This is a genomic window from Geobacillus sp. LYN3 (assembly GCF_003064505.1).
Classification (GTDB): Bacteria; Bacillota; Bacilli; order Bacillales; family Anoxybacillaceae; genus Parageobacillus_B; species Parageobacillus_B toebii.
Map to the genome: position 1 here is coordinate 573001 of NZ_QCWL01000001.1, position 53968 is coordinate 626968.

A 53968-nucleotide genomic window follows, 5' to 3' on the forward strand; every position below is an offset into this window, starting at 1 on the left:
TCTAGCGGCGAAGTGGACACGCCTCAAAGAATAAGGATTGCTTGAAGCAGTCAAACTTCTTTGGAAGCCCCCCACTTCAAATTTTCGCTAGAAAATTAAGTGGGGGTAGTTCACGGGCAAACAAGGTACAATAAAACATACATACGCCGGCAGATGAGAACGAAGGGAGAGGCATTTCATGTATATTATGAAGCAGTCCGGCTGGCTTGAGGTCATTTGCGGAAGCATGTTTTCCGGAAAATCAGAAGAATTGATCCGCCGCGTTCGTCGCGCGACATTTGCCAAACAAGAAGTGAAAGTATTTAAACCGACCATTGATAATCGTTATAGCGACGAAGCGGTTGTGTCGCATAACGGCAATTCGTTGATCGCCATTCCTGTTTCCTCGCCGAAAGAAATTTTTGAGCATATTTCAGAAAAAACAGACGTTATTGCTATCGACGAAGTGCAGTTTTTTTCCGATGACATTATCGATGTCGTGCAGACGCTGGCAGACCGCGGCTATCGCGTCATTGTCGCGGGATTGGACCAAGATTTCCGTGGCGAACCGTTTGGACCTGTACCAACGTTAATGGCGATTGCCGAATCAGTCACAAAACTGCAAGCGGTATGCACGGTATGCGGTTCCCCTGCAAGCCGGACGCAGCGGCTTATTAATGGCGTTCCAGCGTCTTATTATGACCCTGTTATTTTAGTAGGGGCAAGCGAATCATACGAACCGCGCTGCCGCCACCATCATGAAGTTCCCGGCAAACCGAGGAAAACGGATAAAACAAACCATCATTTCGCCCGTTAAACGGTGAATCCTACCATCTATATTTTTGGGAATGCGGGAAAACCTAACAGCAGGGAGGCGACAAATGATGAGAAACTTGCTGCTGTTAGGTTTTGCTATGGTTCTTTCCGCTTGTTCGATGAATCCAAATCATGCTTCTTACCACGAACAAAGCGAAGACAAAAATGGCACGAAGCTAATGACCGATGATAAAGCGAAAAGCGATTATGACCGCTATTTATATAACAACTTTGACGACCCGGAAAAAACACGGCAAAATCCGAATTTCATCAACACCACAGACAACAGTGGAAATGATCGCGCCGATGTTAGGAAAGCCGTACAAGTCATCGAGACATATACCGATTATGAATTAGGGTCTGTTTGGATGAACGGAAACAATATGTACGTGACGGTTCACGTTCCTTCCTCGATGTCAGAGGAAAAACGGCAAAAAGAACAGAAACGGATTCATCAGTTGCTCACAAAAGCCATTCCGACGTACGATATTCATGTGCGTTTAGATTAAGGATTCATCTTCTGAGAAGAAGATGGATCTTTTTCTTCATCAAATATTGTAATTTGATGGTTAGTTATGCTTTTTTATACGTTTTTGAGTAAAAAAGAAAAATTTGGCTAAATTCGACGGAAAAGAGGTATCCAATTTATTATATGTCGAGAATACACCTAAATTGATATAATTGAATGTAGGAATATACATAATGGTGTCGAATAAAATGTCCTTTAGATGACTTTGACAACTTTTTGGTTAGGTGGGTAATATGAATATTCATAAATTCGTGATGCCGGAGATCATTTTTGGGAATGGTGCTATTGAGCATGTAGGGGAAAGCTGTTTGCGGCTTGGAGCAACTAACGTTTTAATTGTCAGTGACCCGGGAGTGATCGAAGCCGGATGGTTAGATGTTGCCGTAAAAAGTTGCAAACAGGCGAATTTAAAATACACGATATTTCACGATGTAACGATTAATCCAAAAGATATCGAAGTGGAAAAAGGATGCAAAGTTTATATAGAAAATGAATGTGATGCGATCATAGGAATTGGTGGAGGAAGTCCTTTAGATGTGGCGAAGGCCATTGCCATTTTGGCCACCAATGGAGGAAAGATTCACGATTATGAAGGGGTGGACAAAATCAGAAACCCATTGCCTCCACAAGTGATGATTCCTACAACGGCTGGATCAGGTTCTGAAGTGTCGCAATTTTCAGTAATCGTAGATACGTTAGGGCAAAAAAAGATGACGATTATTTCAAGATCACTTATTCCAGATATTGCAATTATTGATCCAGAAACATTATCGACAAAAAGCGCCCGTTTAACTGCTTCAACCGGCTTAGATGTTTTAACGCATGGCATTGAATCATACGTAAGTTTAGCCGCAACCCCATTAACCGATGTTCAAGCAAAAAACGCTATTTCTTTAGTATCAGAATATTTGCGTCCATCTGTTGCTTCAAAAATAAACAAAGAAGCGAAGACACATATGGCAATGGCTAGTTTGCAGGCTGGCCTTGCGTTTTCTAACGCCATTTTAGGCGCGGTGCATGCTATGTCGCATGCGGTCGGAGGAAAGTATCCCGTTCTTCATGGTGATATCAATTCTATTTTACTTCCATATGTGATGGAATATAATCTATTGGCCACCCCGAAAAAATTTGCGGATATCGCGACATTTCTTGGTATTGATATTCGAGGATTGTCATACATGGAAGCGGGAAAAAAAGCGATTGAGTATGTAAAACAATTATCAATGGAGATTGACGCTCCGCAACGATTATCCGATATAGGATTAGAAAAAGGCGAAATACCGCATATGAGTGTCATCGCCCTCCATGATGCTTGTATGATCACCAATCCTCGAGATGTCACAGTAGAAGATATTGAAGAAATATTTAGAAGGGCATGGTAAAGATGAAAGTAGAAGATCGACAACAAATGATTAACTTATTAACTGGCGTTCAGTCTTCGAAAAAAAGTTACTATAACGAATTAAAGAAAACGGTGATTGAGCTCAAAAAGAAAAATATGCAGTTGGAAATTATTAATGATGTAACAAAAAGTTTTAATGTCGATATGTCCATCGATGAAATGTTGAAAAACGTTTTTGATAAGCTGCAAACGATTTTTCCAATCGAAAGAATTAGTTTATCTATGTATGAAAATGAAAAATTGATTTTAACCAATGTTTATCCTCCTCACTCATTGTATTTTCCGATTGGATTTGAGTTGTCAAAAGAGCATTCCCTTTATTGGAAAGCAGTTGAATCACTTGAAAAAATCTTTTATCAAGTAGATTCCAATAAAGAAAACTATGAAGACTATATAGAAAATAAAGTATATGAATCTTTAGGAATTCGCAGTGTATTGTTAGTCCCGCTTATTCACAAAGGGAAAGTCATCGGTGTGTTCAGTATAGGAAGTAAAGAAATGATGGAATATGACGAAGATGATTTGACCTTCTTTCAACAGTTTTGTGACCAGTTAGCCGTGTGCATCGAAAATGCTCGTCTTTATAACGAGGTTCTCACTAGCAAAAAAGAGTGGGAGGAAACATTTCGCGCGGTTTCGGAGATGATTTTAGTCGTTGATTTAGAAGGAAATATTTTGAAATATAATGACGCAGCGAAAGATTTTTTCCAACTTCATTTATATCCACGGGAGAAACGAAACTTTCATCAACTTTTATCGTTAGACATCCATAACAGTCCCGTGCTGAAAATGGTTCAAACAAAAAAGCCTGTCTATCAGGAGATTCATTTTCAAAAGCGAGTATGTGAATTGCGTGCTTATCCAGTATTCAATGAAAGTCAACACATCTATGCCATTATTATTTATATTAATGACATTACGGAAAAACTCCGGATTGAAGCGCAATTAGTTCAATCAGGAAAGTTGGCCGCGATCGGAGAGATGGCAGCGGGAATCGCCCATGAATTGAATAACCCATTGACGGCTATTTTAGGCAATGCCCAATTGCTGTTAAGAACAGCAGATGATCGATCCTACAAATTGCTTTCCGATATTTATTCGTGCGGAAAGAGATGCAAAACGATTATCCAAAATTTATTGACTTTCTCCCGGCAGGATGAATATATGTTTGAAGATTGCTCTGTCAATGAAGCGGTGGAGCAAGTGCTAGGGTTAATCGGTGATCAAATTAAGAAACAAAATATCACCATTCAGAAAAAATTAGATCATTCACTGGAATTGATTGAAGGAAATATTCAGCAAATCGGACAAATTGTTTTAAATCTTTTAATTAATGCAAAAGACGCATTGGAAGAAATGGATATTCCAAAAAAAGTTATTTCTATTGAAACGAAATCGATGACGGAAGACGGCAAGAAGTGGATTCTTTTATCGGTTCAAGATAACGGCAAAGGAATTGAAGAACAATACTTGCAAGAGATTTTTAATCCTTTCTTTACAACGAAAAGGCCAGGGAAAGGAACGGGACTTGGATTATCCGTCAGCTTAGGAATCGCGCAAGCTCACGGAGGGACCATCGAGGTGATAAGCCATCCTGGAAAAGGAAGTACATTTATGTTAAAGCTGCCGGCAAAGCAATAAACGTGGGAGTGAACAATTAATGCCCAATGTGTTAGTGATTGACGATGAACGAGAAGTATGTACATTTTTCCTTCATTTGTTAGAGGGAAAAGGATATCATGTCAAGTTAGGATGGAACGGCAAAGACTTTTTAAAATTAATTCAACAATATTCATTTGACCTTGCCTTAATTGATGTAAAGCTGCCAGACACAAATGGGTTGGAGCTGTTAAAACAGTTAAAAGCCGTTCAACCATCGTGCAAGGTCATTATTATGACGGGATACAGCACTGTGAAGACTGCGGTAGAAGCAATTAAGTATGGCGCAAGTGATTATATTGAGAAGCCATTTGACGATATTGATGAGTTAGAAAAAATCATTGAAGAATTGCTCGATAGTGAAATCCATTCGTCTCAACATGATATGTATAAGTTGGCGGAAGCGCTCGGTTTTGTTATCGGAACGAATAAAGAAATGAACGATTTAATCAAGCTTGCTTATAAAATTGCGAAAAAAAATGTAAACGTGTTAATTGAAGGAGAGACCGGAACGGGAAAAGAAGTGCTCGCGCATTTTATTCATCAAGCAAGCATGCGTTATGACCAGCCTTTTATTGGAATCAACTGCGGGGCGCTGTCGGAAACGCTGCTTGAAAGCGAATTGTTTGGCCATGAAAAAGGGGCGTTTACGGGAGCGTTGAAAGAAAAGAAAGGAATTTTCGAGATCGCGAACAGAGGAACATTATTTTTGGACGAAATAGGGGAAGCATCCTTAGCTACACAAGTAAAATTATTACGTGTGTTGGAAACGGGAGAGTATATTCGCGTCGGTGGCGAAACCGTCCGTAGAACCAATGCTAGAATTATCGCCGCTTCCCATGTCAATCTCAGTCAGGCGGTAAAAGAGAAAACGTTTCGTGAAGACTTATTATACCGGTTAGATGTAGTAAAATTAACGATTCCTCCTTTAAGAGAACGGATAGATGATTTACCTATTTTGATCAAGCACTTTTTAAAAAAGCTGAATTCTACTCTTATTTTTTCCGACGATGCCATTTTGCAAATGAAACAATATTCATGGCCGGGAAATGTGAGAGAGCTTTTTAACGTCGTAAAAAGAGCGGTGACGTTGGCGGAAGGCGAAACGATGGTAATCACTCCTGATTATCTTCCAGAAAAAATAAGAACGGAAACGAATATATCTTCGATTCCATCAAGTGAAATTAAAAATAACAACGAGATGGATTTAGAATCTTACTTGCAAAACTGGACCGGCTATATTTTATCATTATGGAAAGAAAACAATGAGCGGCTTGATCTTCAACATGTTTTAGATGCCGTAAAAGATTTAGAAACGCAGATCGGACGATTTTTCGTTTGGAAAACGTTGAAGGAAACATTAGGAGATAAAAAAGAAGCGGCAGAACGGTTAAACATTACGGTGCGCCAGCTTCGCTATTTATTGAAAGAAAAAGGGACTGCTTTAAAAGAATAAAATTTAAAAGCAGTCCCTTTTTAACATATTATTTTTATTTTTCAGAAAAATCCTTGGGCTTTTGGGCTGTAACTTACCAATAAGTTCTTTGTTTGTTGATAATGGGATAGCATCATTTTATGTGTTTCCCGTCCAAATCCAGATAGTTTATAACCGCCAAATGCAGCATGGGCTGGATACGAGTGATAACAATTCGTCCATACCCTACCAGCTTGAATACCTCTACCAAAACGATAGGCAAGATTAATATTTCGTGTCCAAACTCCTGCGCCTAAGCCATATAATGTATCATTGGCAATTTCTAATGCTTCCTTTTCATCTTTAAATGTAGTAACAGATACAACCGGTCCAAAAATTTCTTCTTGAAAGATTCTCATTTTATTATGACCTTTAAATACAGTCGGCTTAATATAATATCCATTTTCGAATCCTTCAATAATGTTTTTTTCTCCACCGATGAGGCATTCTGCTCCTTCTTGTTTACCAATTTCAATGTAAGAAAGTATTTTTTCCATTTGTTCGGATGAGGCTTGTGCACCCATCATTGTATCAGTATCTAATGGGTTTCCTGTTTTAATATTTTTTACTCTCTCTAACGCTCGTTCCATAAAATCATCATAAATTGATTCATGAATGAGCGCTCGAGATGGGCATGTACATACTTCTCCTTGGTTGAGAGCAAACATCGCAAATCCTTCAATGGCTTTGTCTAAAAATTCGTCTTCTTGATCCATCACGTCAGGGAAAAATATGTTTGGAGATTTGCCGCCTAGCTCAAGAGTAACTGGAATGATATTTTGGGAAGCATATTGCATAATAAGCCGACCTGTTGTCGTTTCTCCGGTAAAGGCGATTTTGGCGATACGTGAACTCGAAGCTAGAGGTTTTCCAGCTTCAAGACCAAATCCATTAACGACATTTAGTACTCCTGGTGGCAATAGATCACCGATAAGTTCCATCAGCACCATAATGGAAGCAGGAGTTTGCTCTGCTGGTTTTAACACAATGCAATTGCCCGCTGCCAGTGCGGGAGCGATTTTCCATGCAGCCATTAATAACGGAAAGTTCCAAGGAATAATTTGTCCAACAACGCCTAACGGTTCATGGAAATGATAAGCTACTGTATCATCATCAATTTGGCTGATCGTGCCTTCCTGGGCGCGGATAACTCCGGCAAAGTAACGAAAATGATCAATACATAACGGTAAGTCAGCATTCAATGTTTCTCGAATAGGCTTACCATTGTCCCACGTTTCAGCTACCGCGAGCATTTCTAGATTAGCCTCAATGCGATCGGCAATTTTATTTAAAATTAACGCTCTTTCCGCTGGAGAAGTTTTTCCCCATGATTCTTTTGCAGCATGGGCAGCGTCTAACGCTAACTCAATATCTTCTGCTTGGGAGCGAGCGACTTCACAAAACACTTCGCCAGTTACAGGGGTGACATTTTCGAAATATTGCCCTCCAATAGGCGGAACCCATTCACCATTAATATAATTATCATATCTTGTTTTAAATTGTACTTTTGCGTCTTTTTCTCCTGGGCGGCTATAAATCATGCTTTTTCCCTCCTATAATGTCATTTTGAATAGGGAGCGGTCAAAAAGACCGTCTCCCGTGTGGATCATATGTTCCATTAACGGTTTACACCGATTGTTAAAACGACCCGGCCGTTAATTTTTCCTTTTTCCATTCTCTCAAATACTTCATTGATTTGTTCTAGTGGAGCGGTTTCTACAATAGGGCGTACTTTTCCTCTCGCAGCGAAATCCAACGCTTCTTGCATATCTTTTCTCGTACCGACGATTGATCCTTTCACCGTAATTCCATTTAATACCGTATCGAAAATAGGGATTGGCAGTTCATCGTTAGGCAATCCAACAACAACAAGGCATCCGCCGCGTCTTACAGATTTATAGGCTTGTTCAAACGCTTTTTTCGTTACGGCAACGCTAATGGCAGCGTGCACTCCGCCTACTTTTTCATGAATAGCTTCTACTGGATCCTCTTTTAGTCCATTAATAGCAATATCCGCCCCTAATTGTTTGGCAAGATCTATTTTTTCATCGCTAATATCGACCGCGACAACGTTGAATCCCATTGCTTTCGCGTATTGAAGAGCAATATGCCCTAATCCTCCGATTCCGTAGATGGCTACCCATTCTCCCGGTTTGGCGTTAGACACTTTTAGCGCTTTGTATGTCGTTACTCCCGCGCAGAGAATCGGCGCGACTTCGACTGGATCTAAATTTTCTGGGATTTTTGCGACATAATCGGCAGGTGCTTTGCAGTATTCCGCATATCCCCCATCGACGGAATATCCACCGTTTAATTGATGTGGGCAAAGTGTTTCTTGCCCGCTCAAGCAATATTCACATTCTCCGCAAGCGGAGTATAGCCATGGGACACCGACACGGTCACCTACTTTAACGGATTTTACTCCTTCTGCTACTTCGACAACAATCCCTACCCCTTCGTGTCCAGGAATTAAAGGCAATTTTGGCTTGACTGGCCAGTCTCCGTGCGCAGCATGCAAATCGGTGTGGCAAACCCCGCAAGCTTCAATTTTGATAAGTACTTCTCCATAGTTTAGCTTCGGTTTTTCCACCTCTTTAATTTCTAATTTTTGCTTAAATTCATTGACAACCGCTGCTTTCATTCTCCCTACCCCTTTCTAAATTTGAAAAATAGTTTCGCTAATTTACTTTGCAAAAAGTATGCCAATAGAAAAAAACGATTTTTCTATGACCAATACCTATTTTTTGCCGAATTTTTGTTAAAATTGAACGAAATCTCGATGATTTTGACTAATTTTCGTAATATTGATTTTATTTGGCTTGTGAAACTCTCTTATACTATACACACTTTTCTGTTTCATATATTTGGGATATAATAATAAATTAGACTGTGCATCGAAAAACAGAGGTGAAAAACGTGTTTGAACGTCTGGAAGCAGTAGAAGAACGTTATGAAAAATTAAATCAACTGCTCATGGATCCGGAAGTCATTAACGATCCAAAAAAACTTCGCGACTATTCGAAAGAGCAATCGGATTTATCAGAAACGGTACAAACGTATCGCGAATACAAATCGGTCCGCAAGCAGCTGGATGAGGCAAAAGCGATGTTAGAAGAGAAGCTTGATCCAGAAATGCGGGAAATGGTGAAAGAAGAAATTGATGAGTTGGAACAAAAAGAAGAAGAGCTTGTCAATAAGTTGAAAATTCTTCTTCTTCCGAAAGATCCGAACGATGAGAAAAACGTTATTATGGAAATCCGTGCCGCGGCAGGCGGCGAGGAAGCGGCGCTATTTGCCGGCGACTTGTACCGGATGTATACACGCTATGCGGAATCGCAAGGATGGAAAACGGAAGTTATTGAAGCGAGTCCGACCGGGCTTGGAGGATATAAAGAAATTATTTTTACGATTATCGGAAAAGGAGCGTATTCCAAGCTGAAATACGAAAACGGCGCGCACCGAGTGCAGCGCGTCCCGGAAACGGAATCTGGCGGACGTATTCACACATCGACGGCAACGGTTGCTTGTTTGCCGGAAATGGAAGAAATCGAAGTCGAAATTAACGAAAAAGATATTCGCGTCGATACGTTTGCATCGAGCGGACCGGGTGGACAAAGCGTGAACACCACGATGTCGGCGGTTCGTTTGACGCACATTCCAACGGGAATTGTCGTAACGTGCCAAGACGAAAAATCGCAAATTAAAAACAAAGAAAAAGCAATGAAAGTGTTACGCGCCCGCATTTATGACAAATACCAACAAGAAGCGCGCGCGGAATACGATCAGACGCGCAAACAAGCAGTTGGAACAGGGGATCGTTCGGAGCGAATTCGCACGTATAACTTCCCGCAAAACCGTGTGACCGACCATCGCATTGGATTGACGATTCAAAAGCTTGATCAAGTGTTAGACGGCAACCTCGATGAAATTATTGAAGCACTGATATTAGACGATCAATCAAAAAAATTGGAGCAAGCGAACAATGAGCTATAAAATTTACGAAGTCCTCACATGGGCTTCTTCTTTTTTAAAACAACATGGCAAAGAAGAGCGGGCCGCGGAACTATTGCTTTGCCACCATTTGCAAATCACAAGAGCGCAGCTGTTTGCCCGGCTGCGCGATCCAATCGATGAAAACGTGCGCCAATCATTTGAAGCAGATGTTCGTAAGCATGTGTATGAACATGTTCCGGTGCAGCATCTGATCGGTTTGGAACAATTTTACGGCCGGCCGTTTCTCGTCAATCGCAATGTGCTGATCCCCCGCCCGGAAACAGAGGAATTAGTGGAAGGCGTGCTAACCAGAATCACACAATTATTCCCGGGAAATAAAACGATCGATGTGGTCGACGTCGGGACAGGAAGCGGGGCGATTGCGATTACGCTGGCATTAGAAAACAAATCGCTTCGCGTTGCGGCCATCGATATTGCTCCCGAGGCTCTGGAAGTGGCAAAGCGAAATGCGGAACGTCTTGGAGCGGATGTTGCATTCATTTGCGGCGACTTATTGCAGCCTCTTGTAGAGGCCAGTCGCAAAGTAGACGTTGTCGTTTCCAATCCGCCATATATTCCGGAGAATGAAATTGCTTCGCTTTCCCCTGTCGTAAAAGATTATGAGCCTTTACGGGCGCTTTCCGGCGGCAAAGACGGCCTTGATTTTTACCGCCGTTTCGCCCGCGAGCTGCCATTCGTATTAAAAGAACGCGCGCTTGTCGCGTTCGAAGTAGGAGCTGGGCAGGGAGAGGCGGTCGCGGCAATATTGCGGCAGACGTTTCCACAAGCAGAGGTGGAAGTTGTTTTCGACATTAACGGAAAAGACCGAATGGTATATGCATCATTAGGAAAATAACTTCCAGTACCACCTGGAAGTTATTTTTTTAGATTGATAGAGTTTAAAATTTGCTTGCGCTGTCCACAATGAAAAGTGAAAGGACGGTGCAAGCAAATGAACCAAAAAAATATCGGAATTATTTTATATATACTTCTATTAATCATCGGGGTGCTGGTAAATGTATATGGCCATCAAACGAAAGCGGGGGAAAACGCGACGGTCGCTATTCCGGACGAAGCGATCCGTCTGCGGATTTTAGCCAATAGCGATTCTGCGGAAGATCAAGCGTTGAAACGAAAAGTGCGCAACGCGGTGAATGCGCAAATTAATGGGTGGGTAGCCGATTTAACGTCTTTTCAAGAGGCAAAGCAAGTGATTCGATCCCATATTCCAGAAATTGAACAAACTGTAGCGGATGTGTTGCGAAAAGAACACAGCGATCAATCGTATAAAGTACAGTTCGGAAAAGTCAATTTTCCGACAAAAATTTATGGGAATTACGTTTATCCAGCCGGGCAATATGATGCTGTTTTAATTACGCTTGGCGAGGGAAAAGGAGCAAACTGGTGGTGCGTTTTATTTCCGCCGCTTTGTTTTCTTGATTTTAGCAATAGCGATGCGGTGCGAATGAACGAGCAACCATACGACGCCAATGACAATAAAAAAGAGGTGTTCGCTCCTGCACAAGGAGAGAATAAGGAAACGGTAGAAACAGACGAACAGCAAGAACAAAGCAGCAAGAAGGAAAAAACCATAAAAGAAGAGGAAGTAAAGCGGGCAAGTATAGCAACGACGCCGTCTCCGTTTGTAGCAGAAAATGATCAACCTGTGGAAGTCAAATTTTTCGTGAAAGAACTTATTGAACAATTGATTCCATAATAGTTTGTGGATAAATGTGTAAAACTCACTCACATATCCACAAACTTATCCACTAAAATAACACATTTATCCACATTTTGTGGATAAATTTTGCGAAACTTTTTTCTTTTTTTCATTTTAAGATATAATTCTCGAAGAGATTGTTGATATTTTTATACTATTTTGCTAGCAAGCAGCAACGATAGTTGGGGGGAACAGAGTGGAAACGAATATTTGGGTTGTGGATAATATTGTTGATAAACAAAGTATTTATCCACAGGTTAAAGAGGCTGCACAACTATTGAAATCCGGCGAGGTTGTCGCTTTCCCAACGGAAACGGTGTATGGACTGGGGGCAAACGCGAAAGATGCAAAAGCAGTGGAAAAAATTTTCGCGGCAAAAGGCCGCCCAAGTGATAATCCGCTTATTGTCCACATCGCTCATCTTAAACAGCTAGAAGAGATGGTTTCTGCCATTCCTGATGTGGCGCATACGTTAATAAAACGCTTTTGGCCAGGACCGCTTACGCTCGTTCTGCCAAAAAAAGAAGGAGTGATTTCTGATCCAGTAACAGCAGGATTGCCTACTGTAGCGGTGCGCATGCCAGCACATCCAGTCGCCCTTGCGTTAATTGAAGCCAGCGGATTGCCATTGGCCGCGCCGAGTGCCAATATATCAGGGCGTCCGAGCCCAACGACAGCAGCGCATGTGTTCGCTGACTTAAATGGACGGATTGCTGGCATTGTCGATGGCGGGGAAACAGGTATTGGAGTGGAATCGACCGTTCTTGACTGTACGACGAAAGTGCCGACAATTTTACGTCCGGGCGGTGTAACAAAGGAAGCACTCGAGAAAGTGATCGGAAATGTTTTCGTAGATAGCGCGCTAACCGATGAACGGCAAACACCGAAATCACCGGGAATGAAATATACACATTACGCCCCAAAATCACCAATGGCGATTGTTCAAGGCTCTCCGGCTTTTTTGCAAACGCTTGTGAATAAACAACGTACGCTTGGAAAAAAAGTCGGTGTCCTAACGACAGAAGAAAACCGCTCTTTTTATGATGCCGATGTAGTGTTAGCGTGCGGATCGCGTCATGATTTACATACCGTAGCAAGCCATTTATATGATACGCTTCGAAAATTTGACGAAACAGATGTTGATTTCATTTATAGCGAATCGTTTCCGACAGAAGGAATTGGAGAAGCTATTATGAATCGGCTGAAAAAAGCCGCAGGTCATCAAGTGATTGATGAAAAATAAATCTTCTAAAATTCCCGGACATGCATATGTTAACAGTAAGGCAAGTCCGGGAGGGAAATCAAATGAAGATGTTCATCGGCGAACTTGTGGCACTATCGATGATGGCGTTTGCATTAGGAATGGATGCATTCTCCGTCGCATTAGGCATGGGGTTGTTTCGATTGCAATTAAAACAAATTTTTTACATAGGCATTATGATTGGGCTTTTTCATATTATTATGCCGTTTTTAGGAATGTTCCTCGGCCGCTTTTTATCATACCAATTTGGCAGCATCGCCTCTTATATCGGAGGGGCGTTGCTGCTATTGTTAGGAATTCAAATGATTGTTACATCCTTTAAAAAGGAAAGCGATAGGTTTGTTTCGCCAATGGGAATAGGACTTATTTTTTTTGCTTTTAGTGTGAGCCTTGACAGCTTTTCTGTCGGGCTTAGTCTCGGCATTTACGGCGTGCGAATATTGCTTACGATTTTATTGTTTGGTTTTTTCAGCACGGTGTTGACGTGGATGGGATTAATGTTAGGGCGTCATTTCCAACAATGGCTTGGTGCTTACAGTGAGGCGCTTGGCGGCAGTATTTTGTTAGCGTTTGGGCTGAAACTATTATTTTCGTTTTAAGTTGGCTGCTGCTCACTAAAAAACAAAAGAGCTGCTCCAAAAAGAAGTTTGAACGTTTTGGGCCGCTTTTTTGACACTATATTTTGCTGGTAATTTTTATTATAATTAATTTGTACGTTAGTCGAGTTATGAACGGTAAGAGGTGTTTGTATGTCGCATCGCATTTTATTTGTTTGCACGGGAAACACATGCCGCAGCCCGATGGCGGCAGCGTTATTAAAAAGCAAACAATTGCCAGATTTGGAGGTGAAATCAGCGGGGGTGTTTGCTGCGGAAGGAAGCGATGCTTCGCCTCACGCAAAAACGGTGTTGAAAGAAAAAGGAATTGAAGCAGAACATCGTTCGTCATTGCTAAAAAAGGAAGATATCGATTGGGCGACGCATATTTTTGCCATGACGGCTGGGCATAAGCAGTTAATCATTGAAAGATTTCCAGAAGCGAAAGAGAAAACATTCACTCTCAAAGAATTTGTTTTCGGAAAACAAGGGGACGTATCCGATCCATTTGGCGGTTCTGTTGAAACGTATCGCAAGACGAGAGATGAGCTGGAAAATCTGATTGATCATCTTGTATGTAAGCTTGGGGGAAATCAGTAGGGGGATATAGGGAATGGAAAAGCGAAAAAAGAGATATCGCTTTAGTTTACGGCTAAAGCTTGTTGTGTTTACAACCGTGTTAGCGCTTATTACATATTCGACGAGTGCGTTTTTTATTTATATTTTGTATGATTTATTCTTCACTTCGATGAACAAAAGCGCGTTTACCATTATTATACTATTGCTTGGAATCATTTGGTCAGGCTTGCTTGCATACATGGCATCAGGATTGATCGTAAAGCCGTTGCATCGGTTAGAACAGGCGGCAATCAAAGCAGCAAGCGGACAAATTAATGAAGATGTTCCGTTGCCCAAATTAGATGATGAAATCCGCTCATTAGGGATTGCTTTTAATGAAATGTTGCGAAGTTTGCGAACAATTGTGAAAAATATTGAAGATAATTTTTCTCGCACGAATGAGAAAGTCGTGGAAATTACGAACGCTTCCCTTGTTGCGGCAGAGCGTTCGAAAGATATTGCCCACACGATTGAAGAAATTTCTAAAGGCGCGAATGACTCTGCTGTATCGATGCAAACGGCTGCTGAGTCGGTGGATGATGTGCTGCGCATTGCGAATCAAGTGCAGCAAAAGGCGAATCAATCCGAACAATTAGCGAAGGAAATGGTGACAACATTACATAAAAGCCGTGAAGTCATTAGTTCGCTTGTCAGCGGAATCGAACAATTGGCGCGCAATAATCAAACGTCTTTAAGTGCGGTCGAGCGGCTGGAGCAACACGCGAAAGAAGTGGAAAACATTATCTCTCTAGTCGGTGATATTGCCGGGCAAACGAACTTGCTTGCCTTAAATGCCTCCATTGAAGCGGCGCGAGCTGGCGAGCATGGAAAAGGTTTTGCTGTTGTCGCGGAAGAAGTCCGGAAGCTTGCGGATGAGAGCGCAAAAGCGGTTCAAGGGATTTCTGAGCTGATTCAAAACATTCAAAAGGAAGTCGCACATGTCGTATCACAAATTCATGAGCAAGTAAAATCCGCGAATGAAGAAGCCGCAAAAGGCGCTGATACGAACGACGCGATTGCGGAAATGACCAAATCGATTCACGAAGTCGTTCGTTCCGTCCATGAAATTGCGGAATTAGCGAAAGAACAAATGTCACATATCGAAAAAGCATCGATTCAATCACAAGAAGTTGCGGCGATTGCCGAAGAAACGTCGGCTGGGGCGATGGAAGTAACGGCGGCAACACAAGAACAAACTTCTGTTATTCAGCATGTAAACAAACTAGCGGAAGAATTGGCGGAACAAGCGAAAAAATTAAAAGAAACGATCGACCAATTTGGTACAAGATAAAATTAGAAAGGTCGCCTTCTATATCGGAAACATGTAAAATGAATAGAAAGGCGGCTTTTTTCTATATGACAAAACAAGGAGGAAATGAACATGAAAGTAGCGATTGCATCTGATCACGGCGGAATTCATATTCGTGAAGAAATTAAAAAATTAATGGACGAAATGGGGATCGAGTACATCGACTTAGGATGTGAATGCGAAACATCGGTCGATTATCCTGATTATGCTATTCCAGTTGCGGAAAAAGTCGCAAACGGGGAAGTGGATCGCGGCATTTTAATTTGCGGCACCGGAATTGGCATGACGATTGCCGCTAATAAAGTAAAAGGCATTCGTTGCGCGCTCTGTCACGACGTATATAGCGCCAAATTAACGCGCCAGCATAATGATAGCAACATATTAGCGATGGGAGAACGCGTCATTGGACCAGGATTAGCGCGTGAAATCGCGAAAGTGTGGTTGACGACGGAATTTGAAGGCGGACGTCACGCACGACGCGTGGAAAAAATTACACAATATGAAAACAAACATTTATAACATGGGAGGAATCGTCAATATGTCTTCCCCATTATCCGAATGGAAGCAGCAATGGCAGACGATTATTCGTGAATTTCGAAAGCAAGTCCCGCTTTCATCCGAGCATATTCTTGTCATCGGCTGCAGCACAAGCGAAGTGATCGGCGAGAAAATCGGAACAGCTGGCTCAACGGAAGTCGCCGAAATGCTGTTTGCCGAATTGAGAAAGTGGCATGAGGAAACAGGGGTGCAGCTAGCGTTTCAATGTTGCGAACATTTAAACCGCGCGCTTGTTGTAGAAAGACAGACCGCCATGTCCCGTCAGCTTGAAATCGTCTCGGTCATCCCTGTCCGAACAGCCGGCGGAGCAATGGCTGAATACGCGTATCGTCATATGAACGATCCCGTCGTTGTCGAATTTATTAAAGCAGATGCCGGCATTGATATCGGCGATACATTGATCGGCATGCATTTAAAGCATGTCGCTGTTCCTGTGCGCGTGTCGTTAAAGCAAGTGGGACATGCCCATGTGACATTGGCAAAAACGAGACCGAAACTGATCGGCGGCGCCCGCGCAGTCTACTCTTTAGAAAATCCGAATACTTCTTGCACTTCCTGATGATTTTGTTCATTTTTTCTTTGAATCTACCCGCAAAAAGCTGGTAAAATAAAAAAGAATATTCATTATTTCGAAATGAGGGGGAGCTAGTGATGAACTACTTGCCACAACAAGATCCGCAAGTATTTGAAGCGATTCAAAATGAGTTGAAACGGCAGCAATCAAAAATTGAATTAATCGCGTCAGAAAATTTTGTCAGCCGCGCTGTTATGGAAGCGCAAGGATCGGTATTAACGAATAAATATGCTGAAGGATATCCGGGCCGCCGCTATTATGGTGGCTGCGAATATGTCGATGTCGTCGAGGATCTCGCGCGCGAACGGGCGAAAAAATTGTTTGGCGCGGAACATGCCAACGTACAGCCGCATTCTGGCGCACAAGCGAACATGGCGGTATATTTTACTGTTTTGGAACATGGCGATACGGTGCTTGGGATGAATTTGTCGCACGGCGGTCATTTAACGCATGGCAGCCCAGTCAACTTTAGCGGCATTCAATATAACTTTGTCGAATATGGTGTCGATCCAGAAACACATGTCATTGATTATGATGATGTGCTTGAAAAAGCGCGCATACATAAGCCGAAACTGATTGTAGCAGGGGCAAGCGCTTATCCGCGCATCATCGATTTTAAACGTTTCCGTGAAATCGCTGATGAAGTAGGGGCGTACTTGATGGTAGACATGGCGCACATTGCAGGTCTTGTTGCGGCAGGTCTTCATCCAAATCCGGTGCCATATGCGCATTTTGTGACCACAACAACGCATAAGACGCTCCGCGGGCCGCGCGGCGGCATGATCCTTTGCAAAGAAGAGTTTGCAAAACAAATTGACAAAGCGATCTTCCCAGGCATTCAAGGCGGACCGCTCATGCACGTCATCGCGGCGAAAGCAGTCGCGCTCGGTGAAGCACTGCAAGACAGCTTTAAAACATATGCGCAAAATATCATCAACAACGCAAAACGCCTCGCGGAAGCATTGAAAAAAGAAGGCTTTACACTCGTTTCCGGCGGAACAGACAACCACTTGTTGTTAATTGATTTACGTTCCCTTGGCCTCACTGGAAAAGTGGCGGAAAAAGTGTTGGACGAAGTCGGTATCACCGTCAACAAAAATACGATTCCGTACGATCCGGAAAGCCCATTTGTGACAAGCGGCATCCGTATCGGCACCGCCGCGGTAACGACGCGCGGATTCGGTTTGGAAGAAATGGATGAAATCGCAAGCATTATTAGTCTTACATTAAAACATCACGAAGACGGAGCAAAATTGGAAGAAGCGCGAAAACGCGTAGCGGCATTAACGGAAAAATTCCCATTATATCGTTGACAAAAAACGCGCCTCTAAGACGAATGTCTTTAGAGGCGCGTTTTTGTTTGTAGTTGAATACACGTATATTTTTCGGTAGAATTAATGGAAGTGTAAACTGCAAACAAAGAGGAGAGTGCAAAATGGGAAAAGTATATGTATTCGATCATCCACTTATTCAACATAAGCTGACATATATTCGCGACAAAAACACTGGCACGAAAGAGTTTCGTGAACTTGTCGAAGAAGTGGCGACGTTGATGGCGTTTGAAATTACGCGCGATCTCCCGCTTGAAGAAGTAGAAATTGAGACACCGGTCAGCAAAGCAAAATCGAAAGTAATCGCAGGCAAAAAACTTGGTGTAATCCCGATTTTGCGCGCAGGAATCGGTATGGTCGATGGCATTTTAAAATTGATTCCAGCCGCGAAAGTCGGCCATATCGGGTTATATCGCGACCCAGAAACATTAAAACCGGTTGAATATTACGTGAAGCTGCCGACCGATGTAGAAGAGCGCGATTTTATTGTTGTGGACCCAATGCTCGCGACAGGCGGATCAGCGGTAGAAGCGATTAACGCCTTAAAAAAACGCGGCGCGAAAAGCATTAAATTTATGTGTTTGATCGCCGCTCCGGAAGGCGTTGAAGCGGTGAAAAAAGCGCATCCGGACGTTGACATTTATATCGCTGCGCTCGATGAAAAACTAAATGATCATGGTTATATTGTCCCAGGACTTGGGGACGCCGGCGATCGCCTGTTCGGCACCAAATAGGACGGCATTCAAGGACGGATCATTTCGTGGAAATGATGCCGTCTTTTTTTATCAAAAACAAAATTGTGTCTAAAAAAGTAAATATATCATTATACACTAGTTTAGTGAAAAGAAAATTAATAAATGTCACAAATTATTAATATTTTCGTTGTTATAATACAGTTTTTTTCTATGAAACACATTGACATCGACCCCATGGTATTGTATGCTTGACAGGGGATGTATGATAAGGTTTTCAGATACACTATATACATAGTTTTTACGATAGTTTTTACGAATGTGAGGACTATAACGATATGGGGCAAAACCAACGCTATCCTTTCCGGGCAATCGGTTTGATGTCTGCCATTGTTTCTCAGTTGGCTGGTTCTGTTTTAATTGGTATATTCGGCGGCAGATGGCTTGATCGAAAGTTTGACTCCGAACCTCTTTTTCTTATTATTGGTCTCCTTCTTGGACTAGCTGCGGGCATCTCTGCAATGTTAAGAACAATCCGTCAATTTTTTTCAGGGGAATAATAGAATTATGGAACATATAATGCGAAATTTGCGAAAATATTCGTTGTTTCTCCTTTTGATGTATGCGGCAGGCTGGGGGATGACAGAGTATAAAACATTATTTTTGAGCTTGCTGTTCGGAACATCTATAGGATTTTATAGTGTGTGGTTATTAGCCAGCCGAGTAATGAAATTTGGACGAGCCGTAGCGGAAGGGAAGCGTGTTCGCTCACTAGGTACGTTTTCACGAATGGCGCTTGCGGCACTTGCTGCTTTAGTCGTATTGCAATTTCCGAACCATTTTTCCATTGCACCTGTCATATTGGGGTTAATGACACCTTATTTTGTCATTATAATAGATTATTTTCTGCACATACATAATGAGGCAAGGAAGCGAGGTGGTAACTAGTGCATCATGAAGCTCCTTTATATGAATTTCTAGGACTTACCTTTAACTTAGCCAACGTTTTGATGATAACGATCACTAGCGTGATTGTGTTCATCATTGCCGTTGCTGCTACGCGCAATCTTTCGATGAAGCCAACGGGAATGCAAAATTTCCTTGAATGGGTCGTCGACTTTGTCAAGGGAATCATCAAAAGCAACATGGACTGGAAAACGGGGGGGCGTTTTCATCTACTGGGCATGACCTTAATCATGTATATTTTTGTGGCAAACATGCTCGGTTTTCCGTTCTCTATCGTCATCGATGGAAAGCTATGGTGGAAATCACCGACAGCAGACCCTGTGATCACATTAACGTTGGCGATTATGGTTGTTGCGCTGTCGCATTATTACGGCATCAAACTTCGTGGATTCCAAGAATACGCCAAAGGCTTTGTCAGTCCAATGTGGATTTTATTCCCGCTTAAAATTATCGAAGAGTTTGCTAACACATTAACATTAGGTTTGCGTCTATACGGGAACATTTATGCTGGAGAAATTTTGCTTGCTTTATTGGCGGGTGGATTGGCTACTGGCGTTGGCGGTACGATCGCAGCGATCATTCCAACGATCGCTTGGCAAGCGTTCAGTATTTTCGTTGGCGCCATCCAAGCGTTCATTTTCACGATGTTAACAATGGTTTATATGGCGCACAAAGTGAGTCATGACCATTAATTTTTTATAAAAACAACTTCAATAAATTTCAATAAATACTAAAAGGAGGACTTTTCAATGGGTGTATTAGCTGCAGCAATCGCAATTGGTTTAGCTGCACTTGGTGCAGGTATTGGTAACGGTTTAATCGTATCTCGTACAGTAGAGGGGATCGCACGCCAGCCAGAGGCGCGCGGTATGCTTCAAACAACAATGTTTATCGGGGTTGCGTTAGTCGAAGCGATTCCGATTATTGCGGTTGTTATTGCCTTTATGGTTCAAGGGCGCTAATTTTTGCGTAGCGCTTGTTCATCAACGTTGGCAAGCAACGTAAAAATCGATAGGACAAGCAAAATCGTTCAATGATGGCGAAGATCATTCCATGCGAACCTTCGCCATTCCTTTATGTTCATTTCATCGTAAAAGATAACAATGACGCTCAAAAAGCGAGAAAAATAGGTCTAGAGGGCGACTCTTGAAGGGAGTGAAACGCGTAATGGCAAACTTTTTTGCATTAGGGGCTGCTGGGCATGGATTCAACGGCGGCGATATGTTATTCCAGCTAATTATGTTTTTATTATTAATGTTATTGCTCCGTAAATACGCGTTTGGTCCATTAATGGGCGTGATGAAACAGCGCGAAGAGCATATTGCAAACGAAATCGAACAAGCGGAAAAACATCGCAAAGAAGCGGAAAAGCTATTGGAAGAACAGCGCGAACTAATGAAGCAATCTCGCCAAGAGGCGCAGGAGCTCATTGAAAACGCGCGCAAAATGGCTGAGGAGCAAAAAGAGCAAATTATCGCGTCTGCCCGTGCGGAAGCAGAGCGTTTAAAAGAGACAGCGAAAAAAGAAATCGAACGCGAAAAAGAACAAGCGATGGCCGCGTTGCGAGAACAAGTTGCTTCACTATCTGTATTAATTGCTTCCAAAGTGATTGAAAAAGAGTTAACCGAGCAAGATCAAGCGAAGTTGATTAGCGAGTACATTCAAGAGGTAGGAGAAGGGCGATGAACAAAGAAATCATAGCAAAGCGATATGCGTTAGCTCTTTTTCAAATCGCCACGGAAAAGCAGCTTCTTGATCAATTAGAGGAAGAAATTCGCGCCGTTTGGCAAGTGTTTGCTGAAAACGATAAATTCTTATCGCTATTGACATACCCGAAGCTATCATTGGAAAAGAAAAAAGCGTTAATAAAAGAAACGTTCGCGGCGGTGTCAAGCCCGTTACGAAATACATTGCTGCTTTTGTTGGAACGTCATCGCATTGATATCGTTCCACAGCTTGCAGAGCAGTTTATCCATTTGGTGAACGAAGCTCGTGGCGTCGCTGAGGCGACCGCATATTCGGCTCGTCCGCTAACGGAAGAGGAAAAACGCGCACTTTCGGATGTGTTTGCGAAAAAAATGGGCAAAACGACGCTTCACATTGAAAATATCGTCGACCCAAGCTTAATTGGCGGCGTGAAGCTGCGCATCGGCAACCGCATTTACGATGGCAGCATCAGCGGAAAATTAGAACGAATTCAACGACAGCTTATCGGCTAAGATTTGAAGATAGGGGTGAAATGAATGAGCATCAGAGCGGAAGAAATAAGCGCGCTCATTAAGCAGCAAATCGAAAACTATGAGTCTGAAATTCAAGTAAGCGATGTCGGTACGGTAATTCAAATTGGTGACGGTATCGCGCGCGCCCATGGTTTGGACAACGTAATGTCTGGGGAACTTGTCGAGTTTTCCAACGGTGTCATGGGAATGGCGCTAAACTTAGAAGAAAACAACGTTGGTATCGTTATTTTAGGTCCATATACAGGGATTAAAGAAGGCGATGAAGTGCGCCGTACAGGACGTATCATGGAAGTGCCTGTCGGTGAAGCGTTAATTGGCCGCGTCGTTAACCCTCTAGGACAACCAGTCGATGGTTTGGGCCCAATCGAAACGACAGAAACCCGTCCAATTGAAAGCCCAGCACCAGGTGTTATGGACCGTAAATCGGTTCATGAACCGCTGCAAACAGGGATTAAAGCGATTGACGCATTGGTGCCAATCGGCCGCGGTCAACGTGAGTTAATCATCGGAGACCGTCAAACAGGGAAAACATCGATTGCGATCGACACGATTATCAACCAAAAAGATCAAAATATGATTTGTATTTACGTTGCGATCGGACAAAAAGAATCAACGGTCCGCACGGTTGTCGAAACATTGCGGAAACACGGTGCGCTAGATTATACGATCGTTGTGACGGCATCTGCATCACAACCAGCGCCACTATTGTTCCTTGCGCCATATGCCGGTGTAACGATGGGCGAATATTTCATGTATAAAGGTCAGCACGTGCTTGTTGTTTATGACGACTTATCAAAACAAGCGGCGGCTTACCGTGAGTTGTCACTATTGCTTCGCCGTCCACCAGGCCGTGAAGCATATCCAGGGGATATCTTCTACTTGCACTCTCGCCTCTTAGAGCGCGCAGCAAAATTAAGCGATGCCAAAGGCGGCGGTTCGTTAACAGCGCTTCCGTTTGTCGAAACGCAAGCTGGTGACATTTCTGCTTACATTCCGACGAACGTCATCTCCATTACAGACGGGCAAATTTTCTTGCAATCTGATTTGTTCTTCTCCGGCGTTCGCCCGGCGATTAACGCTGGTCTTTCCGTATCCCGCGTCGGTGGTGCGGCACAAATTAAAGCGATGAAAAAAGTATCGGGTACGCTTCGCCTTGACTTAGCGGCGTATCGTGAACTTGAAGCGTTCGCACAGTTCGGTTCAGACCTTGATAAAGCGACGCAAGCAAAGCTCGCACGCGGTGCTCGTACGGTAGAAGTGTTAAAACAAGACTTGCATGCACCGATTCCAGTAGAAAAACAAGTGGCGATCATTTACGCGCTTACTCACGGTTTCTTAGACGACATTCCAGTCGAAGATATTCGCCGCTTTGAAAAAGAATTCTTCTTATGGCTCGACCAAAACGGCCAACACTTGCTTGAACATATTCGTACAACAAAAGAACTTCCAAACGAAGAAGATTTCAACAAAGCGATCGAAGCGTTCAAGAAAACGTTTGTTGTTTCTCAATAAAGCAGGACGGAACAGAAGGATGACGGCTTCTGTTCCTCCTCTATTCTAGATTTCGTGCATAAAAAAGGTGGTGAAACCTTTGGCATCCTTACGCGACATTAAGAAGCGCATCAACGCGACGAAAAAAACAAGCCAAATTACGAAGGCGATGGAGATGGTTTCCGCTTCGAAGTTAAACCGCGCGGAAATGAACGCGAAATCGTTTGTTCCATATATGGATAAAATGCAAGAAGTCGTTGCGAACATCGCCCTTGGTGCCGGCAATGCGACACATCCGATGCTAGTGACGCGCCCGGTGAAAAAGACAGGCTATTTAGTGATCACATCGGATCGCGGCTTGGCGGGAGCGTATAACAGCAACGTTCTTCGCACTGTGTACCAAACGATTCAACAGCGCCATCAATCTCCAGATGAATATGCGATTATTGTCATTGGACGTGTCGGTTTAAGCTTTTTCAAAAAGAGAAATTTCCCGGTCATTTTAAATATTACTGGGCTGCCGGATCAACCGTCTTTTGCGGATATTAAAGAAATTGCGAATAAGGCGGTCGGATTGTTTGCGGATGGTACGTTTGATGAGTTGTATATGTACTACAACCATTACGTCAGTGCGATCCAACAAGAGGTGACAGAAAGAAAGCTGTTGCCGTTAACGGATTTAGTCGATAACAAACAACGGACAACGTATGAATTTGAACCTTCTCAAGAAGAAATTTTAGATGTGCTTTTGCCGCAATATGCCGAAAGTCTTATTTACGGTGCGCTGTTAGATGCGAAGGCAAGCGAGCATGCAGCGCGGATGACGGCGATGAAAAACGCGACGGACAACGCGCACGAGCTTATTCGTACGCTTACTCTTTCCTACAACCGTGCTCGTCAAGCAGCGATTACCCAAGAGATTACGGAAATCGTGGCGGGAGCAAACGCGTTGCAATAACGGTAAATTGGAAGCTGCAATTATATAAACGCAACTTGATATTTCATCTTATCGAAAGAATTTTCGACTGTCGGAGGCAAGTCGATAACTTGCCTTCGTCACGCATAAGCGCAGTCGAAAAAATAGATCGCAAAAGTAGAATTTTCAAGTTTCACTATATAGGTACTGCTGTCCAACTAGCAAGTTAGGAGGGAAAACGATGACAAAAGGACGCGTTATTCAAGTTATGGGTCCGGTTGTAGACGTAAAGTTCGAAAACGGACATCTTCCTGCGATCTACAACGCTTTGAAGATTCAACATAAAGCGCGTAATGAAAATGAAGTCGACATCGACTTAACATTAGAAGTAGCACTTCATCTTGGCGATGATACGGTTCGTACGATTGCAATGGCATCGACAGACGGATTGATTCGTGGAATGGAAGTCATTGACACAGGTGCGCCAATTTCCGTTCCAGTCGGAGAAGTTACCCTTGGCCGCGTATTCAACGTCTTAGGGGAACCGATCGACATGCAAGGGGAAATTCCAGATGATGCGCGTCGTGACCCAATCCATCGTCCAGCGCCAAAATTCGAAGAGCTTGCAACAGAAGTAGAAATTTTGGAAACAGGTATTAAAGTCGTTGACTTGCTTGCTCCATACATTAAAGGTGGAAAAATCGGTCTATTCGGCGGTGCTGGTGTAGGAAAAACGGTCTTAATCCAAGAACTTATTCATAACATTGCGCAAGAGCACGGTGGTATTTCCGTATTCGCCGGCGTAGGGGAACGCACTCGTGAAGGGAACGACCTTTACCATGAAATGAAAGATTCCGGCGTTATCAGCAAAACGGCGATGGTATTCGGACAAATGAACGAGCCGCCTGGTGCGCGGATGCGCGTAGCGTTGACAGGATTAACGATGGCGGAATACTTCCGTGACGAGCAAGGACAAGACGTGCTGCTCTTTATCGACAACATTTTCCGTTTCACGCAAGCTGGTTCTGAGGTTTCGGCGCTATTAGGCCGCATGCCTTCTGCCGTAGGTTATCAACCGACGCTTGCGACAGAAATGGGTCAATTGCAAGAACGGATCACTTCTACAGCCACTGGTTCTATCACATCGATTCAAGCGATTTACGTACCAGCGGACGACTACACAGACCCAGCGCCAGCAACAACGTTCTCTCACTTGGACGCAACGACGAACCTAGAGCGGAAACTTGCGGAAATGGGTATATATCCAGCAGTGGATCCACTTGCGTCCACATCTCGCGCGCTTGCGCCTGAAATCGTTGGTGAAGAACATTACCAAGTAGCGCGCAAAGTGCAACAAACATTGCAACGTTATAGAGAATTGCAAGATATTATCGCGATTCTCGGTATGGATGAGCTATCCGATGAAGATAAACTCATCGTTCATCGCGCTCGCCGCATTCAATTCTTCTTATCGCAAAACTTCCATGTCGCGGAGCAATTTACAGGCCAACCTGGTTCTTACGTGCCTATTAAAGAAACAGTTCGCGGCTTCAAAGAAATTTTGGAAGGAAAATACGATCACATTCCAGAAGATGCTTTCCGCTTAGTAGGGCGCATTGAAGAAGTTGTTGAAAAAGCGAAGCAAATGGGCGTAGAAGTTTAATTGAGGGACATAGGAGGATTTCATGATGAAAACGATCAAGGTCAGTGTCGTTACTCCTGATGGCCCGGTATATGAAGCGGACGTAGAGATGGTAAGCACGAAAGCAAAAAGCGGAGAGCTTGGAATTTTGCCAGGACACATTCCGCTTGTCGCTCCGCTTGAGATCAGTGCGGTTCGTCTTAAAAAAGGCGGAGAAACAAAGTATATCGCTGTCAGCGGCGGATTTCTCGAAGTTCGTCCTGATAAAGTGACGATTTTGGCACAATCAGCGGAAAAAGCGGAAGATATCGATGTAGCACGTGCAAAAGCGGCGAAAGAACGCGCGGAACGGCGTCTGCAAAGCAAGCAGGATGATATCGACTTTAAACGTGCGGAACTGGCACTAAAACGGGCGATTAACCGCTTAAACGTAGCAAACATGAAATAAAAGACGGGAGGAAATCGTTTCCCCCGTCTTTTTTTATTGTTATCGCTGTCGTTATAAGTAAAAATGGATGGTCTGTCGACACTTCTGGATATAAATGTTATAATGGCACTGGGATAATTCGTAATTGTGTAATATTTCAAAACAATATAAAGTAGCATAATAATGAAGGGAGCGAACGGCATATTGTGGAACGTATACGTTAATAACTATGTGATTGTTTTTGTATTTTTGTGTATCGGCATTTTGCTTCCTGTTGGCGCATTAACAATAGGACGATTTCTACGTCCACACGTTCCGAGTGAGGCAAAGCAAACGACTTATGAAAGCGGTAACAATCCGTTCCATGACTCGCGTGTTCAGTTTCAAGTTCGTTACTATATGTTTGCACTATTATTTGTCATTTTTGATGTCGAAACAGTGTTTTTATATCCATGGGCAGTCGCTTATAACAAACTAGGATTATTCGCTTTAGTGGAAATGATTATTTTCGTGTTGATGCTCGTTCTTGGGCTTGTCTATGCTTGGAAAAAGAAGGTGTTACAATGGATGTAAAATGGTTGGACGTACCGGAAGGAGATACGGAAGAGTTAAAGCGCAACGTGTTTTTCACTACACTGGAACAATTAAAGGCGTGGGCCCGCAGCAATTCTCTATGGCCGTTAACGTTCGGTCTTGCCTGCTGCGCGATTGAAATGATGGGAGTCGGTGGAGCTCATTATGATTTAGACCGGTTCGGCTCCTTTTTCCGTGCGTCTCCAAGACAGTCTGATGTCATGATTGTATCCGGAACGGTGACGAAAAAGATGGCGCCAATCATCCGCCGTTTATATGATCAAATGCCAGAACCAAAATGGGTCATTGCCATGGGGTCATGCGCAACGGCAGGGGGGCCGTATGTGAAATCATATAGCGTCGTCAAAGGAGTAGATCAAATCGTACCAGTTGATGTATATATTCCTGGTTGCCCGCCGAATCCAGCGGCGTTAATTTACGGGATTAATAAATTAAAAGAAAAAATTCGTTATGAAGCAAAGACGGGGAAGAAGGTGCTGTAATCGATGAGTGAAGAAAAAGATTTACAGCAGCGGAAAAAAGAAGCGGCAGAGCGAGCGAGACAGTTGGCTCGCGAACGATTAGCGGCGAAACGAGCCGCTGAACAAACTGAACAGCCGCTCGAAGAACCAAAAGTTCCAACCGAAGAAAAACTTGCCGAAGATGATCTCACCCTTGCGAAGAAGAAAGCAGCAGCGGCGGCGAAAGCCAAAGCAGCGGCGTTGGCGAAACAAAAAGCAAAAGAAGCGCAGCAGGCAGAAGGAGAAAACCAAGAAACAGCCGAAGATGATCTGGCGCTTGCGAAGAAGAAAGCAGCAGCGGCAGCGAAAGCCAAAGCGGCGGCGCTAGCGAAGCAAAAGGCAAAAGAAGCAGCGGGCGACGGAGCGGAAGATGACCTTGCCAAACAAAAAGCGATTGCGGCAGCGAAGGCGAAGGCGGCAGCCGCTGCAAAAGCCAAAGCAAAAGCGCTGGCAAAACAACAAGCAAGCGGCACCGCTGGCGAAAACGATGATGATCTCGCAAAAGCGAAAGCAAAGGCAGCAGCGGCAGCAAAAGCCAAAGCAGCGGCTGCGGCGAAAGCGAAAGCCGCAGGAGATTCGGAGCCAGCAGTGAAAAAAGAAGAAACTCCATCGCCAAATCAGCCGCTTCTTGATAAATACGTCAAAGTGATTCGCGAACATCTCGGCGAAGATGTGCTAGAAGATGCCTATATTAACCGCCTTTCCAAAGATGTTCCGACATTGGTCGCAAAAAAGGATACATATTACAAAATCGCCGAGTTTCTAAAATATAACGAACAGCTTAGTTTTGATTATTTGTCGGAGTTGCATGGAACGGATTTCCAAACACATATGGAAGTATATGTGCACTTATATTCTTATAAAAAACAACAAGCTGTCGCATTAAAAGTGAAAATCGACCGCGACCAGCCGGAGATTGATTCGCTCGTTCCGCTTTGGCAGGGGGCAAATTGGCCGGAATGCGAGGCGTACGACCTATTAGGAATCCGCTTTAAAGGGCACCCGAATTTAATCCGTATCTTTTTAGGAGAAGATTGGGTCGGATATCCGCTTCGCAAAGATTATGAACCATACGACGCGGAGGTATAACTATGCTTCGGACGGAAGAAATGATTTTAAACGTAGGACCGCAGCACCCGAGTACACACGGAGTTTTCCGCCTCATTTTAAAAATAGATGGAGAGATCATTCAAGAAGCGAAACCTGTCATCGGCTACCTCCACCGCGGAACGGAAAAGTTAGCAGAAAACTTACAATATACGCAAATCATCCCGTATACGGACCGGATGGATTATTTATCGGCAATGACCAATAACTATGTTATTTGTCATGCAGTGGAAACAATGATGGGCATTGAAGTTCCGGAACGAGCGGAATATTTGCGCGTTTTGGCAATGGAACTTGGCAGAATCGCCAGCCATCTTGTCTGGTGGGGGACGTATTTGCTCGACCTTGGTGCCACAAGCCCGTTTTTGTACGCATTCCGCGAGCGGGAAATGATTATTAATCTATTAAACGAGTTGTCAGGGGCGCGACTGACGTTCAATTACATGCGCGTCGGCGGCGTGAAATGGGATGCGCCGGATGGATGGATTGAAAAAGTAAAACAATTTGTCCCGTATATGCGGGAAAAACTCGCTGGTTATCATGACCTTGTGACAGGAAATGAAATTTTCCGCCATCGTGTCATCGGTGTTGGCAAATATACGAAAGAAGAGGCGATCAATTATTCGTTAAGCGGCGTAAACTTGCGTTGTACCGGCGTGAAATGGGACTTACGGAAAAACGAGCCGTATTCGATTTATGACCGTTTTGATTTTGACATTCCGATGCGGGAAGAAGGAGACTGCCTTGCCCGTTATGAATGCCGCTTGGCGGAAATAGAAGAATCATTAAAAATCATCGAACAAGCATGTGAACAATTTCCAAAAAGCGGAGAAATTATGGGGAAAGTGCCGCGCATCATTAAAGCGCCGCCGGGAGAGACATTTGTCCGCATTGAATCACCGCGCGGGGAAATCGGCTGTTACATCGCCAGCGACGGAAAGAAAGAGCCGTACCGCATCAAATTCCGTCGGCCGTCGTTTTACAATTTGCAAATACTCCCGAAACTGTTAAAAGGGGAAAATATTGCGAATGTGATTGCGATTCTTGGCTCGATTGATATTGTGCTCGGGGAGGTCGACGGATGATGGAACAATTGCTGAATTCTGCTCCAAGCTGGACGAATCTCGTGATCTTCTTCGGACTTGGTCTTGCCTTGTTGTTTGCCGTTCTTGCTTTTGTGACGTATGGCATTTTAGCGGAACGAAAAGTCATGGGATTTATGCAAGGCCGTTACGGCCCGAACCAAGTCGGAGGCCGATGGGGGCTATTGCAAACGGTCGCGGACGTATTAAAGCTGCTTTTAAAAGAAGATACGATTCCAAAAGCTGCTGACAAGCCGTTATTCATTTTAGCGCCGATTATCGCTTTTGCGCCGGCGTTTATGGTATTGGCGACATTGCCGTTTACTGACGCATTTCAATTTGCCGATATCGGCGTTGGCCTGCTTTATTACATTGCCGTTTCGGGACTGACGACGATCGGCGTTGTGGCCGGCGGATGGGCATCGAACAATAAATATGCGCTCATCGGCGCAATGCGTGCGGCAGCACAAATGATTTCCTATGAAATTCCGCTTGTTGTGTCTGTGCTTGGCGTTGTTTTGCTAACGGGCAGTTTAAATTTAAACGATATTGTCGAAGCGCAAAAAGATGTATGGTATATTTTCATACAGCCAATTGCGTTTATCGTATTTTTCATTGCTGCTGTCGCGGAGTTAAACCGCACTCCATTCGACTTGCCGGAAGCGGAATCAGAGCTTGTTGCCGGGTTTCATGTCGAGTATTCCGGTTTTCGTTGGGCATTCTTTATGCTTTCGGAATATGTGTATCTTTTTGCTATGGCAGCGCTTACAACGATATTATTTTTAGGTGGATGGCACCCGGTGATGTTTTTAGATTTCATTCCAGGAGCGGTTTGGTTTGCGTTAAAATTCAGCATCGTTGTTTTCGTCCTGATTTGGTTCCGTGTGACATTTCCGCGCCTTAGAGCGGACCAGCTCATGGAATTAGGATGGAAAGTATTGTTTCCTGTGGCGCTTGCAAATATTTTTGTTACCGCGCTGATACAAGAACTATTTTTCTAATAAGAATGGGGTGGCATGCATGATCGGTTTAGCCAAAGGGTTGGCATATACCCTGAAAAATTTAACTCGGGAAAAAGTAACGTACGACTATCCGAATGAACCGCTTCCCCTTCCAGATCGGTTTCGCGGCATTCAAAAATTTTATCCCGAAAAATGTATTGTTTGCAATCAATGTGCTAATATTTGTCCAACAGACTGTATTCAATTGACAGGAAAAAAGCATCCGGATCCGACGAAAAAAGGGAAAATCATTGATACGTACAGCATTAACTTCGAAATTTGCATTTTATGCGACCTTTGTACAGAAGTATGTCCGACAGAAGCCATCGTCATGACGAACAATTTTGAGCTGGCGGAATATAGCCGCGATGCCCTTTATAAAGATTTGGCATGGCTCGATGAAAACGACGCCAATGTCCGAAAGGAGAATAAGCCGTGAGCGGAGAATATCTCGCCTTTTTAGTGCTTGCCCTCGTCGCAATCATCGGCGGAGTGCTCATGCTGAATTTAACGAAAGTCGTTCATATGGTCATCGCGCTTGTGTTTACGTTCATCAGCATCGCGGGCCTTTACGTGCTCTTATCAGCGGAATTTATTGCTGCTGTGCAAGTGCTTATTTACTCTGGCGCCATTACCATTATCATGCTGTTTGGCATCATGTTGACGCGCCATCGGGAGGAAGAAAAAGAAGAAACGACAACAGGCGGATTTTGGCGAAAAACATTCACCGCCATCGCGGTCTTTGCCTTTGGCATCGCCGTTTATCTCGGCATTTATCAGCTTGATTTTGGCGAGGAAGCCGCAAATCTCCATGAAAACAATACGGAACAAATCGGCCTCGCCCTATATTCTCATTATATCATTCCGTTTGAAATTACATCGATCATTTTGCTTGTGGCGCTTGTCGGCGCGATTATACTAGCGAAAAAAAATGATAAGGGGGCGCCAAAAAAATGAGCTCCGTTCCATTATCCGTATATCTGGTACTTGCGCTCATCTTGTTTTGCATTGGGCTGTATGGAGCGCTCACCAAACGAAATACAGTGATTGTGCTCATTTGTATTGAGTTAATGCTGAATGCCGTCAATATTAATTTAGTCGCTTTTGCGAAATACGGGGCTCATCCCGGTATTGCCGGACAAATTTTCGCCCTGTTTACCATCACGGTGGCAGCTGCTGAAGCCGCGGTGGGACTCGCGATTTTAATGGCGCTTTATCGCAACCGCAAAACCGTTCATATCGATGAAATCGATTCGATGAAGCATTAAAGCAAGAAAATGCAAAGAGCTCTTCAAGCTCTTTGATCAAAAGGGGACTGTGATACCATGATGGAAATGGCTTGGATTGTGCCGCTTTTTCCGCTGTTTTCCTTTTTCTTATTGCTGCTTTTCGGAAAACGAATGAAAGAAGCGAGTGCTTATGTTGGAATACTAGCGACGTTCATTTCTTTCCTTGTTTCTGTCGCTGTGCTGTTTGACCGCATTGGTGGTTCGACTTACAAAGCAGAACAAGTATGGCTTGCGATCGGCAGCACGAAATTGACAGCTGGATTTGAGGTGACGGCGCTAAACGCATTAATGCTTGTCGTTGTCTCCCTCGTTAGCTTTTTAGTACATATGTATGCAAAAGGGTATATGCGCGGCGATGAGCGGTTCTCGGTTTTCTATGCGTATTTAGGGCTGTTCACGTTTGCGATGCTCGGTCTTGTCGTTTCGCCGAATTTATTGCAGACGTATATGTTTTGGGAACTGGTTGGTCTTGGTTCGTTTCTATTAATCGGATTTTATTTCTATAAAGAAGAAGCGAAAGCGGCTGCGAAAAAAGCGTTTATTATGACGCGGATCGGCGATGTCGGCTTTTTTATCGGCATGATTCTATTATTCTGGCAAGTGGGCAGTTTTGAATATGATGACATTTTTAAAGCCGTGCAAGACGGAACGCTGTCGCAGACGATGGTGACCCTAGCGGCGATTCTCATTTTCGTGGGAGCGATCGGAAAATCTGGCCAGTTTCCGCTTCATACGTGGCTTCCAGATGCCATGGAAGGTCCGACGCCAGTTTCGGCGTTGATCCACGCGGCCACGATGGTAGCTGCAGGGGTTTATTTAGTGGCTGCGCTGTTCCCGTTATACGAAGCAAGCGAAACGGCGATGCTGACGGTCGCGGTTGTCGGGGGATTTACGGCGATCTTTGCGGCGTCGATTGGACTTGTGCAAACCGATATAAAGCGCGTGCTTGCCTACTCAACGGTAAGCCAGCTCGGCTACATGATGCTTGCACTCGGTTCGGGAAGCTATGTAGCGGGAATATTCCATTTGACGACACATGCATTTTTTAAAGCGCTCTTGTTTTTAGCGGCAGGAAGCGTCATTCATGCCGTCGGCACGCAAGACATTGAAAAAATGGGCGGACTTTGGCGGAAAATGCCGCTTACCGCGCCGCTATTTCTAGTCGGAACGCTGGCCATCAGCGGGGTCCCGCTTTTATCAGGATTCTTTAGCAAAGATGAAATTCTTGCCGCCGCTTGGACGAATGGTCATGTCGTTTTATTCTGGATTGCGGTTTTTGCTTCGTTTTTCACCGCGTTTTATATGTTCCGTCTCTTCTTCCTTGTCTTTAGCGGCGAGGGGCGGCATGAAGCGGAGGAAATTCATGAATCGCCAGCGGTTATGACGTTTCCGATGCTCGTCTTGGCCGTGCTTGCCGTCATTTCCGGGTACATTCATACTCCATGGTTCGGGACATTTCTCGGCGATTGGCTGACAGATGGCCATTATGCTCACAAAGAAGCGCCAAGCTGGATTATGGTCGTTGCTGCCATCGTTTCGTTGCTTGGCATTTTCCTCGCGTGGCTGATGTACGGAAAACGTTCGCTTGCGAGAGATTGGCTTAGCTCGCGCGTTCCGTTTGCGTACAACGTGTTATGGAATAAATATTACATCGATGAATGTTATGCGTGGACGGTTGGCTATGCGGCAAACGCCATTAGTCTATTATTCTATTATATTGATCGCTTTATCGTAGAGGGAATGGCCAGTCTCGTTGCAGCGGCAGTAAACACGGTTGGTTCAATCGGATCGCGGCTGCAAAACGGGCAAGTTCAAATGTATGGCGCGGTGACGTTGATCGGCCTTACGCTTCTCGTCGTCATTCTCGCGTTCACAGGGGGGTATTTATAATGAATGGAACGTATTTTCTCTCCCTTCTCGTTTTCTCCCCGCTTGTTGGCATTCTTTTGCTTGCGTTTGTACCAAAAACGCAAGAGCGGACGATAAAATGGCTCGGTTTTTTATCTACGCTGCCATCGCTGATTTTATCGCTATTTGCCTTTGTACAATATTTGCGGGGCTACCGCCTGGAACATTTGGCAGAAAAACACGATTGGGTTCGCTTCGCGGATTTTCCGTTTTTAACGGAGTCCACGTTCGCCATCCGTTATGAGCTGAGCATCGACGGCTTTTCGCTTGTCATGATCGTGCTTACGTCGCTATTGGCGACGCTTGCCGCCGTCGCCTCCATTCATATCAAAAAAGAGTGGAAAGGCTATTTCATGCTCTTTCTTCTATTAGAAATCGGCATGCTTGGCGTGTTTGCGGCAGGAAATATGATTTTATTCTTTATCTTTTTAGAAATCACACTCGTTCCGATGTTCTTTTTAGTTGGAAAATGGGGCGGTTTTGAACGGGAGCGCGCCGCATACAGCTACTTGCTTTACAACGGGATTGGTTCGGCGATTTTACTGATTGCCATTATCGTTTTATTTGCCCGCACCGGGACGTCCAATATCGAGTTGGTAAAAGAAATGCTTCATAACCCGGCGGTCGAGGCGCAGCTTGTCGCGCCGATTTCAAACGATTTGCGCTTAGGATTGTTTATTGCATTGTTGATCGCATTTGGGATTAAGCTGCCGATCGTTCCGTTTCACCGCTGGATTTTGCGGGTGCACGTACAAGCGCCGCCGTCGATTGTGATGCTGCACTCCGGCGTGTTATTAAAAATCGGGGCGTACGGTTTGATTCGGTTCGGCATCGGTTTATTCCCAGATCAATTCCGCGATTTCGCTTTTTGGATTGCGATTTTAGGGGTTGTCAACTTATTGTACGGAGCGTTTTTAGCGTTCGTCCAAGACGATTTTAAAATGGTGCTTGCCTATTCGAGTGTTTCCCATATGGGAATTGTGCTCATTGGATTGGGAGCTCTGAATGAAGCAGGGATTCAAGGGGCGATTTTCCAGGCTGTTTCCCATGGATTTATTTCCGCATTGCTGTTCTTGCTCGTCAGCATTTTATACGAACGAACGAGTACGACGATGATCGACCGTTTAGGAGGGCTGGCGAAAGTGATGCCGCTGACGGCGGGATGCTTATTGGCAGGAGCGATGGCGTCGCTCGGATTGCCGGGAATGTCTGGGTTTGTAAGTGAGTTTACCGCATTTTTAGGTTTGTTTAAAACAGAGCCGGTCGTTGCGGCGATCGGTGCGCTCGGCATTATCATGACCGCGGTTTACCTGCTTCGCGCCGTATTGAACATGACGTTTGGCGCCTCCAAGCGCGATGATGTACAAGCGCTTGATATGAGCCTGGCGGAAGCGATTCCGGTGTTCGTATTGCTCGCATTGATTGTGATGATCGGCGTATATCCGCATATTTTAGCGAAACCATTGCAAGCGACGATTGAAATGATGATGAACGGGTTAGGAGTGTGAGAGAAATGAGCATGCATACATTATTGCAATATAAATGGGAGATGATGACACCGGAATTCATCGTTCTTGGAACGGCGCTCATTCTCTCGCTGATGGACCTGTTTATGCCGGATGATAAAGACCGCCGTCCGCTTGCATGGATTGCTTTTGTTGGAGTTGCCATTGCGTTGATCGCGACAATCGGACTGATTCCGGCCAAAGCAGTTTCGATTTTGAACGATACGTTTCGCTTAGACGCGTTTGGCAAAGCCTTTAAGCTTCTTTTATTAGCAGGCGGAGCGCTTTCGCTGTTGCTTGCGTTTGATTATCGCCCAAAAGAAGGGTTAAAAGATCGCGGGGAATTCTACTATTTATTGCTTTGCGCCTTGCTTGGCGCGATGATCATGGCCTCTAGCGGCGATTTAATCACCTTATTTGTCGGGCTAGAGCTATTATCGATTTCCTCTTATATCTTGGCGGGAATACGAAAAACATCGATGCAGGCAAACGAATCGGCGATGAAATATGTGATTAACGGCGGGATTTCGACAGCGATTACGCTGTTTGGGATGAGCTATATTTTCGGCTTAACAGGCACGACGAACATAAAAGAAATTGCCTTAGAGGTACAGAAGCTAACCGATAGCGGATACCAATACATCTTGGCGATTGCGTTCTTGATGATGCTTGTCGGTTTATCGTTTAAGATTTCATCCGTTCCGTTCCATATGTGGACGCCGGATGTCTATCAAGGAGCGCCGACTCCTGTTACCGCGTTTTTAAGCGTCGTTTCGAAAACGGCCGGGTTTGTCATCGTTTTACGATTGTTTATCACCATCTTTACCCAAGCGCCGGCGCAAGGAAAAGATCCGTCTTCGCTATTGTTTTCGATGCAGGATTATATCGCCTTTTTAGCCGGGGCAACGATGATCATTGGAAATACGATAGCGTTAAAGCAGCGGAGCATGAAGCGGCTGTTTGCTTATTCGAGCATTGCCCACGCCGGATATATTCTTGTCGGTTTTGCGGCGATGTCATGGGTCATGATCGATTCGATTTGGTTTTATTTGCTTGCGTATTTGTTCATGAATCTTGGCGCATTTGCGATATTGCAACGAATATCTGACGAAGCCGATTCCGATGATCTCAGCCATTTTGCCGGCCTTTATCAGCGAAACCCGCTTTTAGCGGTTGCGATGGGAATTTTCTTGCTGTCGCTTGCGGGAATCCCGGGTACGGCTGGTTTCATCGGAAAATTGAACATTTTCCTTGGGGCGCTCATGACAGAGCCGGGTCATTATGTGCTTGCCGCGGTGATGATCGCTGCAACGGTTATATCGTATGTATACTATTTTGGCATTTTTGTGCAAATCTTTTTCCGCCCTGCCGATGAGACATCATCGGTGAGACTATCGATCGGGCTGACGATCGTTGTTGTCATTTGCGCGCTTGGCACGTTGCTATTCGGTGTCGTTCCAGGGCTAGCTTATCACTTTCTTGAACAATTCGATCACTTTAGCGATTTCCTTCAATAGCGTTACAATAAAGGGGGTTATTCCCCTTTCTTCTTTTATCGCCAAACCGCGAAGTAATGGATGGAAAGAAAGGAGTGAAAAACGATGATGCCCATGCTGGGCCAGCAGGCGTTAGTAAGCATTGTTGTCCATCTCGTGTTTATCGCCATTACGTGGTGGACATTACAAGGAGTTCGGCTCGAGATGATCATCAAACCAAACCGTGTATTTCAGGGACGATTGCTTTATATTTTATTGACGATTATGATCGGTTCGACGGTGGCCAACTTTTTTCTTGACTATTTATCATGGTCAAAACAACTCCCGTTTCTATTTGGAGGCGAGTAATGCCATATTACTCGCTTTTTTTTTAAACTGACAGCGCTTTCATTTTTGGTTATTGTCGATTTTTTTTATGTATGTTCACTTCCGATCTGGCAACAATAACAATTAAGGAGAGGAAGTGAAACGGATATGAAAAAAAGACAAGTGCGTCCATTCATTTTTTTATGGACATCATTATTTATCATGATTATTGGAATGTATCAATATTCATCCGGAGAAGCGATGGGGAACGAGTCCCTTCAGCCATTAAAAACGATCGCGCGCGTTTTAGAAGACAATGAAGTAGAAATTGAACAATGGACTGTTTACACAAGAGAGTATGCCCCGCATATTCGAAATGATGCAACTTTTTTTAAAAAGCTAGACGAACTCAAAAACGAAAACCGCGCCTTTCATTGGCATTTTGAGGCAAACCACCATATGAAAAAAGCAACGGGTATATACAACCGCCCCTTCTTTCAAGAAAAAATTCAACTCGTCATGACCGACACAAAGGACAAGCCCCAAACGTATATCCTCTATGAACTCAAAGGAGTAGGTTGGAGCAGAAAAATATGGGAAAAAATTGTCGAAACGATAGAGAAAAAGTCGAGCCAATTATTTGTGAAGCAGCCTACATTTTTCACTTGTATCAAAGGGGATTTCAGTGATAATATGGAAGGTGGTTTGTTCTACAATGCTTTACATCTTCTAAGAGAATTTCAAGCAACACCAGTTGAATCATTACAAGAAGAGTCATTTGTTTCCCTGTCTGCATATACTGGGCAGTGGGAATACGTTCTTCCAACTAGCAAACATCAGCCGATGAACATTCAACTTGCATTGCGAGAAAGATTGGGCGGGAAGACGGCTGTCGTCATTGGAACCCCAATCATTACGATTGAATATTAATATAGAGAAATTGGACGCGGAGGGGAATACCTTGGAAAAGATCATCGTCCGTGGCGGAAACCGGTTAAGCGGCACCGTAAAAGTAGAAGGAGCGAAAAATGCCGTTTTGCCTGTGATCGCCGCAACATTATTAGCCAGTAATGGGAAAAGTGTTATTCATGATGTGCCTGCTCTTTCCGATGTATATACAATCAGTGAAGTACTGCGTTATTTAGGCGCGGATGTAAAAATAGAGGAAAATACGATCACTGTCGATGCGTCGCAAGAGCTAAAGTTCGAAGCGCCGTTTGAATATGTGCGTAAAATGCGGGCATCGGTGCTTGTGATGGGATCATTGCTTGCCCGAAATGGCCGCGCCCGCGTCGCGCTGCCAGGAGGCTGTGCGATCGGTTCGCGCCCGATTGACCAACATTTAAAAGGCTTTGAAGCGATGGGCGCCCACGTAAAAGTCGGAAACGGATTTATTGATGCCGAAGTAAAAGGAAGATTGCGCGGCGCAAAAATTTATTTAGATTTTCCAAGCGTTGGAGCAACAGAAAATATTATGATGGCCGCGGTATTAGCGGAAGGCACCACCATTATTGAAAACTGCGCCAAAGAACCGGAAATTGTCGATTTGGCAAACTTTTTAAATGCAATGGGAGCGAAAGTGCGCGGAGCTGGAACCGGCACGATTCGCATCGAAGGGGTAGACCAGCTGACTGGCACGACTCATACGGTTATTCCTGATCGCATCGAAGCAGGTACGTTTATGGTTGCTGCGGCAATTACAGGCGGAAACGTCCTTGTACAAGGTGCTGTTCCAGAACATTTAAGTTCCTTGATTGCCAAAATGGAAGAAATGGGTGTCACTATTATCGAAGAAGGAAATGGACTGCGGGTAATAGGTCCAGAAAAATTAAAAGCGGTGGACATTAAAACAATGCCGTATCCAGGTTTTCCAACGGATATGCAGTCACAAATGATGGCATTGCTGCTTAAAGCAGAAGGTACCAGTATGGTTACGGAAACGGTATTTGAAAACCGCTTTATGCATGTGGAAGAGTTTCGCCGCATGAATGCCGACATTAAAATTGAAGGACGTTCTGTTATTATTAACGGTCCTTGCAATTTGCAAGGCGCGGAAGTAGCTGCTACCGATTTGCGGGCAGCGGCAGCGTTAATTTTAGCCGGCTTAGCGGCGGAAGGCTATACGCGCGTGACGGAATTAAGACACCTCGACCGCGGATATGTTCGCTTTCATGAGAAACTAGCGGCGCTTGGTGCCGACATCGAGCGTGTCAATGACGAAAGCGAAACGGCGGCAGAGGATGTAAAAGTGAAGGATCTCAACATATAAAAATAAAAACGACCGTCAACTACATATGTAGTGAATGGTCGTTTTTATTTTTTTGGCATTGGAAAAGCTGCCGCCATGTCCCGAGCGATTCTTGCTTCATGCGCGCGCAAGAAAGCATCTCTGTATACGGCGAAAAATACACGTCCTATCAGATGCAAAGGAGCGAATGAAAAGAAGTTGTCATATATACTTGTCCGAGCCCATAACTATATAACGAACAAAAGCACAAACCAAGTGTCCCTAAGTGCAAATATGCAGCTAGCGCCTAACTGGGAACGGATATACGCTTGTGCTTGGAAAATGAATATTGGGGGCTCGGAGTATATGAAACGTATAAAACCACTTATCGCACTCCTTTCTTTTTTATTTGTCGTCGTATTGCTCATTCCAACAGTGCTAGTAATTCCATTTAACGACGGTGAGGTTGGAAAATTGGCTGAAGAGCTTCGCAAACAGGAGAAAGTGCCAAACGTAAAAGCAACCGAAAACGGACCGGCCGTGGAAGTAGCGGTATACCGCAGTAAAGAAAAGCGGATTGAACGGATTCCGCTTGAACAATATGTCATCGGCGTTGTCGCAGCGGAAATGCCGGCGGAATTTGAAATGGAAGCACTAAAAGCACAAGCGCTTACCGCCAGAACGTACATTGTCAAACAATTATTAAATGATCAACCAATCAGCCTGCCAAAAGGAGCGAATGTGACTGATACGGTCATGCATCAAGTGTACTACAGCAATGACGAATTAAAGCGTCTATGGGGAAGCGATTATGAATGGAAAATAAAAAAGATTACAGAAGCGGTACAAGCAACAAGCGGGCAAATTTTAACATACGACAATAAACCGATTGAAGCGTCGTTTTTTTCAACAAGCAACGGTTTTACCGAAAATTCCGAAGCGTATTGGCAAAACGAATTTCCATACTTAAAAAGCGTTGCTAGCCCGTGGGATAAAAAGTCGCCCAAATTCTATCACCAAAAGGTAATTTCGGTGGCGGAATTTGAACGAAAACTAGGAGTGAAACTACCGGAAAACGGCTCGGTTGGCGTTATTTTATCGCGTACGCCGGGGAAACGTGTCGACGTTGTAGAGATTAACGGGAAAAAACTAAAAGGAAGAGAAGTACGAGAAAAATTAGATTTAACATCCACCGATTTTACGTGGGTTCGAAAAGGCGATCAAATCGTCATCACGACAAAAGGATACGGGCATGGTGTCGGCATGAGCCAATACGGCGCCAATTTTATGGCGAAGGAAGGGAAGACATACGATCAAATCGTCAAATATTATTATCGGGGAGTGAAAATTTCTTCTGCGACCGCTTTTTTAAATAAGCTGACGGTGAAAAAATAGAGGCCAAGATGCCTCTATTTTTTTGCATAAAATCACGTATTTTTTCAAAAAATAAATGAAAAAATTGTTTTTTCGTGTATATATTTTCCTCTTTCTGTTCAAAATGGTTGCTGAGGTGATGAACATGAGAGAGGAAGAAAAGAATCCAATTTCTCCAAAGAAACCAAGTTTACAACGTTTGTTCAGAAAGCGTTGGGTGTTTCCAGCTATCTATTTAACATGCGCCGCCCTCATTGTAGCAGGAGCGCTCTGGTTCCAAAACAAACAGGACGAAAAAACTAAAAAAGACGAATACGAATACAGCCAAGCAGGCACTTCGCAACAAAATGAGCCGGCCGTTCCAGTCAACGAAGCGGTAGAAAAATTCACGATGCCGGTTCTTGATCCAAATTCCGTGGAAATCCAAAAACCGTTCTACGATTACCATGCGTCAAAAGAAGAACAGGAAGCAGCTCTTGTCTTTTATGATAATACGTATCATCCAAACCGCGGAATCGATATCGTGAGAAAGGACGGCAAAGCGTTTGATGTTACTGCTTCGTTAAGCGGTACAGTAACCAAAGCGGAAAAAGACCCGATTTTAGGTCATGTCGTGGAAATCGAGCATGAAAACGGCATCGTCACCGTTTACCAATCGCTTGCCGATGTGAAAGTGAAAGCTGGAGATACGGTAAAACAGGGACAAGTGATCGGAAAAGCGGGGCAAAGCCAATTTAACCAAGAAGCCGGCATTCATGCTCACTTTGAAATCCGCAAAGACAATAAGCCGGTCAACCCGATCGATTACATTGACCAACCGTTTACAGCGCTAACGGAACAAAAAGCTGGAAACGAAAACGCGACTGAACAAAACAATGCAACGTCAACCGATGAACAAACAAAAGAAAACGAACAAACAACATCTGATGAACAAAGCCAGTTGAATGAAGAAACACCGTCAACGGAACAATCAACCGATGAAGAAACAACGACACCGAGCGATGAACAATCTTACAAAACGCCAGACGCCTCGATCGGCATGGCAAGAACGTAAACCATCGCCTGTTTCCTTCCTATTAGATGGAGGGAAGCAGGCGATTTTTTTATAGAACTATAAAAAAAGGAAAAACATTTCGGAAAGCGAATAATAGCGATAGATTCACTGGTATAGGGGGGAATGCAATGGACTATTTACACTATCCGTATCCGTCACAGCGGATGACGACGTTTGCGGCAAACGGCATGGTGGCGACATCACAGCCGCTCGCGGCGCAAGCGGGGCTAGAAATACTAAAAAAAGGCGGAAATGCCATCGATGCGGCGATTGCGGCCGCCGCGTGCTTAACGGTGGTGGAGCCAACATCCAACGGCATCGGCAGCGATGCGTTCGCGATCGTTTGGACGAACGGAAAGCTTTATGGATTAAATGCAAGCGGGTACTCGCCGAAGTCGATTTCTATCGAAGCAGTAAAAGAGCGCGGATATAAAGAAATTCCAAAACACGGCTGGATTCCGGTCACCGTTCCTGGTGCGCCGGCGGCGTGGGCCGCGTTATCCGAACGATTCGGGAAGCTTCCGCTTACCGAAGTGTTAAAACCCGCCATTGACTACGCGGAAAACGGCTATCCGGTTTCCCCGACGTTAGGGAAGTACTGGCAGGCCGCATTTCAAACATATCAAAAAATGTTAAAAGGCCCGGAGTTTGCCAGCTGGTTTGAAACGTTCGCGCCAAACGGACGCGCTCCAAAAATCGGGGAAATATGGGCGTCCAAACATCATGCCAATACGCTTCGCCTCATTGCGGAAACGAATGCGGAAAGCTTTTACCGCGGCGAATTAGCGGAAAAAATCGCGGCCTATTCCAAACAATATAACGGCTTTTTAGACATCGATGATTTAGCGGAATATGAAGTGGAATGGGTCGAGCCGATTTCGGTTCATTACCGTGGTTATGACGTATGGGAAATCCCGCCGAACGGACAAGGCCTTGTCGCCTTAATGGCGCTGAATATCATGAAAGGGTTCGCCGTTCCAGAAACGCCAACGGTCGCGACATACCACCAGCAAATCGAGGCGATGAAACTGGCGTTTGCCGACGGACGGGCGTATATCACGGACCGCAAGCATATGGAGCATCGCGTCGAGGAATTGTTGTCTGATTCGTTTGCCGAAACGAGACGGGCGCTTATTGGCGAAGAAGCATTGCTTCCAAAGCCGGGAACGCCGCCAAAAGGAGGGACGGTCTATTTAGCAGCGGCGGACGGCGACGGCAATATGGTGTCGTTCATTCAAAGCAATTATATGGGATTTGGCTCCGGCCTTGTTGTTCCAGGTACAGGCATCGCACTGCAAAACCGCGGGCATAATTTTTCCTTTGATGAACATCATGTAAACCGGCTGGCCCCAAGGAAAAAACCGTACCATACGATCGTTCCAGGGTTTTTGACGAAAGGAAACGAGCCGGTAGGACCGTTCGGCGTCATGGGCGGATTTATGCAGCCGCAAGGGCATTTGCAAGTCGTGATGAACATGATTGACTTCCATCTCAATCCGCAAGCGGCGCTCGATGCGCCAAGATGGCAATGGGTCGAAGGAAAAAAGGTGCTCGTCGAACCTCAGTTCCCTCGCCATATTGCCGAAGCGCTGGCACGAAAAGGGCATGAAATCCATGTTTCCCTCGATTCCGGGACATTCGGGCGCGGTCAAATCATTTGGCGGAATCCGCGCACAGGAGTGCTCGCGGGCGGTACAGAACCGCGCACGGATGGAACGATCGCCGCATGGTAAAAGTAAATTATCTTAAAAACGAAACCTGCCTTGTTGGAAAGAGGCAGGTTTTTCCTATGCTTATTCTACCGTAAACATAATCGTCGCTTTTGCGTTTGGCCAATTTTTATCCGCAAGCCACCATTCGAGCTTGTAATTTCCTTTTGGCAAATCGGCAAACGTTTCGGTAAAAACGAGCGCTTCGCCTGGCTTTAACGGACGTTCTTCATAAATTTGCGTAAACATTTTCCCTTCGCTGAACTGTTTCACTTTTTTTCCGTCGCGGTACAAAATGTAATCATATTTTTTTCCGCTCGTAAACGTCACTGTTTGCACGCGATTGGTTTGATTTTTTACCGTAAACGTCACCACGTAATTTCCATCTTTTTTCTCATACGTTAATGAAGGTTTGAGCGTCCCATTGCTCATCCCTCGCTCTACTTGCGATTTTGCTTGCGAAGCCTCCTCTTTTGCCTTTGGCCGTTCTCCTCCATTGTTGGAAAAAAGCATACCGATTGCCGCCACCCCCACAGCGATGACCGCTAGCCCGATCATCCGCCCTTTTCCCATAAAGCTCACTCCTTTCTATATATAGTCGTCCCCATTTTTCATCTTGTTACAAGAAACGAAAAAAATTATGAAAAAATCCTTGTCCTCCTTGATATTTCTGGCATATATGCCCGATTTGTCTAATAAACTGTTACAAATTGAACAACAACGAGAGTGTTTGAGGTGGGGATCGTTCATAACAGCACGGATACAAGCTCTAGATATTTTCGAAATGCACAAGCAGAAGTGGTTTTCATCATCCACGAGGCGAGTCTCATTTCACACTCCTCACATCCAACTTAGGGAGGGCGAGTGGTGTGCACGATTACATCAAAGAGCGTACTATCAAGATTGGAAAGTACATCGTGGAGACGAGGAAAACCGTTCGCGTGATCGCGAAAGAATTCGGGGTTTCCAAAAGTACGGTTCACAAAGATTTAACAGAGCGGCTCCCTGAAATTAACCCGGAGCTGGCACAGGAAGTCAAACAAATTCTCGATTACCATAAATCGATTCGCCATTTGCGCGGGGGGGAAGCGACAAAGAAAAAATATAAAAAACAAGCCGTGAAAAATAACTAGGAAGTTTTCCACCTTGCGTCATACCTTCGTAACAAAAATAGTATGATTCTCCTAATAAAATATGGTAAAATAATCAATTAGGAGTGATTCGAGGGTAGAGGCAAGGAGGATCATATATGTTCTCGAGGGATATTGGGATTGACCTTGGCACGGCGAACGTACTCATTTTTGTCAAGGGAAAAGGAATCGTGTTAAATGAGCCGTCCGTTGTCGCGATTGATAAAAATACAAACAAGGTGCTGGCTGTCGGCGAAGAAGCGAGACGAATGGTAGGGCGTACTCCTGGGAATATCGTTGCCATTCGGCCGCTAAAAGATGGAGTAATCGCCGATTTCGACATCACGGAAGCGATGTTGAAATACTTCTTAAACAAGCTCAACGTCAAAGGCTTTTTCGCCAAACCGCGCATTTTAATTTGTTGCCCGTCGAATACGACATCGGTGGAACGGAAAGCGATCAAAGAGGCAGCGGAAAAAAGCGGCGGCAAAAAAATTTACTTAGAAGAAGAGCCAAAAGTAGCGGCCATTGGCGCGGGAATGGATATTTTCCAGCCATATGGGAATATGGTAGTCGATATTGGCGGTGGCACAACCGATGTGGCAGTCCTCTCAATGGGAGACATTGTCACCGCCTCCTCCATTAAAATGGCTGGGGACAAGTTTGACATGGAAATTTTGCATTACATCAAGCGGGAGTATAAGCTGCTAATTGGGGAACGAACTGCGGAAGAAATTAAAATCAAAGTCGCAACTGTATTCCCAGGCGCACGTGATGAGGAAATTGACGTTCGGGGCCGCGATCTTGTCACAGGCTTGCCGCGCACGATCACGATCCGCTCTGGGGAAATTGAAAAAGCGCTTCGTGAATCGGTCGCGATGATTGTACAAGCTGCCAAAAGCGTATTAGAGCGCACCCCACCAGAATTGTCAGCCGATATTATTGACCGCGGCATTATTTTAACGGGCGGCGGCGCGCTGTTGCACGGCATTGACCAATTGCTTGCCGAGGAACTAAAAGTACCTGTGCTTATCGCGGAAAATCCGATGGATTGCGTTGCGCTCGGAACGGGGCTCATGCTTGAAAACATCGACCGCGCGCCAAAGCAAAGTTTTGCGTAATTTTTTGATGAACAAAGCGAATAGATGCCGTTAGGAATTGGTACCTATTCGCTTTTTTCGCCTACTGTCTTATAATGGTAATATATGACCACATGCGAGGTGACATCCCTTGTTGCGAGGGTTTTATACCGCGGCCAGCGGCATGATGGCCCAGCAGCGCCGCATCGAAATGTGGACAAACAATATCGCCAACGCCAATACGCCTGGATACAAGTCTGACCAAGCGGCATTGCGCGCATTTCCGGAACTGCTTCTTTCGCGATTGGACAAGGCAACCGTGCCAACGAAAACGCCGCGTTCATTTCCGTTGCAGCCAACGATTGGTTCGATCAACACAGGCGTCTATATGCAAGAACTCATCCCGAATTTCCGCCAAGGCGATATAAAAGAAACCGGACAGCCAACCGACATTGCGATGATCAACGGGACGCTTCCTGTTGATGCGGAAACGGGGAAGGAAGGAACGCTGTTTTTCATCGTGCAAAACGAAAACGGTGACATCCGCTATACGAGAAACGGCAATTTCACCTTGAATCCACAAGGCTTTTTAACGACCAATGACGGCTGGTACGTATTAGATGAAAACGGCCGGCGCATCCAGCTCCCAAGCACGAATTTTGCCGTGAACGCCGATGGAACGATTGTCGCAAACAACACCCGCATCGCAAGAATAAACATCGCTTTTGCGGCGAATCCAAATACGCTTGTCAAAGAAGGAAACGGCTTATTCCGCAGCGAAAACGGCGTCTTGCCGAGCGCACTTGGCAACCCGAACATTACATACACGCTGAAACAAGGCTTTTTAGAACGGGCAAACGTAGACCTCAACCGCGCGATGACGGAAATGCTTTCTGCATACCGCGCTTTTGAAGCAAACCAAAAAATCGTACAAGCTTATGATCGAAGCATGGATAAAGCCGTGAACGAAATCGGGCGGCTCAAATAACGAGTAGGGGGATCAATACGTGTTACGTTCGATGATTACCGCTGCCAATACGATGGCGCAGCTCGGGCAGCAGCTCGACGTCATTAGCAACAACATCGCCAACAGCAACACAACCGGATTTAAACGGCGCGAAACGAACTTCGGCGAACTGCTTGCCCAACAATTTACGAATTTACCAAATGACAAGGCCACTCGCCTTACCCCAAACGGCGTACGGTACGGCGTCGGCGCGCGCCTTGCCGAAACAAACCTCGTGCTTGCACAAGGGGCGCTGACGAAAACGGACCGCGCCTTAGACGTTGCCCTTGCAAAAGAAGGACAATTTTTCCGCGTCCTCGTCCAAGGAGAAAATGGCGCGCAAGAAATCGGCTATACAAGATCTGGCGCATTTTATTTAACTCCGTCCGCTGAAAATCCAAATGAGCTGATGCTGGTCACAAGCGATGGCCATCCAGTGCTTGACGAAAACAATGCGCCGATTTTGCTTCCGGAAGGCTTTAAAAACATTACAATTTCCAATAATGGCACCATTACCGCTGTCGCTTCCGACGGCCGTGTGATGAGAAGAGCCAATATCGGCATTACGACGATATTGCGGCCGCAGCTGTTGCAATCGGTCGGCGATAATATATTTACCCTCCCGGATTTAAACGCGCTGAACGTCAATGAAGCCGATGTCGCGGTGAACATGATCGGCAATTTGCGCAATCAAATCAGCATGACGCAGGGCGCTCTCGAACAATCGAACGTCGACCTTGGCACGGAATTAACCGATATGATGATCACGGAGCGCTCGTACCAATTGAATGCCCGCGCGATTTCCCTTTCCGACCAAATGCTTGGTTTAATTAACGGAATCCGTTCATCATAAGGGGACATTTATATGAATGAACAACACCAAGAAGAAAAACAAGAGCATAAAGAAGAAGCGAAGACAGAGCACCGCCGCAAATTTCAGCGCACCCGCCTCATTCCGATTTGGCTTCGCCTCGTGATCGTTTTTGTCCTGATGACGGTGAGTCTTGCCGCTGGCGCGATGATCGGCTATGGCGTGATCGGCGACGGCAGCCCGTTTGATGTCTTTAAACGCTCGACATGGCAGCACATCATCGATTTTGTCGAGAAGCAATAACAAGGCGAACATAGAAAGGAGACTATGTATGCTTGACATCCAACAAATTCAAGCGATCATTCCGCACCGCTATCCGTTTTTATTAGTCGACCGCATCTTGGAAATCGAAGAAGGAAAACGCGCCGTCGGCATCAAAAACGTCAGCGCCAACGAATCATTTTTCGTCGGCCATTTTCCGGAATATCCGGTCATGCCTGGCGTCTTAATCGTTGAGGCATTGGCGCAAGTCGGCGCGGTCGCGATGCTGAAAAAAGAAGAAAACCGCGGACGCCTCGCCTTTTTCACCGGCATCGACAACTGCCGCTTTAAAAAGCAAGTAAAACCAGGCGACCAGCTTCGCCTTGAAGTCGAAATCATCCGCGCCAAAGGCCCGATCGGAAAAGGAAAAGGTGTCGCAACAGTGGACGGCGAACTCGTTTGCGAAACGGAAATTATGTTCGCCCTTGGCGACAAGAAAAACGACTGATGCCTCGCTCTCCTTTCGGCAGCGAAAGGAGAGCCTATTTTGTTTGTCCGGGAAAGCTGATTTTTGTGGTAAAATGGACGTCAAGAAGGAGGTGAGGAGACGGTGGAGCGGCTGATGGAACAAATTCTTTTTGAGTTGAAAGAAATGCGTGTGGATCTAAACGAAGTGAAGCAAGGCCAAAAGCAATTAGAATCGGACATTCGCGAGTTGCGCGCAGGCCAAAAGCAATTAGAATCGGACATTCGCGAGCTGCGCGCAGGCCAAAAGCAATTAGAATCGGACATTCGCGAGTTGCGCGCAGGCCAAGAGCAATTAGAATCGGACATTCACGAGCTTCGCGCAGGCCAAAAGCAATTAGAATCGGACATTCGCGAGCTTCGCGCAGGCCAAAAGCAATTAGAATCGGACATTCACGAGCTTCGCGCAGGCCAAGAGCAGCTGGAATCGGATGTACGTGAACTTCACTTAGGCCAACAACAGCTAAAGTCCGATGTTCGCACGTTGCAGAAGGCGGTTGCTGAACTCCAGGAGGGGCAAGTGCGGGTCGAACAAACCATCGACAAACTTTCTCAAAGTATCATTGACAACTTAGCTCCTTATTTTGACACAATTACCCACCATATCGATGAACGATATGAAGAAATAAACGAGAAATTACAGCGCCACGACCGGATGATCGAAACCCTCTCCTATCGTTCCCTCGCGCAAGAAACCGAACTCAAAGACTTCAAACGAATGATACAAAATTCCTCATAAAATGCATGAATTTCTCCTTTCTGGTAAACATAAGCAAGGACCGGTCTTTACATAAGGTCAACAACATTCCCAGAAAGGAGAAGAACCGATGAAGAAAAAGTGGCTTTTATTCAAACTGCTCAGCGCTTTCGTCGCCATGATGCTTGCGGCTGGCTGCAATGGTGACAATGACAACGACAATCCGCCGCCGCCAAACAACAACGTGGATCAAAATGACAATAACAACATCAACGATCGGGACATGAACCCAGCGGACGACATCAATCAAGACGATGACGTCGACAACAATATGAACAATAACGGCGATCTCAATGACAATAAAAATGATCAATTGCCGCCAGGCGACGATACGAACAACACACCAGGCGATGATGAAAACGATAACGTTCCGGACCGTGAAGACCCAATCGAAGACCCGCAAGATATAAACGATAAAGACAATAAAGACGAATAATGAAACAAGGTTGCCCTACAAGCAAGGGGCAGCCTTGTTTATTTTGTAGAAAAATTAGAATTGATTTTATCTAGATATATCTGTTACTATCAGTTATAATTAGTACGGTATTCATATGAAGAGACAACCATGGACGATCTTAGGGAGGTATAACATGGAAGAAACCATCAGCCTGCGCGAACTATTCGAAACATTGCGGAAACGTTTAATGCTTATCGTACTCATTACTGCCTTAGCGACAATTATAAGCGGCGTAGTCAGCTACTTTTTTTTAACGCCGATTTATCAAGCATCGACACAAATCTTAGTCAACCAGGCAAAATCGGAACAGCAGTTATACAATTATAACGAAATTCAAACGAACTTGCAGTTGATTAATACGTATAGCGTCATTATAAAAAGCCCGACAATTCTCGAAAAAGTAAAAGAAGAATTAAACTTGGACCGCACGGTGGACAAGCTCAACGAACAAATCCAAGTTTCAAGTGAAAAAGATTCGCAAGTGTTCTCGGTGACCGTTCAAGACCCGGATCCTGCCATGGCCGCCAAAATCGCCAACAAAACGGCAGACGTCTTTAAAAACGAAATCGTCAAAATTATGAATATCGACAACGTAAGCATACTCTCTAAAGCAGAAGTAAAAGAAAACCAAGCTCCTGTGAAACCAAAACCATTATTAAACATGGCGATTGCCTTCGTCGTTGGACTGATGACAGGGGTTGGACTTGCCTTTCTACTAGAATACTTAGATAACACGATCAAAACCGAAACGGATGTCGAAAAACATCTTGGTTTGCCAGTACTCGGCGCGGTAAGCATCATTTCGGCCGAAGAATCGAAAAAAGCGAAAAAACAAGTAAGCATGGTGAAAACAAGAGGTGAAACCATTGGCTCGTAGAGATCGGAAAAAAATACAAAAAATAGAGCGAAGTTTAATTACGATGGAAGACCCAAAATCGCCGATTTCAGAACAATACCGGACGATTCGGACGAACGTGCAGTTCTCGTTTGTCGACAAAACGATGCGTTCTATAATGATCACTTCGGCAGGCGCTGGGGAAGGAAAATCAACGACGACGGCAAACTTAGCGATCGTCTTTGCCCAACAAGGGAAAAAAGTGTTGCTAATTGACGCCGATTTACGCAAGCCGATGGTGCATTACACCTTTCGCTTGAACAATTATGTGGGATTGACGAGTGTGCTTACACATTCCTCATCGATATTATCAGCTTGCCAAGAAACGAATGTGGAGAACTTATATGTCCTTACATCTGGACCGATCCCGCCGAACCCTGCAGAGCTGCTTAGTTCGAAAACGATGGATAACTGCTTGCAGCAACTATACGAATCGTTTGATTTAATTATATTTGATACACCACCAGTACTGGCGGTAACCGATGCGCAAATTTTAGCGAATAAATGCGATGGAACGATCTTAGTCGTCGCAAGCGGCAAAACGGAAATTGAGGCGGCTGTGAAAGCGAAAGAACTATTGACAGCTGCGAATGCCAAACTTCTTGGCGTCGTATTAAACCAAAGAAAACAACGAGAAGGACAACATTACTACTATTACGAATACAAATAAGATAGGGCATCCTAGTATTTAGGAAGCCCTCTAATCTTGCTTGTAAGGTGGGGGAAAGATTGCGAAATATCCTATTAACAGCGCTGTTCCTTTTCAGTTGTATTTCGTTCATTATCGTAGGACAAGTATACTGGCAGAAAAAAGTCAATCAAACGATTCAAAACGCAATCGCGGAAGAAACAGGGAATGGTCAAACGGCGGGCAATGAAGACGATGCATTAATGGAATACGCAGCCAATTTACCACCTGAAGTGCAAAAAAAGATAAAGAACGCGATAAATAAAAATAAACCAGTGCGGCTTGTCATTGTCGGTTCACAAGCAATTTCTTCTTCCGAGAAAAGCTGGCCGGCTTTGTTCAAAAACGAATTGGAATCTACATATGGCAAACGTGTATTTGAAGTTGTCGTCAAAGAATATGGGGAAATGACAACGAAAGAGGCGTTAGAGGCGAATGTAGACAAAGAAATTATCGATGCGAAGCCAGATATTTTGTTATGGGAGCCGTTTTTATTAAACAATAACGGTGTGATCGAAATCGGAGATGCGCTGCAACAGATTGACACCATCATCCAAAACATCCAATCCGCATTGCCGGATGTGACGGTGATGCTGCAGCCGCCGCATCCGATTTATAATGCGAGATATTACCCGTCACAAGTAGAACAACTTCAGTCGTTCGCAAAAGAAAAAGGGTACATTTACTTAGACCATTGGAAAGCATGGCCGGATTACAAAAGCGAAGAGCTCAACGATGTTGTCAATGAAAACACAGACTTGCCAAATGAACGAGGCCACCAGCTATGGGCGGATTTTTTGATCAACTATTTTATCGCCAAATAAGAAGCGCACCACACTTTCATGCGGTGCGCTTTCCTTATTACGATGCCGTTTTCAATTCCAAATGTTCTTTTAATTTATTCGAAATAGCCAGTCTCTCTTCTTCTGGGACAAGCAAGTAATAAATACCGTTAATTTTCGTCCCCTTTCCAGTAATATGCAGCTGCTCAATATGGTGGCGGGCGTCTTTATAATTCGACTGAATCTCTTTCATTTCTTCAAACGTTAAATTCGTTTTTATATTTTTCCCGATGGCTGCTAACACATCGTTATAATTGGCGAGCGACGAAAAGCTTGCCCCTTTTTCGATGATCGCTTGAATAATTTGCTTCTGGCGGTCCTGCCGCCCAAAATCACCGCGCGGGTCTTCATAGCGCATACGCGAATATTTGAGCGCTTTTTCCCCGTCTAACGTAATTTTCCCTTTTGGAAAGGTGACGCCCTCATACGTAAACGCAAACGGGTTGTCCACCGTCACCCCGCCGACCGCATCGACAATGTCGCGGAAGCTTTCCATGTTGACTTTAATATAATAATCAATCGGAATGTCTAAAAAATGTTCGACGGTCGCCATCGTCATCTCCACGCCGCCAAACGCGTACGAGTGATTGATTTTATCCTCCGATCCTTTGCCGATAATTTTTGTTCTCGTGTCGCGGGGAACGCTGACCATTTCAATCGATTTTTTATTCGGATTGACCGTCATGACAATTAACGAATCGGCGCGGCCGCGATCTCCTTTTCGTTCATCGACGCCAATTAACAAAATGGAAATCGGTGTTTTCTCCTTAAACGATACTTCGTCATCCCGCTTATCGGATTTCCAGTCTACATTTTCATACATTTGATTTGCTGTTTGTTTCACATGGTGATAGATCGAATAAGCGTATGCTCCAATACCGATGAGAAGGACAGCGACAATCCCGCCAACCCAGCGCAGCCATTTTTTCTTTTTTCGACGTTTTGCTCTCATGTGCAACCTTCCTTTTAGCATCAAATTTGCATGTTGCTATTAAGATTATAGAGTGTTTTTTCATGCTATACAACCAGGAGAAGTGTAACGATTGGGAATTCTTTACTATCATAACCACAAGTTTCTCAAAAATGCAAAAAATATCTTATATTCGACAAAATTCTACAAAATACACTGATTGATAGTGCTAACTTCCTATGCTAACATAATAGTTGTTTGGTTAGTCGAATAGCAAGGAGGAGCGAGGATGATCGATATACATAGTCATATTTTACCTGGCGTCGATGACGGCGCGCAAACAATCGAAGATGCTATAGCAATGGCGCGCGCCGCAGTGAAAGAAGGAATTACGACCATCATCGCAACTCCTCATCATAAAAACGGAAAATATGACAATCCGAAACACTCCATCATCACATTAGCCGCACAATTGAACGATATCATGAAGCAACACGATATTCCGCTTACAGTATTGCCAGGACAGGAAGTACGCATTCATGGGGATTTATTGAAAAACCTAGCAGAAAACGAAATCATGACCCTAGCAGATACTTCGTATTTATTCATTGAATTTCCTTTCGATCACGTACCTCGTTATGCTGAACAACTGTTGTTTGATTTACAGCTGAAAGGCTTTATTCCAATTATCGTTCATCCAGAGCGGAATGCAGAAATCATGGAACGTCCAGAGCGTCTCTACCAACTGGTGAAACGAGGCGTGCTGACACAGCTGACGGCCTCAAGTGTATCAGGACATTTCGGAAAAAAAATAAAAAAATTTTCCTTACAGCTGATGGAAGCGAACTTAGCGCATTTTATCGCTTCTGATGCGCATAATACGACAACCCGTCCATTCCGTATGCGGGAAGCATACGATGTCATAAACAAAGAATTTGGCATGAACGCCGTGTATTTCTTCCAAGAAAACGCCGAGCTTCTCATCCGCGGGCAAGCAGTCTACAGTGAAGAGCCAGAACGGGTCAAAAAGAAAAAGTTTTTAGGTTTGTTTTAATATGTTTTATGGTAACATCGTTGTCATAAAGCATATTTTTCTTTTCTCCTGTTTTTGTCGAATCGTTGCTGATTTCTACGAACGATGGCAAAAATGGGGGCGAAAGAAAAATGGCGGAATAATGGCAATGTACTTGAAGTGAACTACCCCCACTTAATTTTCTAGCGAAAATTTGAAGTGGGGGCTTCCAAAGAAGTTTGACTGCTTC

General features: G+C 44.5%; 59 protein-coding genes. 55 read left to right on the plus strand and 4 right to left on the minus strand.

What is annotated here, in order from left to right; translation table 11 throughout:
- The first annotated feature begins 178 nt into the window (after positions 1-178).
- The 5 genes from DCC82_RS02970 (at position 179) to DCC82_RS02990 (ending at position 5841) form a co-directional block, all read left to right on the plus strand.
- The gene (locus tag DCC82_RS02970; RefSeq protein WP_108430228.1) at positions 179-796 is read left to right on the plus strand and encodes a thymidine kinase; all 618 of its coding nucleotides are present in this window, start codon (positions 179-181) and stop codon (positions 794-796) included.
- Positions 797-860: 64 nt separating this feature from the next.
- Complete coding sequence (locus tag DCC82_RS02975; protein ID WP_233252909.1) at positions 861-1304, plus strand: hypothetical protein; 444 nt, start codon at positions 861-863, stop codon at positions 1302-1304.
- Positions 1305-1557: 253 nt separating this feature from the next.
- Positions 1558-2706: an iron-containing alcohol dehydrogenase gene (locus DCC82_RS02980; RefSeq protein WP_108430229.1), complete on the plus strand. Its 1149-nt coding sequence runs from the start codon at positions 1558-1560 to the stop codon at positions 2704-2706.
- Between the two features lie 2 nt (positions 2707-2708).
- Entirely contained in the window at positions 2709-4367 is a 1659-nt protein-coding gene (locus DCC82_RS02985) for a sensor histidine kinase (RefSeq protein ID WP_108430230.1), read from the plus strand.
- A gap of 19 nt (positions 4368-4386) precedes the next feature.
- On the plus strand, positions 4387-5841 hold the full coding sequence (locus tag DCC82_RS02990) for a sigma-54-dependent transcriptional regulator (protein WP_097354001.1): 1455 nt from the start codon (positions 4387-4389) through the stop codon (positions 5839-5841).
- Between the two features lie 41 nt (positions 5842-5882).
- Here the strand turns inward: DCC82_RS02990 and adh are convergent, their stop codons facing one another.
- Positions 5883-7400, minus strand: coding sequence for an aldehyde dehydrogenase (gene adh / locus DCC82_RS02995; RefSeq protein ID WP_097354002.1), 1518 nt, complete (start codon positions 7398-7400; stop codon positions 5883-5885).
- Between the two features lie 77 nt (positions 7401-7477).
- Positions 7478-8500, minus strand: a complete 1023-nt coding sequence (gene adhP / locus DCC82_RS03000) for an alcohol dehydrogenase AdhP (RefSeq protein WP_062678137.1) — start codon at positions 8498-8500, stop codon at positions 7478-7480.
- Between the two features lie 275 nt (positions 8501-8775).
- Between adhP and prfA the strand changes: the two genes are divergently transcribed.
- From prfA to DCC82_RS03190, 38 genes are all read left to right on the plus strand, one after another.
- Positions 8776-9852 (plus strand): peptide chain release factor 1, encoded by a 1077-nt coding sequence (prfA, locus tag DCC82_RS03005; protein WP_015865328.1) that lies wholly within the window; start codon positions 8776-8778, stop codon positions 9850-9852.
- The gene (prmC, locus tag DCC82_RS03010; protein ID WP_015865327.1) at positions 9842-10708 is read left to right on the plus strand and encodes a peptide chain release factor N(5)-glutamine methyltransferase; all 867 of its coding nucleotides are present in this window, start codon (positions 9842-9844) and stop codon (positions 10706-10708) included. The genes prfA and prmC overlap by 11 nt, the downstream gene beginning before the upstream one ends.
- 96 nt (positions 10709-10804) lie before the next feature.
- The gene (gene spoIIR / locus DCC82_RS03015; RefSeq protein WP_108430231.1) at positions 10805-11569 is read left to right on the plus strand and encodes a stage II sporulation protein R; all 765 of its coding nucleotides are present in this window, start codon (positions 10805-10807) and stop codon (positions 11567-11569) included.
- Positions 11570-11768: 199 nt separating this feature from the next.
- Positions 11769-12815, plus strand: a complete 1047-nt coding sequence (locus DCC82_RS03020) for an L-threonylcarbamoyladenylate synthase (protein WP_015865325.1) — start codon at positions 11769-11771, stop codon at positions 12813-12815.
- 62 nt (positions 12816-12877) lie between these two features.
- Positions 12878-13432 carry a manganese efflux pump MntP gene (locus DCC82_RS03025; protein ID WP_015865324.1) on the plus strand — a complete coding sequence of 185 codons (555 nt, stop codon included), beginning with the start codon at positions 12878-12880 and terminating at the stop codon, positions 13430-13432.
- Positions 13433-13582: 150 nt separating this feature from the next.
- Positions 13583-14029, plus strand: coding sequence for a low molecular weight protein arginine phosphatase (locus DCC82_RS03030; RefSeq protein ID WP_015865323.1), 447 nt, complete (start codon positions 13583-13585; stop codon positions 14027-14029).
- A 13-nt stretch (positions 14030-14042) separates the two neighbouring features.
- Complete coding sequence (locus DCC82_RS03035) at positions 14043-15338, plus strand: methyl-accepting chemotaxis protein (protein ID WP_097354003.1); 1296 nt, start codon at positions 14043-14045, stop codon at positions 15336-15338.
- A gap of 90 nt (positions 15339-15428) precedes the next feature.
- Positions 15429-15875, plus strand: coding sequence for a ribose 5-phosphate isomerase B (gene rpiB, locus DCC82_RS03040; protein WP_015865321.1), 447 nt, complete (start codon positions 15429-15431; stop codon positions 15873-15875).
- A gap of 19 nt (positions 15876-15894) precedes the next feature.
- Positions 15895-16473 carry a TIGR01440 family protein gene (locus tag DCC82_RS03045; RefSeq protein ID WP_015865320.1) on the plus strand — a complete coding sequence of 193 codons (579 nt, stop codon included), beginning with the start codon at positions 15895-15897 and terminating at the stop codon, positions 16471-16473.
- 92 nt (positions 16474-16565) lie between these two features.
- Entirely contained in the window at positions 16566-17801 is a 1236-nt protein-coding gene (glyA, locus tag DCC82_RS03050) for a serine hydroxymethyltransferase (protein ID WP_015865319.1), read from the plus strand.
- A gap of 122 nt (positions 17802-17923) precedes the next feature.
- Entirely contained in the window at positions 17924-18553 is a 630-nt protein-coding gene (gene upp, locus DCC82_RS03055; RefSeq protein ID WP_015865318.1) for a uracil phosphoribosyltransferase, read from the plus strand.
- Between the two features lie 296 nt (positions 18554-18849).
- Entirely contained in the window at positions 18850-19071 is a 222-nt protein-coding gene (locus DCC82_RS03060; protein WP_015865317.1) for an AtpZ/AtpI family protein, read from the plus strand.
- 7 nt (positions 19072-19078) lie between these two features.
- Positions 19079-19459 (plus strand): ATP synthase subunit I, encoded by a 381-nt coding sequence (locus DCC82_RS03065; protein WP_041269769.1) that lies wholly within the window; start codon positions 19079-19081, stop codon positions 19457-19459.
- Complete coding sequence (gene atpB, locus DCC82_RS03070; protein WP_108430232.1) at positions 19459-20169, plus strand: F0F1 ATP synthase subunit A; 711 nt, start codon at positions 19459-19461, stop codon at positions 20167-20169. The genes DCC82_RS03065 and atpB overlap by 1 nt, the downstream gene beginning before the upstream one ends.
- 57 nt (positions 20170-20226) lie before the next feature.
- Entirely contained in the window at positions 20227-20439 is a 213-nt protein-coding gene (gene atpE / locus DCC82_RS03075; protein ID WP_003253662.1) for a F0F1 ATP synthase subunit C, read from the plus strand.
- 205 nt (positions 20440-20644) lie between these two features.
- Positions 20645-21163: a F0F1 ATP synthase subunit B gene (atpF, locus tag DCC82_RS03080; protein ID WP_041269768.1), complete on the plus strand. Its 519-nt coding sequence runs from the start codon at positions 20645-20647 to the stop codon at positions 21161-21163.
- Positions 21160-21696, plus strand: a complete 537-nt coding sequence (locus tag DCC82_RS03085) for a F0F1 ATP synthase subunit delta (RefSeq protein WP_015865313.1) — start codon at positions 21160-21162, stop codon at positions 21694-21696. Before atpF ends, DCC82_RS03085 begins: the two co-directional genes overlap by 4 nt.
- Positions 21697-21720: 24 nt before the next feature.
- The gene (gene atpA / locus DCC82_RS03090) at positions 21721-23229 is read left to right on the plus strand and encodes a F0F1 ATP synthase subunit alpha (RefSeq protein WP_015865312.1); all 1509 of its coding nucleotides are present in this window, start codon (positions 21721-21723) and stop codon (positions 23227-23229) included.
- A gap of 79 nt (positions 23230-23308) precedes the next feature.
- Complete coding sequence (locus DCC82_RS03095) at positions 23309-24166, plus strand: F0F1 ATP synthase subunit gamma (protein ID WP_015865311.1); 858 nt, start codon at positions 23309-23311, stop codon at positions 24164-24166.
- 199 nt (positions 24167-24365) lie between these two features.
- A complete protein-coding gene (gene atpD / locus DCC82_RS03100; RefSeq protein ID WP_015865310.1) occupies positions 24366-25787 on the plus strand; it encodes a F0F1 ATP synthase subunit beta in 1422 nt (473 codons plus the stop codon).
- Between the two features lie 25 nt (positions 25788-25812).
- Positions 25813-26214 carry a F0F1 ATP synthase subunit epsilon gene (locus DCC82_RS03105; protein WP_041269767.1) on the plus strand — a complete coding sequence of 134 codons (402 nt, stop codon included), beginning with the start codon at positions 25813-25815 and terminating at the stop codon, positions 26212-26214.
- Positions 26215-26397: 183 nt separating this feature from the next.
- Positions 26398-26766, plus strand: a complete 369-nt coding sequence (locus tag DCC82_RS03110) for an NADH-quinone oxidoreductase subunit A (protein WP_015865308.1) — start codon at positions 26398-26400, stop codon at positions 26764-26766.
- Positions 26757-27269 carry a NuoB/complex I 20 kDa subunit family protein gene (locus tag DCC82_RS03115; protein ID WP_015865307.1) on the plus strand — a complete coding sequence of 171 codons (513 nt, stop codon included), beginning with the start codon at positions 26757-26759 and terminating at the stop codon, positions 27267-27269. Before DCC82_RS03110 ends, DCC82_RS03115 begins: the two co-directional genes overlap by 10 nt.
- A 3-nt stretch (positions 27270-27272) precedes the next feature.
- Positions 27273-28376, plus strand: a complete 1104-nt coding sequence (locus DCC82_RS03120) for an NADH-quinone oxidoreductase subunit C (RefSeq protein ID WP_097354005.1) — start codon at positions 27273-27275, stop codon at positions 28374-28376.
- Positions 28377-28378: 2 nt separating this feature from the next.
- Positions 28379-29479, plus strand: a complete 1101-nt coding sequence (locus DCC82_RS03125; RefSeq protein ID WP_097354006.1) for an NADH-quinone oxidoreductase subunit D — start codon at positions 28379-28381, stop codon at positions 29477-29479.
- A complete protein-coding gene (nuoH, locus tag DCC82_RS03130) occupies positions 29476-30477 on the plus strand; it encodes an NADH-quinone oxidoreductase subunit NuoH (protein ID WP_097354007.1) in 1002 nt (333 codons plus the stop codon). Before DCC82_RS03125 ends, nuoH begins: the two co-directional genes overlap by 4 nt.
- 19 nt (positions 30478-30496) lie before the next feature.
- On the plus strand, positions 30497-30916 hold the full coding sequence (nuoI, locus tag DCC82_RS03135) for an NADH-quinone oxidoreductase subunit NuoI (protein WP_015865303.1): 420 nt from the start codon (positions 30497-30499) through the stop codon (positions 30914-30916).
- On the plus strand, positions 30913-31434 hold the full coding sequence (locus tag DCC82_RS03140) for an NADH-quinone oxidoreductase subunit J (protein ID WP_062678121.1): 522 nt from the start codon (positions 30913-30915) through the stop codon (positions 31432-31434). Before nuoI ends, DCC82_RS03140 begins: the two co-directional genes overlap by 4 nt.
- A complete protein-coding gene (nuoK, locus tag DCC82_RS03145) occupies positions 31431-31745 on the plus strand; it encodes an NADH-quinone oxidoreductase subunit NuoK (RefSeq protein WP_015865301.1) in 315 nt (104 codons plus the stop codon). Before DCC82_RS03140 ends, nuoK begins: the two co-directional genes overlap by 4 nt.
- A gap of 57 nt (positions 31746-31802) precedes the next feature.
- Positions 31803-33656, plus strand: a complete 1854-nt coding sequence (nuoL, locus tag DCC82_RS03150) for an NADH-quinone oxidoreductase subunit L (RefSeq protein WP_097354008.1) — start codon at positions 31803-31805, stop codon at positions 33654-33656.
- Positions 33656-35182: an NADH-quinone oxidoreductase subunit M gene (locus tag DCC82_RS03155; RefSeq protein WP_097354009.1), complete on the plus strand. Its 1527-nt coding sequence runs from the start codon at positions 33656-33658 to the stop codon at positions 35180-35182. The genes nuoL and DCC82_RS03155 overlap by 1 nt, the downstream gene beginning before the upstream one ends.
- 5 nt (positions 35183-35187) lie before the next feature.
- The gene (gene nuoN / locus DCC82_RS03160) at positions 35188-36696 is read left to right on the plus strand and encodes an NADH-quinone oxidoreductase subunit NuoN (RefSeq protein ID WP_097354010.1); all 1509 of its coding nucleotides are present in this window, start codon (positions 35188-35190) and stop codon (positions 36694-36696) included.
- Between the two features lie 84 nt (positions 36697-36780).
- Entirely contained in the window at positions 36781-37023 is a 243-nt protein-coding gene (locus tag DCC82_RS03165; RefSeq protein ID WP_015865297.1) for a DUF1146 family protein, read from the plus strand.
- A 126-nt stretch (positions 37024-37149) separates the two neighbouring features.
- Positions 37150-37911 carry a YwmB family TATA-box binding protein gene (locus DCC82_RS03170; RefSeq protein ID WP_062678116.1) on the plus strand — a complete coding sequence of 254 codons (762 nt, stop codon included), beginning with the start codon at positions 37150-37152 and terminating at the stop codon, positions 37909-37911.
- 31 nt (positions 37912-37942) lie between these two features.
- The gene (gene murA / locus DCC82_RS03175; RefSeq protein ID WP_015865295.1) at positions 37943-39250 is read left to right on the plus strand and encodes a UDP-N-acetylglucosamine 1-carboxyvinyltransferase; all 1308 of its coding nucleotides are present in this window, start codon (positions 37943-37945) and stop codon (positions 39248-39250) included.
- A 324-nt stretch (positions 39251-39574) separates the two neighbouring features.
- Positions 39575-40603 (plus strand): stage II sporulation protein D, encoded by a 1029-nt coding sequence (spoIID, locus tag DCC82_RS03180; protein WP_097354011.1) that lies wholly within the window; start codon positions 39575-39577, stop codon positions 40601-40603.
- A gap of 124 nt (positions 40604-40727) precedes the next feature.
- Positions 40728-41636 (plus strand): stage II sporulation protein SpoIIQ, encoded by a 909-nt coding sequence (spoIIQ, locus tag DCC82_RS03185; RefSeq protein WP_015865293.1) that lies wholly within the window; start codon positions 40728-40730, stop codon positions 41634-41636.
- Positions 41637-41764: 128 nt separating this feature from the next.
- Positions 41765-43369: a gamma-glutamyltransferase family protein gene (locus DCC82_RS03190; RefSeq protein ID WP_097354012.1), complete on the plus strand. Its 1605-nt coding sequence runs from the start codon at positions 41765-41767 to the stop codon at positions 43367-43369.
- Between the two features lie 60 nt (positions 43370-43429).
- On the opposite strand, the gene DCC82_RS03195 is transcribed toward DCC82_RS03190, so the two are convergent.
- Entirely contained in the window at positions 43430-43918 is a 489-nt protein-coding gene (locus tag DCC82_RS03195) for a BsuPI-related putative proteinase inhibitor (RefSeq protein ID WP_015865291.1), read from the minus strand.
- 296 nt (positions 43919-44214) lie between these two features.
- Here DCC82_RS03195 and spoIIID point away from each other — a divergent pair, with 296 nt between their 5' ends.
- The 11 genes from spoIIID to DCC82_RS03250 all read left to right on the plus strand — a co-directional run bounded on the left by spoIIID (position 44215) and on the right by DCC82_RS03250 (position 51778).
- Complete coding sequence (gene spoIIID, locus DCC82_RS03200; RefSeq protein ID WP_008880665.1) at positions 44215-44478, plus strand: sporulation transcriptional regulator SpoIIID; 264 nt, start codon at positions 44215-44217, stop codon at positions 44476-44478.
- Positions 44479-44594: 116 nt separating this feature from the next.
- Positions 44595-45596: a rod shape-determining protein gene (mreB, locus tag DCC82_RS03205; RefSeq protein WP_015865290.1), complete on the plus strand. Its 1002-nt coding sequence runs from the start codon at positions 44595-44597 to the stop codon at positions 45594-45596.
- A gap of 109 nt (positions 45597-45705) precedes the next feature.
- Positions 45706-46542 (plus strand): flagellar hook-basal body protein, encoded by an 837-nt coding sequence (locus DCC82_RS03210; protein WP_097354013.1) that lies wholly within the window; start codon positions 45706-45708, stop codon positions 46540-46542.
- A 19-nt stretch (positions 46543-46561) separates the two neighbouring features.
- Complete coding sequence (locus tag DCC82_RS03215) at positions 46562-47413, plus strand: flagellar hook-basal body protein (protein ID WP_187252131.1); 852 nt, start codon at positions 46562-46564, stop codon at positions 47411-47413.
- Between the two features lie 12 nt (positions 47414-47425).
- Positions 47426-47674, plus strand: a complete 249-nt coding sequence (locus DCC82_RS03220; protein WP_015865287.1) for a DNA-directed RNA polymerase subunit beta — start codon at positions 47426-47428, stop codon at positions 47672-47674.
- Positions 47675-47702: 28 nt separating this feature from the next.
- Positions 47703-48140 (plus strand): 3-hydroxyacyl-ACP dehydratase FabZ, encoded by a 438-nt coding sequence (gene fabZ, locus DCC82_RS03225; protein ID WP_015865286.1) that lies wholly within the window; start codon positions 47703-47705, stop codon positions 48138-48140.
- A gap of 102 nt (positions 48141-48242) precedes the next feature.
- Positions 48243-48896: a coiled-coil domain-containing protein gene (locus DCC82_RS03230; protein WP_015865285.1), complete on the plus strand. Its 654-nt coding sequence runs from the start codon at positions 48243-48245 to the stop codon at positions 48894-48896.
- Positions 48897-48984: 88 nt separating this feature from the next.
- A complete protein-coding gene (locus DCC82_RS03235; protein ID WP_097354014.1) occupies positions 48985-49350 on the plus strand; it encodes a hypothetical protein in 366 nt (121 codons plus the stop codon).
- Between the two features lie 154 nt (positions 49351-49504).
- On the plus strand, positions 49505-50248 hold the full coding sequence (locus DCC82_RS03240; protein ID WP_097354015.1) for a YveK family protein: 744 nt from the start codon (positions 49505-49507) through the stop codon (positions 50246-50248).
- Positions 50238-50936 (plus strand): CpsD/CapB family tyrosine-protein kinase, encoded by a 699-nt coding sequence (locus tag DCC82_RS03245; protein ID WP_097354016.1) that lies wholly within the window; start codon positions 50238-50240, stop codon positions 50934-50936. The genes DCC82_RS03240 and DCC82_RS03245 overlap by 11 nt, the downstream gene beginning before the upstream one ends.
- Positions 50937-50995: 59 nt before the next feature.
- On the plus strand, positions 50996-51778 hold the full coding sequence (locus DCC82_RS03250; RefSeq protein WP_097354017.1) for an SGNH/GDSL hydrolase family protein: 783 nt from the start codon (positions 50996-50998) through the stop codon (positions 51776-51778).
- A 37-nt stretch (positions 51779-51815) separates the two neighbouring features.
- Here DCC82_RS03250 and tagU read toward each other — a convergent pair whose 3' ends face one another.
- On the minus strand, positions 51816-52748 hold the full coding sequence (tagU, locus tag DCC82_RS03255; protein WP_097354018.1) for a polyisoprenyl-teichoic acid--peptidoglycan teichoic acid transferase TagU: 933 nt from the start codon (positions 52746-52748) through the stop codon (positions 51816-51818).
- Between the two features lie 247 nt (positions 52749-52995).
- Between tagU and DCC82_RS03260 the strand changes: the two genes are divergently transcribed.
- Positions 52996-53760, plus strand: a complete 765-nt coding sequence (locus DCC82_RS03260) for a tyrosine-protein phosphatase (RefSeq protein ID WP_097354019.1) — start codon at positions 52996-52998, stop codon at positions 53758-53760.
- The last annotated feature ends 208 nt before the right edge of the window (positions 53761-53968 follow it).

Bases quoted from the DNA above. Each gene is read 5' to 3' on its own strand.
- DCC82_RS02970 (WP_108430228.1), top strand. From the start codon at position 179: ATGTATATTATGAAGCAGTCCGGCTGGCTTGAGGTCATTTGCGGAAGC.
- DCC82_RS02975 (WP_233252909.1), top strand. From the start codon at position 861: ATGATGAGAAACTTGCTGCTGTTAGGTTTTGCTATGGTTCTTTCCGCT.
- DCC82_RS02980 (WP_108430229.1), top strand. From the start codon at position 1,558: ATGAATATTCATAAATTCGTGATGCCGGAGATCATTTTTGGGAATGGT.
- DCC82_RS02985 (WP_108430230.1), top strand. From the start codon at position 2,709: ATGAAAGTAGAAGATCGACAACAAATGATTAACTTATTAACTGGCGTT.
- DCC82_RS02990 (WP_097354001.1), top strand. From the start codon at position 4,387: ATGCCCAATGTGTTAGTGATTGACGATGAACGAGAAGTATGTACATTT.
- adh (WP_097354002.1), bottom strand. From the start codon at position 7,400: ATGATTTATAGCCGCCCAGGAGAAAAAGACGCAAAAGTACAATTTAAA.
- adhP (WP_062678137.1), bottom strand. From the start codon at position 8,500: ATGAAAGCAGCGGTTGTCAATGAATTTAAGCAAAAATTAGAAATTAAA.
- prmC (WP_015865327.1), top strand. From the start codon at position 9,842: ATGAGCTATAAAATTTACGAAGTCCTCACATGGGCTTCTTCTTTTTTA.
- spoIIR (WP_108430231.1), top strand. From the start codon at position 10,805: ATGAACCAAAAAAATATCGGAATTATTTTATATATACTTCTATTAATC.
- DCC82_RS03025 (WP_015865324.1), top strand. From the start codon at position 12,878: ATGAAGATGTTCATCGGCGAACTTGTGGCACTATCGATGATGGCGTTT.
- DCC82_RS03030 (WP_015865323.1), top strand. From the start codon at position 13,583: ATGTCGCATCGCATTTTATTTGTTTGCACGGGAAACACATGCCGCAGC.
- DCC82_RS03035 (WP_097354003.1), top strand. From the start codon at position 14,043: ATGGAAAAGCGAAAAAAGAGATATCGCTTTAGTTTACGGCTAAAGCTT.
- rpiB (WP_015865321.1), top strand. From the start codon at position 15,429: ATGAAAGTAGCGATTGCATCTGATCACGGCGGAATTCATATTCGTGAA.
- DCC82_RS03045 (WP_015865320.1), top strand. From the start codon at position 15,895: ATGTCTTCCCCATTATCCGAATGGAAGCAGCAATGGCAGACGATTATT.
- glyA (WP_015865319.1), top strand. From the start codon at position 16,566: ATGAACTACTTGCCACAACAAGATCCGCAAGTATTTGAAGCGATTCAA.
- upp (WP_015865318.1), top strand. From the start codon at position 17,924: ATGGGAAAAGTATATGTATTCGATCATCCACTTATTCAACATAAGCTG.
- DCC82_RS03060 (WP_015865317.1), top strand. From the start codon at position 18,850: ATGGGGCAAAACCAACGCTATCCTTTCCGGGCAATCGGTTTGATGTCT.
- DCC82_RS03065 (WP_041269769.1), top strand. From the start codon at position 19,079: ATGGAACATATAATGCGAAATTTGCGAAAATATTCGTTGTTTCTCCTT.
- atpE (WP_003253662.1), top strand. From the start codon at position 20,227: ATGGGTGTATTAGCTGCAGCAATCGCAATTGGTTTAGCTGCACTTGGT.
- atpF (WP_041269768.1), top strand. From the start codon at position 20,645: ATGGCAAACTTTTTTGCATTAGGGGCTGCTGGGCATGGATTCAACGGC.
- DCC82_RS03085 (WP_015865313.1), top strand. From the start codon at position 21,160: ATGAACAAAGAAATCATAGCAAAGCGATATGCGTTAGCTCTTTTTCAA.
- atpA (WP_015865312.1), top strand. From the start codon at position 21,721: ATGAGCATCAGAGCGGAAGAAATAAGCGCGCTCATTAAGCAGCAAATC.
- atpD (WP_015865310.1), top strand. From the start codon at position 24,366: ATGACAAAAGGACGCGTTATTCAAGTTATGGGTCCGGTTGTAGACGTA.
- DCC82_RS03105 (WP_041269767.1), top strand. From the start codon at position 25,813: ATGAAAACGATCAAGGTCAGTGTCGTTACTCCTGATGGCCCGGTATAT.
- DCC82_RS03115 (WP_015865307.1), top strand. From the start codon at position 26,757: ATGGATGTAAAATGGTTGGACGTACCGGAAGGAGATACGGAAGAGTTA.
- DCC82_RS03120 (WP_097354005.1), top strand. From the start codon at position 27,273: ATGAGTGAAGAAAAAGATTTACAGCAGCGGAAAAAAGAAGCGGCAGAG.
- DCC82_RS03125 (WP_097354006.1), top strand. From the start codon at position 28,379: ATGCTTCGGACGGAAGAAATGATTTTAAACGTAGGACCGCAGCACCCG.
- nuoH (WP_097354007.1), top strand. From the start codon at position 29,476: ATGATGGAACAATTGCTGAATTCTGCTCCAAGCTGGACGAATCTCGTG.
- nuoI (WP_015865303.1), top strand. From the start codon at position 30,497: ATGATCGGTTTAGCCAAAGGGTTGGCATATACCCTGAAAAATTTAACT.
- nuoK (WP_015865301.1), top strand. From the start codon at position 31,431: ATGAGCTCCGTTCCATTATCCGTATATCTGGTACTTGCGCTCATCTTG.
- nuoL (WP_097354008.1), top strand. From the start codon at position 31,803: ATGATGGAAATGGCTTGGATTGTGCCGCTTTTTCCGCTGTTTTCCTTT.
- DCC82_RS03155 (WP_097354009.1), top strand. From the start codon at position 33,656: ATGAATGGAACGTATTTTCTCTCCCTTCTCGTTTTCTCCCCGCTTGTT.
- nuoN (WP_097354010.1), top strand. From the start codon at position 35,188: ATGAGCATGCATACATTATTGCAATATAAATGGGAGATGATGACACCG.
- DCC82_RS03165 (WP_015865297.1), top strand. From the start codon at position 36,781: ATGATGCCCATGCTGGGCCAGCAGGCGTTAGTAAGCATTGTTGTCCAT.
- DCC82_RS03170 (WP_062678116.1), top strand. From the start codon at position 37,150: ATGAAAAAAAGACAAGTGCGTCCATTCATTTTTTTATGGACATCATTA.
- spoIID (WP_097354011.1), top strand. From the start codon at position 39,575: ATGAAACGTATAAAACCACTTATCGCACTCCTTTCTTTTTTATTTGTC.
- spoIIQ (WP_015865293.1), top strand. From the start codon at position 40,728: ATGAGAGAGGAAGAAAAGAATCCAATTTCTCCAAAGAAACCAAGTTTA.
- DCC82_RS03190 (WP_097354012.1), top strand. From the start codon at position 41,765: ATGGACTATTTACACTATCCGTATCCGTCACAGCGGATGACGACGTTT.
- DCC82_RS03195 (WP_015865291.1), bottom strand. From the start codon at position 43,918: ATGGGAAAAGGGCGGATGATCGGGCTAGCGGTCATCGCTGTGGGGGTG.
- mreB (WP_015865290.1), top strand. From the start codon at position 44,595: ATGTTCTCGAGGGATATTGGGATTGACCTTGGCACGGCGAACGTACTC.
- DCC82_RS03220 (WP_015865287.1), top strand. From the start codon at position 47,426: ATGAATGAACAACACCAAGAAGAAAAACAAGAGCATAAAGAAGAAGCG.
- fabZ (WP_015865286.1), top strand. From the start codon at position 47,703: ATGCTTGACATCCAACAAATTCAAGCGATCATTCCGCACCGCTATCCG.
- DCC82_RS03235 (WP_097354014.1), top strand. From the start codon at position 48,985: ATGAAGAAAAAGTGGCTTTTATTCAAACTGCTCAGCGCTTTCGTCGCC.
- DCC82_RS03240 (WP_097354015.1), top strand. From the start codon at position 49,505: ATGGAAGAAACCATCAGCCTGCGCGAACTATTCGAAACATTGCGGAAA.
- tagU (WP_097354018.1), bottom strand. From the start codon at position 52,748: ATGAGAGCAAAACGTCGAAAAAAGAAAAAATGGCTGCGCTGGGTTGGC.
- DCC82_RS03260 (WP_097354019.1), top strand. From the start codon at position 52,996: ATGATCGATATACATAGTCATATTTTACCTGGCGTCGATGACGGCGCG.